The 56271-nt window shown below is 63.3% G+C and carries 52 protein-coding genes and 2 pseudogenes (2 of these 54 only partly in view); 25 read left to right on the top strand and 29 right to left on the bottom strand.

What is annotated here, in order from left to right; translation table 11 throughout:
* The 9 genes and pseudogenes from BSL82_RS12075 to BSL82_RS12035 all read right to left on the bottom strand — a co-directional run.
* Positions 1–198 carry the 5' portion of a DUF2274 domain-containing protein gene (locus tag BSL82_RS12075; RefSeq protein ID WP_072597739.1) on the bottom strand. 18 nt of this gene lie to the left of the window's left edge, so 198 of the gene's 216 nt are visible here — the first part of the coding sequence; the start codon lies at positions 196–198; the stop codon falls past the left edge of the window.
* A gap of 1 nt (position 199) precedes the next feature.
* Entirely contained in the window at positions 200–1402 is a 1203-nt protein-coding gene (locus BSL82_RS12070; protein WP_072597738.1) for a TraB/TrbI/VirB10 family type IV secretion system protein, read from the bottom strand.
* Positions 1399–1563: pseudogene (locus tag BSL82_RS21090) on the bottom strand (TrbG/VirB9 family P-type conjugative transfer protein); the annotation flags it as partial. The pseudogene BSL82_RS21090 and the gene BSL82_RS12070, both read right to left, overlap by 4 nt.
* Positions 1496–3160 (bottom strand): VirD2 family relaxase/mobilization nuclease, encoded by a 1665-nt coding sequence (locus BSL82_RS12060; protein WP_072597737.1) that lies wholly within the window; start codon positions 3158–3160, stop codon positions 1496–1498. The pseudogene BSL82_RS21090 and the gene BSL82_RS12060, both read right to left, overlap by 68 nt.
* Positions 3161–3433: 273 nt before the next feature.
* Positions 3434–3790, bottom strand: a complete 357-nt coding sequence (locus tag BSL82_RS12055) for a hypothetical protein (RefSeq protein WP_226998454.1) — start codon at positions 3788–3790, stop codon at positions 3434–3436.
* A gap of 198 nt (positions 3791–3988) precedes the next feature.
* Complete coding sequence (locus BSL82_RS12050) at positions 3989–4597, bottom strand: lytic transglycosylase domain-containing protein (RefSeq protein WP_083579197.1); 609 nt, start codon at positions 4595–4597, stop codon at positions 3989–3991.
* Positions 4585–5169, bottom strand: a complete 585-nt coding sequence (locus tag BSL82_RS12045; protein ID WP_072597735.1) for a S26 family signal peptidase — start codon at positions 5167–5169, stop codon at positions 4585–4587. The genes BSL82_RS12050 and BSL82_RS12045 overlap by 13 nt, the downstream gene beginning before the upstream one ends.
* Positions 5156–5395, bottom strand: coding sequence for a helix-turn-helix domain-containing protein (locus BSL82_RS12040; protein WP_072597734.1), 240 nt, complete (start codon positions 5393–5395; stop codon positions 5156–5158). Before BSL82_RS12040 ends, BSL82_RS12045 begins: the two co-directional genes overlap by 14 nt.
* Positions 5396–5701: 306 nt before the next feature.
* Complete coding sequence (locus BSL82_RS12035) at positions 5702–6001, bottom strand: DUF736 domain-containing protein (protein ID WP_072597733.1); 300 nt, start codon at positions 5999–6001, stop codon at positions 5702–5704.
* A 246-nt stretch (positions 6002–6247) separates the two neighbouring features.
* Here BSL82_RS12035 and BSL82_RS12030 point away from each other — a divergent pair.
* The 3 genes and pseudogenes from BSL82_RS12030 (at position 6248) to BSL82_RS12020 (ending at position 8499) form a co-directional block, all read left to right on the top strand.
* Positions 6248–7287: pseudogene (locus tag BSL82_RS12030) on the top strand (IS110 family RNA-guided transposase).
* Between the two features lie 610 nt (positions 7288–7897).
* The gene (locus tag BSL82_RS21450) at positions 7898–8143 is read left to right on the top strand and encodes a thermonuclease family protein (protein ID WP_072597732.1); all 246 of its coding nucleotides are present in this window, start codon (positions 7898–7900) and stop codon (positions 8141–8143) included.
* 143 nt (positions 8144–8286) lie between these two features.
* The gene (locus tag BSL82_RS12020; protein WP_158010877.1) at positions 8287–8499 is read left to right on the top strand and encodes a hypothetical protein; all 213 of its coding nucleotides are present in this window, start codon (positions 8287–8289) and stop codon (positions 8497–8499) included.
* Between the two features lie 22 nt (positions 8500–8521).
* On the opposite strand, the gene BSL82_RS21085 is transcribed toward BSL82_RS12020, so the two are convergent.
* The 4 genes from BSL82_RS21085 to BSL82_RS12000 form a co-directional block, all read right to left on the bottom strand.
* The gene (locus BSL82_RS21085) at positions 8522–9094 is read right to left on the bottom strand and encodes a hypothetical protein (RefSeq protein ID WP_226998453.1); all 573 of its coding nucleotides are present in this window, start codon (positions 9092–9094) and stop codon (positions 8522–8524) included.
* 20 nt (positions 9095–9114) lie between these two features.
* On the bottom strand, positions 9115–9543 hold the full coding sequence (locus tag BSL82_RS12010; RefSeq protein WP_072598519.1) for an IS5 family transposase: 429 nt from the start codon (positions 9541–9543) through the stop codon (positions 9115–9117).
* A gap of 212 nt (positions 9544–9755) precedes the next feature.
* Complete coding sequence (locus BSL82_RS12005) at positions 9756–10790, bottom strand: NAD(P)H-dependent amine dehydrogenase family protein (protein WP_083579194.1); 1035 nt, start codon at positions 10788–10790, stop codon at positions 9756–9758.
* 172 nt (positions 10791–10962) lie between these two features.
* A complete protein-coding gene (locus BSL82_RS12000) occupies positions 10963–11991 on the bottom strand; it encodes an ABC transporter substrate-binding protein (protein ID WP_158010875.1) in 1029 nt (342 codons plus the stop codon).
* 284 nt (positions 11992–12275) lie between these two features.
* Here BSL82_RS12000 and BSL82_RS11995 point away from each other — a divergent pair, with 284 nt between their 5' ends.
* On the top strand, positions 12276–13139 hold the full coding sequence (locus BSL82_RS11995; protein WP_072597728.1) for a helix-turn-helix transcriptional regulator: 864 nt from the start codon (positions 12276–12278) through the stop codon (positions 13137–13139).
* Positions 13140–13272: 133 nt separating this feature from the next.
* On the opposite strand, the gene BSL82_RS11990 is transcribed toward BSL82_RS11995, so the two are convergent.
* The 4 genes from BSL82_RS11990 to BSL82_RS21075 all read right to left on the bottom strand — a co-directional run bounded on the left by BSL82_RS11990 (position 13273) and on the right by BSL82_RS21075 (position 17081).
* A complete protein-coding gene (locus BSL82_RS11990; protein ID WP_072597727.1) occupies positions 13273–14106 on the bottom strand; it encodes a carboxymuconolactone decarboxylase family protein in 834 nt (277 codons plus the stop codon).
* 28 nt (positions 14107–14134) lie between these two features.
* Positions 14135–14989 (bottom strand): NAD(P)-dependent oxidoreductase, encoded by an 855-nt coding sequence (locus BSL82_RS11985; RefSeq protein ID WP_072597726.1) that lies wholly within the window; start codon positions 14987–14989, stop codon positions 14135–14137.
* Positions 14990–15118: 129 nt separating this feature from the next.
* Positions 15119–16756, bottom strand: coding sequence for a phytoene desaturase family protein (locus tag BSL82_RS11980; protein WP_072597725.1), 1638 nt, complete (start codon positions 16754–16756; stop codon positions 15119–15121).
* Positions 16757–16886: 130 nt separating this feature from the next.
* Positions 16887–17081 carry a hypothetical protein gene (locus tag BSL82_RS21075; protein ID WP_158010873.1) on the bottom strand — a complete coding sequence of 65 codons (195 nt, stop codon included), beginning with the start codon at positions 17079–17081 and terminating at the stop codon, positions 16887–16889.
* A 376-nt stretch (positions 17082–17457) separates the two neighbouring features.
* Here BSL82_RS21075 and BSL82_RS11975 point away from each other — a divergent pair, with 376 nt between their 5' ends.
* The 12 genes from BSL82_RS11975 to BSL82_RS11925 all read left to right on the top strand — a co-directional run bounded on the left by BSL82_RS11975 (position 17458) and on the right by BSL82_RS11925 (position 33299).
* Positions 17458–19152, top strand: a complete 1695-nt coding sequence (locus tag BSL82_RS11975) for a thiamine pyrophosphate-binding protein (protein ID WP_072597724.1) — start codon at positions 17458–17460, stop codon at positions 19150–19152.
* Between the two features lie 287 nt (positions 19153–19439).
* Complete coding sequence (locus BSL82_RS11970) at positions 19440–20462, top strand: IS1595 family transposase (protein WP_048575010.1); 1023 nt, start codon at positions 19440–19442, stop codon at positions 20460–20462.
* Positions 20446–21306, top strand: a complete 861-nt coding sequence (locus BSL82_RS11965; protein WP_162274404.1) for an SDR family oxidoreductase — start codon at positions 20446–20448, stop codon at positions 21304–21306. The genes BSL82_RS11970 and BSL82_RS11965 overlap by 17 nt, the downstream gene beginning before the upstream one ends.
* A gap of 9 nt (positions 21307–21315) precedes the next feature.
* Positions 21316–22533 carry a cytochrome P450 gene (locus BSL82_RS11960; protein ID WP_072597723.1) on the top strand — a complete coding sequence of 406 codons (1218 nt, stop codon included), beginning with the start codon at positions 21316–21318 and terminating at the stop codon, positions 22531–22533.
* A gap of 114 nt (positions 22534–22647) precedes the next feature.
* Positions 22648–24069 (top strand): MFS transporter, encoded by a 1422-nt coding sequence (locus BSL82_RS11955; protein ID WP_072597722.1) that lies wholly within the window; start codon positions 22648–22650, stop codon positions 24067–24069.
* Between the two features lie 554 nt (positions 24070–24623).
* Positions 24624–26879, top strand: a complete 2256-nt coding sequence (locus BSL82_RS11950) for a TonB-dependent receptor (protein WP_083579192.1) — start codon at positions 24624–24626, stop codon at positions 26877–26879.
* 246 nt (positions 26880–27125) lie between these two features.
* Complete coding sequence (locus tag BSL82_RS11945) at positions 27126–27593, top strand: VOC family protein (RefSeq protein ID WP_072597720.1); 468 nt, start codon at positions 27126–27128, stop codon at positions 27591–27593.
* Between the two features lie 144 nt (positions 27594–27737).
* Positions 27738–28583: an SDR family oxidoreductase gene (locus BSL82_RS11940; RefSeq protein ID WP_072597719.1), complete on the top strand. Its 846-nt coding sequence runs from the start codon at positions 27738–27740 to the stop codon at positions 28581–28583.
* A 342-nt stretch (positions 28584–28925) separates the two neighbouring features.
* Positions 28926–29126, top strand: coding sequence for a hypothetical protein (locus BSL82_RS20745; protein ID WP_162274402.1), 201 nt, complete (start codon positions 28926–28928; stop codon positions 29124–29126).
* Positions 29123–31411 carry a TonB-dependent receptor gene (locus BSL82_RS11935; RefSeq protein ID WP_072597718.1) on the top strand — a complete coding sequence of 763 codons (2289 nt, stop codon included), beginning with the start codon at positions 29123–29125 and terminating at the stop codon, positions 31409–31411. Before BSL82_RS20745 ends, BSL82_RS11935 begins: the two co-directional genes overlap by 4 nt.
* Positions 31412–31482: 71 nt before the next feature.
* Positions 31483–32598 carry an NAD(P)H-dependent amine dehydrogenase family protein gene (locus BSL82_RS11930; protein ID WP_072597717.1) on the top strand — a complete coding sequence of 372 codons (1116 nt, stop codon included), beginning with the start codon at positions 31483–31485 and terminating at the stop codon, positions 32596–32598.
* Between the two features lie 215 nt (positions 32599–32813).
* Positions 32814–33299 carry a cupin domain-containing protein gene (locus tag BSL82_RS11925; RefSeq protein WP_158010869.1) on the top strand — a complete coding sequence of 162 codons (486 nt, stop codon included), beginning with the start codon at positions 32814–32816 and terminating at the stop codon, positions 33297–33299.
* A gap of 213 nt (positions 33300–33512) precedes the next feature.
* Here the strand turns inward: BSL82_RS11925 and BSL82_RS11920 are convergent, their stop codons facing one another.
* The 3 genes from BSL82_RS11920 to BSL82_RS11910 are packed head-to-tail and all read right to left on the bottom strand — an operon-like array spanning position 33513 to position 37569.
* Positions 33513–35141, bottom strand: a complete 1629-nt coding sequence (locus BSL82_RS11920; protein ID WP_226998452.1) for an AMP-binding protein — start codon at positions 35139–35141, stop codon at positions 33513–33515.
* Between the two features lie 49 nt (positions 35142–35190).
* Positions 35191–35964, bottom strand: coding sequence for an SDR family NAD(P)-dependent oxidoreductase (locus tag BSL82_RS11915; RefSeq protein WP_072597715.1), 774 nt, complete (start codon positions 35962–35964; stop codon positions 35191–35193).
* A gap of 36 nt (positions 35965–36000) precedes the next feature.
* Positions 36001–37569 carry an AMP-binding protein gene (locus tag BSL82_RS11910; protein WP_072597714.1) on the bottom strand — a complete coding sequence of 523 codons (1569 nt, stop codon included), beginning with the start codon at positions 37567–37569 and terminating at the stop codon, positions 36001–36003.
* A 328-nt stretch (positions 37570–37897) separates the two neighbouring features.
* Between BSL82_RS11910 and BSL82_RS11905 the strand changes: the two genes are divergently transcribed.
* Complete coding sequence (locus BSL82_RS11905; RefSeq protein ID WP_072597713.1) at positions 37898–39403, top strand: class I adenylate-forming enzyme family protein; 1506 nt, start codon at positions 37898–37900, stop codon at positions 39401–39403.
* Positions 39404–39411: 8 nt separating this feature from the next.
* Here the strand turns inward: BSL82_RS11905 and BSL82_RS11900 are convergent, their stop codons facing one another.
* Entirely contained in the window at positions 39412–40275 is an 864-nt protein-coding gene (locus tag BSL82_RS11900; protein WP_072597712.1) for a MaoC/PaaZ C-terminal domain-containing protein, read from the bottom strand.
* A gap of 182 nt (positions 40276–40457) precedes the next feature.
* On the opposite strand from BSL82_RS11900, the gene BSL82_RS11895 reads away from it, so the two are divergent.
* The 6 genes from BSL82_RS11895 to BSL82_RS11870 all read left to right on the top strand — a co-directional run bounded on the left by BSL82_RS11895 (position 40458) and on the right by BSL82_RS11870 (position 47067).
* Positions 40458–42656, top strand: a complete 2199-nt coding sequence (locus BSL82_RS11895; protein WP_226998451.1) for an acyl-CoA dehydrogenase family protein — start codon at positions 40458–40460, stop codon at positions 42654–42656.
* Positions 42657–42660: 4 nt separating this feature from the next.
* Positions 42661–43437: an enoyl-CoA hydratase/isomerase family protein gene (locus BSL82_RS11890; protein WP_072597711.1), complete on the top strand. Its 777-nt coding sequence runs from the start codon at positions 42661–42663 to the stop codon at positions 43435–43437.
* A gap of 122 nt (positions 43438–43559) precedes the next feature.
* On the top strand, positions 43560–44564 hold the full coding sequence (locus tag BSL82_RS11885) for an aromatic ring-hydroxylating oxygenase subunit alpha (RefSeq protein WP_072597680.1): 1005 nt from the start codon (positions 43560–43562) through the stop codon (positions 44562–44564).
* A gap of 73 nt (positions 44565–44637) precedes the next feature.
* Entirely contained in the window at positions 44638–45420 is a 783-nt protein-coding gene (locus tag BSL82_RS11880; RefSeq protein ID WP_072597710.1) for an SDR family oxidoreductase, read from the top strand.
* A gap of 160 nt (positions 45421–45580) precedes the next feature.
* The gene (locus BSL82_RS11875; RefSeq protein WP_072597709.1) at positions 45581–46471 is read left to right on the top strand and encodes a DUF2889 domain-containing protein; all 891 of its coding nucleotides are present in this window, start codon (positions 45581–45583) and stop codon (positions 46469–46471) included.
* Positions 46468–47067: a MarR family winged helix-turn-helix transcriptional regulator gene (locus BSL82_RS11870; protein ID WP_335743892.1), complete on the top strand. Its 600-nt coding sequence runs from the start codon at positions 46468–46470 to the stop codon at positions 47065–47067. Before BSL82_RS11875 ends, BSL82_RS11870 begins: the two co-directional genes overlap by 4 nt.
* A gap of 108 nt (positions 47068–47175) precedes the next feature.
* Here the strand turns inward: BSL82_RS11870 and BSL82_RS11865 are convergent, their stop codons facing one another.
* The 5 genes from BSL82_RS11865 to BSL82_RS11845 all read right to left on the bottom strand — a co-directional run bounded on the left by BSL82_RS11865 (position 47176) and on the right by BSL82_RS11845 (position 51827).
* Complete coding sequence (locus tag BSL82_RS11865; RefSeq protein ID WP_072597708.1) at positions 47176–47616, bottom strand: nuclear transport factor 2 family protein; 441 nt, start codon at positions 47614–47616, stop codon at positions 47176–47178.
* Positions 47617–47643: 27 nt separating this feature from the next.
* Complete coding sequence (locus BSL82_RS11860) at positions 47644–48813, bottom strand: acyl-CoA dehydrogenase family protein (RefSeq protein WP_072597707.1); 1170 nt, start codon at positions 48811–48813, stop codon at positions 47644–47646.
* Positions 48806–49921 carry an acyl-CoA dehydrogenase family protein gene (locus BSL82_RS11855; RefSeq protein WP_072597706.1) on the bottom strand — a complete coding sequence of 372 codons (1116 nt, stop codon included), beginning with the start codon at positions 49919–49921 and terminating at the stop codon, positions 48806–48808. The genes BSL82_RS11860 and BSL82_RS11855 overlap by 8 nt, the downstream gene beginning before the upstream one ends.
* A 61-nt stretch (positions 49922–49982) precedes the next feature.
* Complete coding sequence (locus BSL82_RS11850; RefSeq protein ID WP_162274401.1) at positions 49983–50351, bottom strand: Zn-ribbon domain-containing OB-fold protein; 369 nt, start codon at positions 50349–50351, stop codon at positions 49983–49985.
* A 105-nt stretch (positions 50352–50456) separates the two neighbouring features.
* Positions 50457–51827, bottom strand: a complete 1371-nt coding sequence (locus BSL82_RS11845; RefSeq protein ID WP_083579190.1) for a hypothetical protein — start codon at positions 51825–51827, stop codon at positions 50457–50459.
* A gap of 394 nt (positions 51828–52221) precedes the next feature.
* Between BSL82_RS11845 and BSL82_RS11840 the strand changes: the two genes are divergently transcribed.
* Both BSL82_RS11840 and BSL82_RS11835 read left to right on the top strand, forming a co-directional pair.
* Positions 52222–53022: a crotonase/enoyl-CoA hydratase family protein gene (locus tag BSL82_RS11840; RefSeq protein ID WP_072597705.1), complete on the top strand. Its 801-nt coding sequence runs from the start codon at positions 52222–52224 to the stop codon at positions 53020–53022.
* Positions 53023–53101: 79 nt separating this feature from the next.
* Positions 53102–54538, top strand: a complete 1437-nt coding sequence (locus BSL82_RS11835) for an aldehyde dehydrogenase family protein (RefSeq protein WP_083579332.1) — start codon at positions 53102–53104, stop codon at positions 54536–54538.
* Positions 54539–54612: 74 nt separating this feature from the next.
* Here BSL82_RS11835 and BSL82_RS11830 read toward each other — a convergent pair whose 3' ends face one another.
* The 3 genes from BSL82_RS11830 to BSL82_RS11820 all read right to left on the bottom strand — a co-directional run.
* Positions 54613–55032 carry a nuclear transport factor 2 family protein gene (locus BSL82_RS11830; protein ID WP_072597703.1) on the bottom strand — a complete coding sequence of 140 codons (420 nt, stop codon included), beginning with the start codon at positions 55030–55032 and terminating at the stop codon, positions 54613–54615.
* Between the two features lie 79 nt (positions 55033–55111).
* Positions 55112–55837, bottom strand: coding sequence for an SDR family oxidoreductase (locus BSL82_RS11825; RefSeq protein ID WP_072597702.1), 726 nt, complete (start codon positions 55835–55837; stop codon positions 55112–55114).
* A gap of 138 nt (positions 55838–55975) precedes the next feature.
* Positions 55976–56271: the final stretch of an oxidoreductase gene (locus BSL82_RS11820; protein ID WP_072597701.1), read on the bottom strand. Its footprint extends 1735 nt past the window's final position; 296 of the gene's 2031 nt are visible here — the last part of the coding sequence; its start codon lies beyond the right edge, outside the window — the gene reads right to left on this strand; its stop codon occupies positions 55976–55978.

The raw sequence follows: 56271 nt of genomic DNA, 5'->3' as shown, positions 1-56271 counted from the left end.
TCGCGCAAAGCTCCTGTCACTTTCGAGGAAGGCAGCGAGCATGGCAGGAATCAGCTCGGTGACTGGCTCGTCGCGGCCGTAGGTCCGAGCGTAAAGCGCGGCATAGTCGTTCAAAGCCTGATGAAGGTCCGGCATGATAGCGATGCTGAGCTTGACCGGATTGCGATCGGGAAGTTGGGGCAGTCTGAGGTCAGCCATTTCAGCGCTCCTTCTCTCGCCAGGGCGCGAGAATGAGATCCTTGTGGACGACCAGCCGGACGGTCGCTCCGGGCCGGATCGTGATCGTCGGCTGGATGTTGAGATTGCGCGATGTGAGCTGATCGCCGGCGCGCGACACATTCTGCTGGGTCGACTCCCGGATCGCCTGGACCAGGTCGCTTTCGCCCGTAACCGTCAGCTCGGAACCGACCCCGAGCAACGTGGCGAGCGCGACACCTTTGAGCAGTGCCCATGTGTGGAAATCAACCTTGTCCTGCAGCCCCGCGTATCCAGACGCATCGGTCGCCGGCACATTGTCGATCTTCATCGAGCTACCATCGGGCAGCACGATCCGCTGCCAGACGATCAGCGCACGCTTCTGGACGAACGCCACGACGCTGTCGTAGTTGCCGATCAGCCGCGACCCTTGTGGAATGAGCAGGATGCGGCCGGTGGGACTATCGAACACTTGTGCAGTCACCTGTGCCGTGACCAAACCGGGGAGGTCGGAACGAAGACCGGTGATCAGGCTCGCCGAAATCACGCTCCCGGCCGATAGCAGATAGGGCGACGGCGCGGCAGCCAGAGTGTGCGGGTTGACGTCATCCAAACGATCAAGCGTACCAACGAACTGAGCCTTGCGGCCCTGCGCGTTCGGATCGCGATCGGGGTCGAGTGCCGGACCTGTGGCAGGCGTCGGGGTAGGCGTTGGCGTGCCCGACACGTCGGGGGCGGCTGACGGCGGGGAGGCCGTGCGGCCCTGCACCAGAACCCCAGACTCGCGTGCGGCCTTAAGCTCTGCAAGCCGGCGCTCGCGTTCCTGCGCTGCCTGCTGGGCCGATGGATCGCTGCCAGTTCCGGTTTCCATCGCCATCCTGCGCTGGCTTTCGAGGATCGGTCGTCCAAGGTCTCCCGGCAGCGGTGGGCCGAGTTTCGGCGCGTCCCCATAGGTCGCCGGCAATCCATTCAGGGCGTCGGTCGACGGCCGATTGCTCGGTTCCGACAGTTCCTGACGATCGGCAACGGCGCTGAACACGCGCGGCTTCAACGCGATCCAGGCCACCGCCATCAGGCTGATCGAGCCCAAGGCGGCGATGGCGATGATGACACCCCGGCGAAACCGGATTGCGCGGGCGGGTTTGGTCCGGATGGCCAAGGTCTCGGGATCGAGCTTCGGCGCCGGAGGGATGACGGACTCGCTCATGAGCGCTTGCCCTTCCGCGCGGCGCCGCCCTCGGCAACGCGGTTGATGCGGACGATCTGCTGCTTCCTGGTGCCAAGCCTCAGCTCGGCGGCGTCAAAGATGCGATCGACCACATAGAAGCGGCCGCGAACGCGATAGTTGACGAGTTCGGCCTCGCCGGTCGGGCCGGGCGCAGTGGAAGCCGGCGTCCCGGATCGGCAGCGGAGACTGTGATGCCAGCTCTCGATCGACCCAGGTTGCCGCATCAGCTTCACGAAGCTGGTCCAGGGGTCGCGCTGACAGGGTCTCCACTTCGACCGGCTGCTCCCGATGGCGGCGCGCCTCGTAGGCCGCCGCACGATCGACATGGTCCGCCGGGATCGACCAAGTCCCGTCCGCCTCACGTTCGACGCCCGCGCCACCGCGCCGCATCGCCTCGAGCCGTCGAACATGGGTTTCCGCGAACGCCTGCGTCGCCGAGGGGTCGTGCCGCAGATGCAGGTCGACGGAGTATCGTCCGCCGTTTGCCACCGCCACGTCGGCGACGACGCGATCGGCTTCCCTGACTTCCATCCTCCGCGCCGTCACTCGGACGATCGCGCCCTCCGGGATCGGCAGCACGGCGTCGCCGCGCCCGATGTCGACATAATGGGCGTGACCGTCGATGCCGTCGACCAGCAGGTAATGGCGGTCACTGTGCTCGTCGGCGAGGCCGCGCGCGATCAACCGGCCGACGACGGGCTCCGGATCCGTTTCCCCGGCCCCGAACAGACTCCGCCCGAGCCACGGCCGCTGGAGATGCCGGGCCGTCAGTTCGCGCTGCATGGTGCGGATGATGTCGCCCCGCTCGCCAAGCATGCGCAGCGTCTCCTCCAGATCTTCGGCGAGCTGCCAGCGGCCACCGCCGACGCTCTCGGCGAGCCCCATGCTCGCAAGCTTCTGCAATCGGCCAGCCCGAAGCGATTGCTGGAAAGGATCGCGGTCCACAGATGTGACCATCCGATCGGCATCCATCGACCGGATCAGGCGCCGGTCGATCGCGGTCATTCGTTCCTCGCCGATATCGTGCCGAAGCCGCGCCTCGATTTCTTGGGGCGTGCGCGGCCCGAGATCGAGCGTCACAAGCTCGGCCGCCCGCTCGCGGATGCCGTGCGAGATATACTCGCGGGCGATGATCAGATTCTGGCCGGTATCATCGACGCCGCGCAGCATGATGTGCGTATGGGGATGGGCGGTGTTGAAATGGTCGACCGCGACCCAGTCGAGCCTGGTGCCGAGGTCGGCTTCCATCTGAGTCATCAGCCGGCGGATATAGGGCTTGAGATCGGGATATTCCGAGCCGTCCTCGGCCGAGACGATGAAGCGGAACTGATGGCGGTCACCATCGCAGCGCTGGAGGAACGCCTTGCCGTCCGCGGTGTCGCGCTCCGCCGAATAGAGCTCGCCCGGCGCGCCCTCGCGGGTCACGCCGTCCCGCTGGATGTAGCGCAGGTGCGCGCGGGCGGCGGGCATCCCCTCGGTGCCGATGCGGACCAGGCGCGTCTTCACCACCGCGCGCCGCGCGCGCAGCCCGCCGAACCGATCGCGGCTGGAAAGCAGGCGTCCCATGCTGGCGCCACGGCCGATCCGGCTGCCGTCGAACCGACGGCTCCTGATCGACCCTTTCTCGGCCGAGCGGATCGCCGCGCCGACCACGCGGCCGAGGTAGCGGCGCGCGCGCTTGCCGCCCTGCTGGCGCTGCCGACCCAGCCGTGGCGTGAACTCGTCGTCGTCGCTCATCGCGGCCCGTCGCTGTGGTCGCGAATCTCGCGAATCCACGCTGAAATTGGCGGATTTTCACCATTCCTGATGAGCATGTCTCGCGCGAACCGCAGCATGTCTCCCGAAAAAACGATGTGCAGACAATCACTTGGCACCTGTCGCGAGACAGTGCCTTTCTCTTGCTTTCGCTTTTCCCCTTCCTCCTGCCCGGCTCCCCATCCTCGGCTCAAAATAGAGGCCGGGACGCGATGCCAACCTGGCACCGCATCCCGGCCCGAAATGCGCAGATTCTCAGGCATCCGCGAATGCCGCCAGCGCCTGTTTCCGCCGCCCGAACTCCCGCTTGCCCATCACTCCGTGCGCATTGCCATCGCCATCGACGATCATCACAGCGACGAACCATCTGCCGAGCAGTCGCCCGAAAATCCGAACCCGATCCAGGTCGATTTCGTCATCGTCGGTGCTCTCATAGGCGCCGATCCAGCGCTCCTGCTCCCGTGCATCCCAGAGGAAATCGCTCCCCTCCGCTTCCAGAAACCGATGCGCCAAAGCCTCCCCGGCACCGTGACCGAACTCGATCTCCAGCCCCGAAACCAGCGCCGCCATCACGCGATCCGACGCCACCGAAATGGGTTGAAACATGCCCATGATCATCTCCTTCGCTTCTGTTCTCCTCATCGAGAACAGCTGTCCGGAGACGGGTGGCGGAGTGGGTGTCAGCGCCGCGAAGCGGACGTGGGGGGCACCGATTTTCCCAGAAAATTGGGGGGTACCCACGGGCCTTGAGAGCCGCTTCGGCAGCCGTCATGCTGGGCCTGTCGAGACGAGCCCCTCCAACGCCCACGATCATGGCACGACCTTCCGGACAGCGAACAGCACCGATGGTCCTTCGTCCGGGACTGATGGCTGTTGGTCCCCAGCGGAGTCCCGGCGAACCACGAACACCGACGGTTGCGTCGCCGGTTGTGATGCCGGTGGATCACCCCGTGCCGCGCCGCCGACAGTGCCGAGATAGGCGACGGTCTCGCCGGGAAGGTGTCGGCGCCCCGCCAGGAAGGCGGCATAGGCTCCAGGCCCGGCATTGTAGGCGCCGAACAGCCCGGGATAGCCAAACCGGTCGTACATCAGCCGGAGGAAGAAGGTGCCCGCGAGGATGTTGTCACGCGGATCGTCGGGGTTGCTGCCCAATCCAAGGCGCGCGCGCATGTCCGTCCAGGTCGCGGGCATGAGCTGCATGAGGCCCATCGCCCCGGCACGGCTCCGGATGGGGCGGCCGTTCAGCGTCGTATACCCCCGGCTTTCGGCCCGCATCACGCGCTCGATCCAGCTCGTCGGGATGCCGAACCGGGTCGACGCCTCCTCGATCATCGGTCGCCAGCGCCCGACCTCGTCGGCCTTGGCGGGTACGGCGGTCAGCAGCAGGATGGCCGGAAGCAGCCGGGTCAGCGCGCCCATAGCAACCGCGCCTTGCCCACCACGAGTCCGCCTTCGGTCACGCCGAAATACCGGCCATCGAACGATGCGGGGCTATCCGACATGAGCAGGAAGAGCTGGCGGCCGCGCAACCGCACGCAGCCGTTCCACCATTTCATCGGCCGCCCCTTGGCGTCGGCCAGACGGCGCTCGACCACCCATTTTCCATTGACGAAGATTTCCTGGCCGAGCGCGCAGACCTCGTCGCCTGCCACCGCGGCGACGCGTTTCACCAACGGCACATTGGCGGGAATGTAGCGCCGCTGCGCCGCCATCATCCGCCAGGGATCGGGCACGCGGGCGATGACCATGTCGCCGGCATCGACGGGTGCGCCCGGGGTCACGGCATAGAGACCGATCGGCGCACTGGCGCTGGCATTCCACACAAGCCGCGGCGCCGGCGGAAACGCCATTGTCAGCCCGAGGAGGAATATGCCGATGCCGGTGATCGCGATGCGGCGACCGAGGATCCGGCGCCGCTGCTTGCCGGCGCGAAGCTGGTCGCCCCAGTCCAGCAGCGGCGTCGCCGACCCGCGAATGTCACGCCTGGTCATGGTCGCCGCCTCCCATCGACTGGGCCTTCGACCATGCGTCGAGATCGTCGATATGATATTGGACGAAGCGGCTGTGCAGCCGGAAGACCGGACCCTTGCCGGCGCGCCGCAGCCGCTTCAGCAGCCGGCTGGAGAACTTCAGATAGGCCGCCGCCTGATCGGTGTTGAGATAGGGGGAGCCGCGTTTCGCGCGGGTCGCGCGGGAGATGTCGTCGTCGCTGTCCATTCTGCCTGTCCGTGTCCGAAAAGGGACGGCGATCTGCCGCCGCTGACACCGGGAATGGCGGGCGGGACACCGGCCGGGGAGTGTCGGAATCGCGACCGGCGTTTTCGACACCCCCCCAAGCGGAAACATGGAAAAGCCCCGCGCGGAAGAGCGGCGTGGGTTATGCCGGGTGGCACGGGCCTGTCGGTCCCGTGCGACGGTAAGCTGACACAAGCAGACGCCCCCGCCTGCAAGGTCCCTCGCGAGCTATGGCAAATCCGGCTCGCCGCTCGTGCCCCGCGCGCGGTGGCGCGCGGGGCTCCGGGTTCAGCGCGACCAGATGAGCTTGTGCTCGCCGTCGTCGCCCTGGCTGAGCGTCGCGTAGATCGGTGCCGGGAACGACGGATCGTCGAGCTTGAGGCTCAGATATTCCGCGCCGGTCTCGCGCGCCGCCTTGGTCCAGGCCGCCCCGAATTCGACGCCCGATGCGCTGACCCGGTGGTCGGGCGACTTCTCGTTGTCGCGCTCGCAGGGGCGGATGCTCGCCTTGACGCGAAGCGTCAGGGTCCGGATTTCGCCGGTGTAGATGCCGTTTTCGCCGCGGGTGAAGCTGCCAATCTGTGCCATGATAACCTCCTTCAAGTGATGCGATGCCGCCCGATGCGGCCTCGACAGGCGGTCGATCAGGCGGGCGGAGGACGGCCCAGCACCCAGCTCGGGGTCCCCATCGCTCTCACGCGATGGGGTGGGCGGCAGGGCCGAAGCAGAGCGGAGGACGGCCAAAGCCGGGCTTCTTGATGTTGTGGACACCCCCAACCTTCAGCCGCAGGCTGCGGATCTTGGTCCCTATCAACTGCCTATCAGGAGGAGCACATGACTGGATTGACGATCGGTATCGACATCGCGAAGCGGGTTTTCCAAGTGCACGCCATTGATAGCGAGACGGGCGAAGTGACGAGCACCAAGCTCGCCCGTCGAGATTTCCTCGCCCACTTCCAGAAGCTTTCACCCAGCCTTATTGGGATGGAGACGTGCGGTTCAGCACACCATTGGGCGCGAGAGCTGAGCGCCATGGGCCACGAGGTTCGGATGATGAACCCGATGTACGTGAAGCCATACGTCAAGCGCGGCAAGAACGATGTCGTCGATGCCGAGGCCATCTGCGAAGCGCTGACCAGGCCGACCATGCGGTTCGTGGCGGTGAAGTCGGTTGAGCAACAGTCGGTTCTGGCCGTCCACAGGACCAGGGCATTGCTGATCCGGCAACGCACCATGCTGGTCAATGCCTTGCGCGGCCACCTTGCCGAGTTTGGCATCGTCGCGCCGTTGGGAATCGAGCGTATTCCCGAGCTCGTTGACCGCGTCCTTGGACGCGAAGGCGACGAGCTGGGGATAACGCCACTCGTTCGGTCCACTGTCGCCATTTATGCGGAGCAGATCGAGAAGATCAAAGAGCAGATCAGGAAGCTCGAGCGCGAGCTGCGCCTGTGGCACCGAACGAGTGAAGCCAGCCGAAGGGTGGCGTCGGTTCCCGGCGTCGGGACGATTACGGCGACCGCGATCGTAGCGGCAATGCCCGACCCTTCGATGTTCGAGTCAGGAAGTTCGTTCGCAGCATGGTTGGGCCTGACACCGAAGTCGTCATCCTCAGGCGGAAAGGAGCGCAACGGGCGGATCACAAAAGCCGGTGATCGGCATATCCGCGTGTTGCTCGTGCTGGGCGCGACTTCGGTGTTGCGAAGGGTGCGATCGGGGCAACCGACGCCCCTCTATGGCTGGGTGAAAAAGCTTCTGGATCGAAAGCCTCCCAGGCTCGCGACGGTCGCCTTGGCGAACAGATGGCGCGAACCGCCTGGGCCGTCATGGCGAGGAAAATGAACTATCAGCCGGAGCTGGCTGCAGCAGTTGCCTGACCCGTAGGGTCAGTCAACTCGGAGAAGGCGTGCACTGATATTGATGAGAACCGGTCTCGAGCCGGGGATCAGGAAAACCCGATCGCGTGGCAGCATCACCGTATGCGCTTTTTTTGGTAGGGACCATGATCCGCGGACTTCATCAGGGCCTCGCAGTGTTAAAACTGCGAAATCAAGGCCGGACACATGTGAGCACTCTACCGGAGTTCATCATTATCAAATCAGGCCTTGACCGAAGGGGTGTCCACACATGCCTCGCGAGGAAGGCGAGGGCACCGAGCCGGGGAAGAAGGTCGGCGACGCCGTTGCGGAACCGGCGGACCTCGCCAGACCCGCCGCGAGAGAGGTCCGTTCAGGGCGGCAGTTGCAATGAAGGAGGCCTGGCACTGTGCGGATGACGCTCGACAATCGGCCCCCGGCACCGCGATAGCCGTGTCCATGCTTCATGCCCTTGCGGTCTCCGCCCTCATTGCCGCGACGCCGATGCCCGCGACCGCCGGTGCAGCGGACCGCTGCGATTCCGGCCGCGTGGCCTGGGTGCCCGACGGCGACACGTTCCGGCTGGAAAGCGGCGAGCGCATCAGGATTGCAGGGATCGACGCCCCGGAAAATGCACCGCGATCAGGCCAAGTGCGCAGGCGAAACCGTGTTGGGCTTGGGAGCAAAGGACCGTGCTACGGCGCTGCTCGCGGGGCGCGAGGTGACCTTCCGCCGTGTCGACCGCAGCTACAATCGGACCGTCGCCACTGTCGTTCTCGACGGCCATGATCTCGGCACCGAGCTGGTGCGGATCGGTGTCGCGGCGTGGTGGCCACGCGGTCGGCCGAAGCCGGACTGTTGCCGCCGCGCCGCCTGATTTCGGATTTGATCAGGGACGGTCGGGGTTTATGATCGTGGGGCGTGCTGCGCCGCCAAATGGTCGCGCCGGTGGACGCTAACAGGCCCAACAGACTGCCGGAGAAGCGATACGCGCTCCGCTGCCGAGAGGTTCATCACGCGATGAAAACGATCGAACGCGCCGCCGATCGTCTCTTCCTGGACGACGGGCATGCCGAGAATATCACGTTCGAGGGCGGGTCGATGTGGCGAAGCTATGTGCCGCAGGTGCGTGCGCTGTTCGATTCGGTTCGCGCGACGGCACCGACGGGTACGGACGTGGAGGGCTGGCGGATGATGATCGAGGCTGCCCTCGCCGAGGGCGATGGCATCTAGGCTCGCGACGGACCATCAAGATTTAGTCTTCCCACTCACTTCGGCGGGCCGGCAATCGCGTCTGCGCCGTCCTGAGCATCGGCTTCGAACCTCTGTTGCCGCGAACGACCGGCACACCGTTCTTGCCCAAGGTCCGAATGCTCTCCTTGACGATGTTCCGGTATTTTCCCGAAACATCCCACGCCCAATCGAAGGCGACGGTATCTGACGCAAAGACCCACTTTTGCGCGCCAAGCGCGAGGAAGCTGTACCAGGTATCGCCGATCTTGATGCTGTGCCCGTGCAGTGCGGCGGTGTTGCCGCCCTTACTGGGAGGCCTGCTCGGTTCACGAAGGCCGGTCTGATAGTCGCTGATCGCGCTCCAATCGACTGTCTGAAGCTGGCTCTCCATATCGGTGTCTTTATCGGGCATGGCACCAGTATAGCCCATCGCATCGACTGCCGGCACAAGAAAAGCCGCGCGCCGCCGCCGGAACGGCGGCGGCGCGCGGCCGGATTTTGGACGGTCGCAAGTGCGGGCGGGGTTTCCCCCGCCCGCGAGGGTCACCCGCTTCATTCCCGCTGTTTCGTTGATGAGCAGGTCGGCGCCCTTCACGTCCGATGTGTTGCCGGGCGTCAGGACGAGACGAAGCGGCCGTCCGAGGACGTCGACAAGGGCGTGGATCTTTGTTGTCCGGCCGCCACGCGAGATCCCAATGGCATTGGCTCGCGCCCCCCCTTTGCCCCACCGGCGCTACGGTGAGCCTTGATGTAGCTGCTATCGATCTGCCCGGTCTCGGCGATCCAGCCTTCTTCGGTCAGTGCAGCCAGGATGCGTGTCCAGATGCCCCGCCGGCTCCACCTGTTCCATCGGTTGTAGACCGTCGTCGCCGGCCCGTATTCGGCGGGGCAATCTGCCCAGCGACCGCCGCACTTGAGCATGTGAACGATGCCGGAGATCACCCGCCGGTCATCAACACGTCGTGCTCCCGGCTGGTTCTTGGGCAAGTGGAGCTCGATTGCTGTCCACGCTTCATCCGATAGCCAGAACAACGAACGCGACATCCCCAAGGCCTCCTCTTCAGCGAAAACGCCTTGAATCAATGAGACCAACGATTTTCAAGAGGCTGATTGAGTTTGGACCCTAAGATCAATAAATTTTTGTCTTCAGTGCATGCGGCTGTAATAGAAACTGGCCCACCGTGCGTTAGATCGGCGCGCTGATCGCAACCGAGGTGTGGGCGCCACCCCGGCCAAGCCGGGTCGTTCAATGGCGGCTAAGGCCGCGCCTTGGATCGGCTGGCGTAAAGCGGCAAATCGGCGATTGTGAGTATTCCCGCCGGGGCCGCGCAAACGCCGGGAATAGCATTGATCGTGTGCATGGCCGTGGCAATGCGGCCGGCGACGTTCGGCTCGTCGCCTTCGCCACCGAACGACATGCTATTTATGATATTGGGCTTACCCTTGATGGTGACGCGGTAGGTGCCGTTCCCGGTGACTGGTCGTTCCCAGTGCGGCGGATGGTGATCCGAGCCGTAATTGACGTGCTCGACTATAATGAACGGCTTGCCGCCGACCATGCCCTGGATCTCAAAGCGGATCCCGCCGATATGATCCTTGGGAACGTGGCAAGCCCGCATATCGAACGGCTCCTCTGCCAGCCAAAAGTCCGTTACCAATCTGATCTCATCGATTTCTCGACCCAGGATGCGGCCGAGCAAGTGGATCGACGGCCCCCACATCTTGTCGTAGCTGCCCGGAAGTTCCGTGTTGAACAGGCCAGGCAATTGGTCCTTGGCCAAGCCGAAGCCGAAAAGGTCCTGAATGATCAGCTTAACGGGATAGCTATTGTAATTGAAGAATTCAGTGATCCGTAGCAATTCGACTTCTGAGCAAAGCGAAGCGAGTGTCGCGGGCAGGTGAACTGTCGCGAACCCTGGCTCAATACCTGAATTGAACATGGAAGAGCCGCCCTCTCTACAAGCCGCCTCCAGCTTGCGGACCAAGTCAATTTCCGGCGAGGTGGCCGGGTCGATCAACGAGAACATCGATGTCGACACGACGTTCGTGCCGGCACACAGAAAGGCAGAAAGCTGATCGACGGCCTCATCTTCTCGCCCGATCGCTCCCGCAAAATAGCTGAAGCAGTCAGGCTTTAGCGCGACGAGCGCGTCGATGTCGTTCGTTGCGATTATCCGGGTCGGTGCGATGCCCAAAATCTCGCCGACGTCGAGGCCGATCTTTTCCGGGCTGGCGGCGAGTAGTCCGACGAGCTCGAGATTCTCATGCTCAAGAATTCCTCTCAGCGCCAAGTGTCCGACAGCCGCGGTGCCGCAATGGACTACCCGTAATCTCCTCGCCATCTTGCTCTCCGTTTGTATGAACGATTTGTCCGCGCTGCCTCCGATATCCGTTACCTATTAGATCGCTTCCCGCCTTTCTCCGACGGGAAGCGATGCTGGCGCATGGCAGCTGCGGGAGATATCAGAGCGGCAATTCATTGGGCGGTTCGATCGTGCCGTGGAACACGTGATGCGACCCGTCCTCGCTGATCTTGCGCGCGACCAGGAAGCCCGCGCCCATCCAGCCCTGATGGACATATTTGCCGAACTTCAGCCATGTCCCCGGCGCGCCGGACGCCGCCGGCAGCCCCTTGACGCGTTCCAGGGAATCGCGGACCCCGCGGGCACCTAGGGGCTCGGCGCGACGAAGCGCCTCCACAGCAATGCGCGCCTGATCGTAGGTGTATACGCCCCAAAAATAAGCGGGCCGTGCGCCGTGCTTGGCCTCGAAGCGATCGAGGAAACGCTGGCCGACCTGATTGCGCTCGTCGTACTGGTCAAGCCCGATCCAGCCGCGCATCTGCTCTTGCCAATCGGTGCCGAAATGCCAGGTTAGGAAGTTGGTGACGGTGTATCGCGGCACCACCCAGCCGATCTTCTCCATGGCGGCGTTCACTCCCGCGACCCCGTAGCCGAACCCCAGTACGAGGACGGATTCCGCACCGCTGTCCCGCGCTTGTTTGAGGACGTCGCTTTTGTCGCCACCCTCCACTTGCGGCATGAAGAACGTTCCCTTTATGTCGATCTTCCAAAGCTCGGCCGCATCCTTGAAGAATTTTGTATAGTGCTGGCCAATGAGCGATTGTTCGAGCAGGATCGCTGTACTCCTTATCCCGTCCTGCTCCATGATGCTGGCGATAGTCGCCGCCTCCTCGGGATGGCCGCCATTGTTCAGCTCGAAGCCCCATTCGGAAAGGCAATCTTCCGTGCCTACCGAGCCGACGTAGGGTACACGATCCTGTACCGGCGCAGAATCAACGTAGATCTTCAGATCGACCGCGTTCTCGGATATGAGCGGACCGAGGATGAGAACGCAGCCTTCCTGAACCAATTCTCGATAAGCTGTCACCACGTCACGCACATTGCCCCGCGGAAGCCCCTCCGGCATGCGGATCACCAATTCCACCGGCCGATCGAGCATCCGCTTCTCATACGCTTCCGCGAAGATCATCTTGAGGATCAGCAGATAATCGTCCCAGATTTTGAAGCGATCGAGCTTGGGCATCGGCATCCAGTCCCACAGGATGCCAACCTTGATCGGCGTGCTCGCAGTCATATTCTCTCCTGTCGCGGCAGCTATAGTCGCTTCCACCCTCGGTGGTTGCGATAGCGCAGGCAAGTCTCATGAGCCCAAACCTCAAGGTTTGCCGGGCAGGGCGGTATTTTGTATCAGGAGAGTTGGAAAAATGCGGGAAGATTTGGATCATTGTAGGCCCGCCGGCGGGGAGATGAAGAATGACTGAAGAGCTCGCGGATCCTCACGCCGACCGGCCCCGAACGCTTCATGGTGTCCGAGTTGAGGCGCATGACTATGTGCCCAAGCGTGATGAGGAATCTCTCAAGCGGCTCTCCGACTTCACGGTCTCGTGGTGGCCAGGCGGCAATCGTCCGGACGCGGAAGCGCGCTTGTTGCGAGATTCCGGTCCCGGGACCCGGATGGGGCGCGTCACCGCACTCTCTTCGGATGAGCCTGTTTTGATCCGATACCATTCGCCGAGGCCGCTCACCGTCGTCACCTTCAGCTACTCGAGCGGCATGCTCGCGACCATCCTGCGGGATGGAGGCGATAGGATTTCGGCCGAGCAGCTCAGCAGTTTCGACATCGATGTGGTTCCGCTCGCCGCGACCATGCGCGATCTGGCTCGTGAAGCTCTCCAGTCAAATCTTGGCGGCTCGCTGGCGGTCGAGGCTCTGGCAACCTGGCTCCTTATCCAACTTGCCCGGACGATGGCCGCCGTGCGGTGTAAACCATTCGGAAGGGTGGGCGGCTTGGCCGGATGGCAGCTCAAGCGCATTCGGGAGCGACTTGCGGAAGTCGATTGCCCTTTGCCGCGTATGGGCGAACTGGCGGAACTGGTGGACCTCTCTGCCGGCCATCTGAGCAGAGCGTACCGGGCCAGCGAAGGGCAGTGTCTGCATCGCGAGATTGCCGACATTCGCCTGGCAAGGTCGTGTGATCTGCTGCGGCATTCCGGACTCAGCATCGGCGAGATTGGTGCCCGGCTCGGCTTTCGTTCGGCCAACGGCTTCACCTTGGCCTTTCGGCGTGAAACGGGGGAAACGCCGCGCGCGTATCGCCGCAGGGCCGCTCCAGCCTAGCAATAGCTTCTCGCTAAAAGTCCGTCGTATCGGCCGCCGCCGATAAACGGCGGTGACTATCGATCAACATTTGGATGAGGCCCGCGGCTGACGTCGTACGCGGCGCCGCAACGGCAGCGGGCGATTTCTTTCGTTAATCGCCTTCGGACTGCGCCCGCGTAACTTCTGCGTGGACCCTCTGAACGATGTCATCGAGACGGCTACCTTGCAGCCATCCCGCTAGAACAGCGTAATGAAGAACAAGCTCGTCCATCTCCAGCTTGGTTATATCACCGGACTTGAAAGCTGCGAAGACATGGGACTCCGCTTCCTTGTCGCAGCTCATCGCGATGGCGCAGCAAATCGTGATTATTCTTCTTTCCCGCCGGGAAAGAACAGGTCGGGTCCAATTCTCTCCATACATGAAATCGAGATAGCCCGGGCCGCGAAACGCGGTATTCCCGACAGGGGCCGGGCGGAGCATGATCTCCTCATAAGCCCTCTTCCCGCGCGCGCGCCGAATCTCCGCTGCGGCCGGCTCATGCCATGGCACGATCTTCGGGAATGTGTATTTGATCCCTTTTTCCTTCTCGATCCGCTGCTGCGCGAGAATAAGGGCTTCGTTGATGGCGTTGCCTTTGGGCCAGCCGGTGAGCGTCGCATAGAATAGGTTGAACTCATCGACCTCTTCGACGGTGCAATCACCGCTGTTTATCGCCGCATATACATGGGATTGGATCGGACGCGGTGTGTCGGACTGACCGCAGCCCACCAAGGTTATCCACCGCCGTTCACGTATCGTGAGATGGGGACGAGGCCACATCTCTCCGAAGACAAAACCAACGATACCGGTATCGTAATAGGCATATTCGGAGCCCGGCCCGTCATAGGTGTTGATCTTGAGGAACCAGTCCTGCCCGAACTTGCGGCGTGTATCGTGGTCCGGAAACGGTTCCGGACTCAGTACTTCTTCACTGTTATCGTCCATCGGGAACTCCGCAATTTACGACCATATTTCAGCCATTCCGATAACCGGCAAGCTCATTTTTTCCGTTTCTTGACGCACGAACATCATCAAATGCCTTCAGCAGGCCCTTCGCCGCGTCTTCTATGGTTCCCGTCGTTGCCCCTGCGCTGCGCGCCGCTTCGATCGCGAGCGAGATATCCTTTGAGAAGAGCTTCGTCATATGGTCCACCTGTTCGGGACGAAGCATTCTTTCAATGTTGGTCAGCGCGAAACTGCGACCCGATGCCGCCAGAAGACATTCGTGCAACGCCTCGCGGTTTATTCCCATCTGAACACCCATGGCGAGCGCAGTCCGCGCGAGCTCGGCGTTTCCGGTGAAGAGGAAGTTGTTCACGATCTTCGCGCGCAGGCCGCTGCCCAGTTCGCCAAGGGGGATGACGCGGTCCGAATAGCTTTCAAAGACCTTGCCCGCCTTTTCGATGGCGTCCGCCTCTCCACCGACCATGACCACCAGGCTCCGCTGAAGCGCGGCTTCTCCCGATCCTGACACGGGTGCGTCCACGACCTTGACCCCCTTCGGCGCGGCAAGCTCAGCGATCTTCAGGCACGTGTCGATCGCGACGGTCGAGTGGATCGCGAGGATCGAGCCAGCCGGCATCGCATCCAGAACGCCCTTTTCGAGGACGATTTCCATGACGTCCTTGTCCGACACCACGCAGATGCCGACCACGTCGGCGCCGGCCGCGACTCCGGCCGGAGTTTCGGCGGTGCGCGCGCCCAGCGCCACATAGGGCGGAAGCACGTCGGGGCGGCGCGCCCACAACGTCAATTCGTGCCCGGCCCTGGCGATCATCTCGGCCATGCCGCCACCTTGCGACCCGATCCCAATGAATCCGACCTTCATCTTCCCTCCACGGCTGAGCGGTTCCTGATAGCCGCGCACGCGGCCCGGCGCGCGCGGCTATCGATCAATCGACCCACTGAACACGTCCATCCGGACCACGCGCGTCAGTGTTTGTGCGGCAACGGATGGTCAGTCCGACGCACCCACGGGCTCCCGCAGGGCGCGCTCCATGTTGGTCGACCGCCAGGGGCCGATGTCCCGCGTTCCATCGGGCCGCACGAAGTCGGTCTCGATCTCCTCGATCGCCGCCAGCGCGATTTCGAACTCGCTGTCCACCCAGCCGCCAAAACCTTCATTCGACGCCGCCGAGCTGTAGAGGCCGCTGATCGATGGAATGCGCACGCCGTGCCGCACGCCCGGCGCGAAATGCCATCCGATGTCCTGCGGTGCCTGGACCCAGAGATACCGGCTCCATTCCATGCATTCGTCGAAGTCCAGATAATAGTTCCGCAGGTAGCGAAGCGATGCTTCCACCGCCTCCTTTATCCCGGGGAAGTTGCGGCGCGGCTTGCGCATGCCGCAGATCATGAACTGGTGACGGCCTGCGGGCGCATAATGCGGGTCTGTGAGCGTCGACCAGTGGAACGACATATGGTAATGCTTGTTCATCCCCTCACCCCAGACAAGCCGTTGCCAGCCGCTGAAGGTTTCGACCTCGCCGGTGGAGCGGATGCGCGGCAGCCGGGTGAAGCTGCCGACATAGCCGAGGATCTCGCTCTGGCGTTCCTTGGTGCGGCGCGCGCGCTCGAGCCATTCGGCGGGCAGGAGGCGTTCGTCCACGATCTCCGGCAGGCGCCAGCCATCGATGTCGCACACCACGATCGGCGCATGGAATTCCTGGACCAGGTTGGACTCGTTGATCGCCAGCACGCCCGCCGCGCGGCCGTACAGGGCGGCGGACGCATGGATCTCCTCCTCGCGATCGGTGAGGACCTCGATCGGCTTCCAGCCTGTCCAGATCTCGACGCCGAGCCGGTGAAGCTCGTCGATCCAGGGCTGGATCATCGCCTGCATGCCGCCGACCTTTGGGCAATCGATCCAGTCCGGCGAACCATAGATCCACTTGGAGGAAAGCGCGAAGCGGCCGACCGAGGCTTCCTCGCCGGGCATGCACGTCGCGCATTCGAGGAAGGTGATGAGCGCGCGGCGCGCTTCCGGATGACGCACGTTGCGCCTGATCCAGTCGCCGAGCCTTTCCTCGATCCGTATCCAGGCTTCATCTTCGGTCATGGAGGTGAGGAGGCCCAGCGCACGGCCGAATTCGATCGCGCCACCCTGCGGGTCGGTCGCTTCCGGCGCGACGGACCTGAACATGGTCATAAGACCTTCCATCTGCTCGGCCGGCCCGCCGGTCATCTGCGTCATGGGCAGCACCGTGACGGACCCGTCGCCCGAAAGGTGGTGGACGTACATCACATCCTTCCCGTCGACGCCGCCCTGCGCATTCTTTATGACCGGCACGTCGAGCCCGGCAGCGGCTTCCGCCTGTCCGCGATAAAGCTGGGTGTGGCCGACGTCGCCCGATCCGTTGTCGGCATCCCGGTGGCCCCAGTCGATCCAGTGGCCGCGATGCTGGGTGGAGCCGACGCGGCCGCCAAGCCGGTCCAGCTTCTCGACGATCGCGACCTTGTACCCGCGCTTGGCGAGTATCACCGCGCACACGATGTTGCTCAGCGCGCCGCCGACCAGAACGACATCATGCGAGCGGGGCTGCGCATGCCCTTCGTGAAGATCGTGCCGCAGCTGGTTTTCCTTGCCCTCACCCATGGTCGCTTTTCTCCATTCAGTAGCTGTTTGTAATGCTTCGTAATCAGAGGCCGGAGGCCCCTGTGGGATTCGATCGAGGCTCCACACGCGGCCGCATGTAAATTTCCGCCGGGCCAGCCGGCATGGGGGGTCATACGCTGGTCATCGCCACAGGCCAAAAAAGCCCGGACACGCCGTCAGCTCGCGTCGGTGCGGTGCGCAAGAATGACGGTGCGCTCGTCGATGCATGGCGATCAGCAGCGCCGGCTCCGCTTTCAGCGGCCTGTAGATGCCGTAGCTTCAAATTTTCAAAAGCCTCGATCTCACAAAAGTGATGAATCATCATCTTTGCCGCTGGGCTTGTCAAGGCGATTCAATCGCCGGATGCGCGGCGATCCCGATGGTGACTGCTGCCTGTGCCGCGCTGCCGCGGCGCGGGATTGCGGGCGCGGTTCGCGCTAGCGGCTTTTGTGAAGCTCGCTTGACATTCAGGCTGAACTTCAAGAAACTGACGGCAAGTCAGTCATATCTCTGCGGAGCGTGCTTGAATGCAGATATTCCTTATTTCGCCCCGCGTCTCTTGAGGCGCCACCCGGGGGCAACGCGGGATGCGGCGAGCTTCGGATCGCCCTGGCCATCGCGCCCCATGCCCCCGAGCAGGTGAAACCGAACTGCATGCCTGCACCCGACGCTATCAAATTCTGAATGGATAACAAAGACATATGGAGAAGCATGCGATGGAGCCGTCGGTGCAGAAACGGGCGACCGGCGCAAAGGAGATAGTGCGCTTTCTCGAGGACCATGGATATGGCCATATGTTCGGCCTCCCGGGAAGCTCGATGGTGGCCACGCTCTATGAGATGCAGGAATCATCGGTCCAATATGTTCCGACGATACATGAGTCGGTCACGATCGCGGCGGCGGACGGTTATGCCCGCGTGAAGGGCAAGGCGTGTGCGTCGATATATATGGCGCCCGGAACGGCGAATGCGCTGGCCAACCTCTATAACGCGTGGTGGGCGGAATCGCCGATCCTCGTCATGGCATCGCAGCTGGATTCGACCGAGCGTTCTGCCGGGTCCAACGGCATGATCTGCGAGGGCGATACCGTCCAGATCGTCAAGCCGTTCACGAGGCTCGCGCACGAGCTTGGGCGAGACATGGTCGTGCGCCCCTGGCTCGAGCGGGCGCATCGCGCCGCAACATCGATGCCAAAGGGGCCGGCGTTCCTCTCGATCTGCGAAGATGTGTATGAGCGCGAAGGCCCCGTCGAGGACGTGCCGCCTCCATATCGCGCGCCCAGCCGGACAGCGGACGTATCCGCCATCGTCACGGCGCTGGCAACGGCGGAGCGGCCGCTGATCGTCGTCGGCTCGCAGCTTCGTCAATCGGGCGGCGCAGCTCTGGTCGAGGCGTTGTCGGACCGGTACGAGATCCCCGTGGGCTATGACGGCGGGTTCCAGGCCGGGCTGGGTGTCGGGCCGGGGCGGGCGCGCACCGTGGGAACGGTCATGGGGCGTGGTGTCGCGTTCCAGAACGAGGCGGACGTGGTGGTGCTTATCGGCGCCAACCTTTTCGCGGACGGCAAGAGGCGCGAAAAGCCGTGGTTCAGCAACGCGAAATTCATCGCGCAGGCGAATGCCGACCCGAAGCGTATCGAGCATACGCAGTTCGCGAACTGGACGTCCGTGTGCGATCCCGCTGCGTTTGCCGAAGCATTGCTGGAGGGGCTTGCCGCTGAACCCCCTCGCGCCGAATTGCAGGAAAAGCGCGGCAAGTGGATCAAGTCGCTTGTCGCCGCTGCCCGCGAACCTCGACCGCAGCCGACGGACGCCACGGGATTGGCATTCGCCAACTATGCCAAGGGCGCGTCCTATGTCCGGGACGCTCTCAACCAGGGCTGGGTGGTTGATGAGTCGGTCATGGCGACCCCGATGATCATCGACGCGCAGAACTGCGAAGACGGTCGCCGCTACTGCGGAGCGCCCGGCGGATCGCTCGGATGGGCAACCGGTGCCGCCGCGGGCGTCGCGATCGCATCGAACGAACCCGTTACCTGCGTGGTGGGTGATGGGTCCCTGCGCTTCGGGGTTCACGGTCTCTGGACGATCGCCGCTTTGAACCTGCCGATAACGATCGTCGTTCTGGATAATGGCGGCTACGGATCGACCCGGTTCTTCGAGCGCGAATATATCGCGCGGCGGGGAATCGAGACCAACCTCACGAAGCCAAGCTACTATAATATGGACCTGCGATCGCTTGGGCCGTCGGTAGCCAGCGTCATCCGCGGCTTCGGAATAGACTGTACCGAGCTTTCGCCCGAAGACGATGTCGATGCCGCGCTGAAGACGGCGTGGGCGGCGAGGGGCAAGGGGCCCAATGCGGTGATCATCCCCATCGGCTTCGAGGGTTATTGAGGGATGGTCCCGCCTTGTCGCGGCCTGCGATCGGCCGGAAGCTGACCGCACGAGGCCGGACCCGGCGCAAAATCCTCAGGCGCGGCGTGCCCGAGGTTTACTTTAATTATCGTGGGAGAGCAGTGCGCAATGACTAACTCGGCAGAGCAAGGGCGCGACTGGGAGGTAGGAACCGTGCCTATCCGCTTGACGCATACACCCACTACATCTAGTGGCTGCCTTGTGGCGCGCGCCTGACTTTTCCTGCGGCTTGGTGCCACCCAAAGCGGTTGTAAAGGGTGGGGATTGTGGACGTTCTTGACCGCGACAAGCTGCCGTTCCCGAAATCCCTCCCCGAGTTCCAGCGGCTTTTCCCGGATGATGGCGCTTGCGCGTCCTGGCTTGAAAAAGCTCGCTGGCCTGATGGATTTGCGTGCCCACGCTGTGGCGTCGTCGGCGATCCGTTTCGTTTCACCACTCGGCCTGTCATCCTGATGTGCCGCTCGTGTCGCCGTCAGACCGGCCTGATGGTCGGCACGGCCATGGAACGAAGCCACATCCCGCTCAGCGTGTGGTTCTGGGCCGCTTACCTGGTTGCGAGTCAGACGACCGGCATATCTGCCGTCCAGTTGCAGCGCCAGCTTGGCCTGACCCGGTACGAGACGGCCTTTGGCCTGCTCCATAAACTGCGCGCCGCGATGGTGCGCCCCGATCAGGATCGGATCGGCGGGCAGAGCGGTCAGCATGTCGAGGTCGATGAGACCTGGATCGGCGGGCGAACGCGCGGCGAAGGCCGGGGAACCCACCACAAAACGCTGGTGGTCGCCGCCGTCGAAGTTCGTCACCGGGAGCCTGGCACTGGCCAGGACCGCCGCCGGAACGGACGCTATGCCGGAAGGGTTCGATTGGCCATCGGTGCAGACCGCAGTGCCGGTGCCCTTGGTGGCTTTGTACAGAGCGCGGTCGAGCCGGGAACGCTGGTCATCACCGATGATTGGAGCGGCTATAGCGGGTTGCAGGGCGGCGGTTACGACCATCACGCCATCGCCCAGTGTGGCGACCCGGAGGTGTCCGAAGAGTTCCTGCCCATCGTCCATCTGGTGTTCTCAAACCTCAAAGCGTGGCTCAACGGCATCCACCACGGCGTCAGCACCAAGCATCTGCAAGCCTACCTCAACGAGTTCACTTTCCGCTTCAATCGCCGCTTCTACCCGTTCAACGCCTTCCGATCCCTCCTCGGGATCGCCAGTGATATCGAGGCGCCGACCTTTGCCGAACTCTACTCAGGCCAATGGACCCACCATACCATATCTAGTGGGTGTATGCCTTAAGCGGATAGGCACGGTAGGAACATCGGCCAGACCCGATCTGCCGCTCGCCGTCGTTGTGGGCGCGGGCGGCATCGGGCGGGTGGTCGCCAGGCGCCTGGGCCAGCAATATCGCTTGCTGCTGGCGGACCGCGATCAGGCTCATCTGGATCGGGTTGCCGAGGCGCTGCGGGCAGATGGCTATGATCTGACGACGGTCCGCTGCGACGTGACGGTCCCCGAAGATACGATCGCGCTTGCGGACGCCGTTGCCCGGAATGGCCCGATGCGCGCCTTAGCCCATGTCGTCGGCCTTTCGCCGAGCATGGGCAGCTTTGCCGATATCATGCGGGTCGATCTGGTGGGCGCGGCTTTGGTGGAGAGGGCGCTGCTCCCACTCGTGACCGAGGGAACGGCGGCGGTCTTCGTGTCCTCGATCGCGGCGCATCAGCGCCAGTTCGCGGCCGATGTGGTGAAGCTGATCGACGCGCCGCTCCATCCCGACATGATCGATAATGCAGCGGCGGCGCTGGGCGAGCCGGCCACCCCCGTGATGGCCTATATGTTGTCGAAATATGGCCTCAACAGGCTGTGCCGGGCGCGCGCGACCGAGTGGGGATTGCGCGGCGCCAGGATAGTCTCGCTTTCGCCGGGGCTGATCGCGTCCCCGATGGGGGCTATGGAATATCAGAAAAATCCGATCAAATGGTCGATACTGAAAGCCACGCCGCTCCGGCGCGAGGGGACGATGCACGAGGTCGCCTCGGCGCTGGCGTTCCTTTTGTCCGATGATGCATCGTTCATCAACGGCACCGACATCCTTGTCGACGGTGGAGTGACCGGAGCGTTCGCCGCTTCTGAAATCTAGGAGATTAGGGTGTCTGACATCGTCCCGAATTACGCAACCGTAGAAGTTCCGCCCCATGTCGATCCGGCGCTGGTGGTGGATTTCGATTATTTCAACCCGCCCGGCCTTTCCGAACATGGCGATGTCTATCGGGCGTGGCGCACCCTCCAGGACGGACCCGACATCGTCTGGACGCCGAGGAACGGTGGCCACTGGATCCTGACCCGCGCCGAGGACATCAAGTGGGTGCAGGAGAATTACGAGATCTTCTCGCACGAGGAATTTCAAATCCCGCGTGGCGCGTTGCTGGTGATGCCGCCGATCACGGTCGATCCGCCCCACCACAGCCGCTACCGTGCGGTGATGAATCCGAGCTTCTCGAAGAGCCGGGTCACGAACGTCTATGAGCCCAAGATCCGGGCGCTGACCGTGGACCTCATCAAGCAGCTCAAACCGCGCGGCGCCTGCGAGTTCGTTCACGATTTCGCTTATGTGATGCCGGTCGCGATATTTCTCGGCATCGTCGACCTTCCGTTGGACAGGCGCGAAGAGTTCCTGACATGGGGCCGCGGCTTCGCCACCGGGCGGGAGGACGAGCGGCTCGGTTTTCAGAAGAAGATACTCGAGTATCTCGGGTCCGTTCTCGACGAGCGGCAGGGCGGCGAGGGTGATGACCTGCTGACGCGCATAGCGGGCTGGCGGTCGAATCCCCGTTACCAGAGCGAGCAGGAGACGCTCGGCATGGCGATCCTGGCGTTCGTGGGCGGGCTGGATACGGTGGCTGCGCAACTGTCTTTCGCCGTGGCTGAGCTCGCGCGCCGTCCGGAGCTGCACGCCCGGCTGCGCGATGAGCCCGAGCTGGTTCCCAGCGCGGTCGAGGAGTTTCTCAGGCGGCATGGTCTTTCGAGCACCGGGCGACTGGTCAAGACCAGGACCGAACGCAAGGGCGCGTGCTTCCTGCCCGAAGAGATGGTGATGGTGCCGATCGGTCTTTCCGGCATGGACGACCGAGCCTACAGCAACCCGCTGACCATCGATTTCGATCGGGTGCCGGCCCCGCACAACACGTTCGGCAACGGCCCGCACAAGTGTGTTGGCGCGACGCTCGCCCGGATGGAACTGCAGGTCTTTTTCGAAGAATGGACCCAGCGCATGCCGCCGGTGCGGCTCGATCCCGCACGTCGGCCGACGTCGCATGCAGGCCCTATTCTGGGAATGGCGGAACTGAACATCACCTGGGATCTGTAAGTCGACGGGACTACTGGCGGCGAGCCGTCGCCAGTCACGTCCGCACCTCATCTTGGGGAAAGTAATGATTTCTGGTGCCAGCATCCAGTCCACCCGGCGATCGGGAGAGCGTTCTTGATCGCTTCTCCGCCGTCGCCCGGTGGCCTGCCATCGACTGCCAAAGGATCGGTTGCGATGGTCATCATTGCGCTGATCGTGGCCGAGCTGGCAAGCGCGTTCGAGACCCTGATGCTCTATGCGGCGATGGGCAAGCTGGTCATCCTGTTCGATCCGCTCCGCGCCGGGTGGCTCGTGACGATCTACCTCCTCGTCCAGACGGCTTCGGCGGCGCTGGGCGGGCGGCTCGGCGATCTGTTCGGCAGAAGACGCCTGCTGATCATATCGTTATTCATTTCAGGTTGCGGTTCGTTACTAAGCTTTTTCGCGGTCAACTACCCCATGCTACTCGTCGGTCGCGCGTTTCAGGGATGCGCCGGTGCGGTACTGCCATTGTGTTTCGGACTTGCTTATCAGCACCTGCCCGCGCGGTGGGCCTCCATGGGCGTGGGTATCGTCGCGGCGACGGCATCGCTCGGGGCGGGGCTCGCGCTTTTGACAGGCGGCTATATCGTCGACAATTTCGACTGGCATCACATCTTCTCGCTGGGCGCGGTCCTTGCGGCGGCCGGCGTCGTCGCCGCCAAATTCGGCCTGCCGGCAAGCCTCTCGCGTCCCGCCGCGAAAGTCGATGTCGTCGGCGGCATTTTGTTCGTTCCCGCGATCTGCCTGATCCTGCTCGCGCTCACTCTCGGCGGTCGGACAGGATGGACCAGCTATACCACCATCGGGATGGCGGTGGGCGGAATTCTGCTGTGCATGTGGTGGATACGTTACGAGCTGCGCCATCCCGAGCCGTTGCTCGATGTGCGCATGCTGGCGGTTAGGAGCGTTTCGGCGTCGAACGCGGTCATGTTCTTCCTCGCATTGGGCGCGGTCCAGCTGCCCCTGATCCTGCCCTTGTTCCTCAGTCAGCCGCACGGCGGCAGCCCCGGTCTGTCCGCCACGGCCATCGGTCTGGTGATGATGCCGTCGATGCTGATGGCGGTGGCGGTGAGCCCTCTTGCCGGGTCGCTGCTGTCGGTGATGACCGAACGCCGTCTCGCCGTCTGTGCCGTTGCCATAGTCCTCGCCGGCTGGGTGCTGATCGGCCTGTCGTCCGGTCAGCTCGGCGTGGTTGTCGGGGGCGTCATTTTGGTCGGCGTGGGAATGGCCGCCGCGATGGCGATATTCCCGAACATCGTCCTCGCGCATACGCCGGCCGCGCGGCACAGCGAGGCAGGTGGCATGCTGACGGTCGTTCGGGGCCTGGGCCAGTCCGTCGGGTCCCAGCTGATCGCCTTGCTGATCGCCACGCGCGGCGTCGCCACGATGGGGTTGACCGGGGTCGATCTGGTGCTGGCCTATGCGGCGGGAACGGTCGCGGTCGCGCTCCTCCTGGCCGCGACACTTCTGACCAACCGGCGCTTGCCCACCGCGACCATCGGCTCGGGGGCGTAACGCTTCGCCGGTGCTGCTGGGCCTTGGCGATCTGGCATGACTCGGTGCTTTTGCCCGGTCGAGGTCGACCACGGATGTCGGTCGGCCTCGACCGGGCGATACCGTTGCGTCCGCCGATCTCCACATTGCACATTACTAACAGACAGCCAGATTCTTTCCGGTTGACAGTCGCGCGCCAAAGGACGAAATGACGGATAGACAGTTATTATATGTAGGTGATGGCTGGATGACGCGCGGGGCGCCGTCTGCATAGTGGTTTCACACATCCACCGCGAAACTGGCCGGGAGGTAGCTGCTAAGAAGGATCTGTCGACTGGCAAAGCTTCTGGCTGTGGTTGAGCCCGGTGGACAGAGTGTCCGATGGGTGTGGCCAGGCAGCGTGCTTCCGCGAAGATCTGCCACCGTAGAGATAATGTGATCAGACCACGCCTTAAGAAATATGTGCACTGTGATCACTATAACTTAGTCCAATTATGGTGATAAGAGAAATATAAGTCGCGATATAAATAAACGTCTAAATGACATTATGATATAAACGCTCAGGGTTGATTTAAATGTTCAAATCAAATGCAACGTCTATCAAACTCAAAACCATGGTTCAGGGAGAGGGGTGTATGATTAAGGGGATTGGTCTTGTCAGTCTGGCGGCACTGTCCGTCGGCCTTTGCGGCACGGCGAACGCGCAGTCGGTAGCTAATGCGTCTCCCGGCCTGTCCGAGAACAGCAACGAGATCGTGGTCACCGCCCAGCGGCGCGAAGAGCGGTCGAGGGATGTTCCGATCTCGGTCACGTCGCTTTCGGCGGCGACGCTTCAGCAGACGAACATCACGAGCACGATCGACCTTCAGAAGGTCACGCCCGGGCTCGTTATGGCCAGGCAGAATGTCTTCACACAGCCGGCTATCCGCGGCATCTCCACCGACAACCTCGCGCCGATGGGTGAAAACCCCGTAGCGATCTACGTCGACGGGGTATACCAGCCGTCGATGCAGGCGCTGACTTTCGATCTACCTGATGTCGAAAACGTTCAGGTGCTAAAAGGTCCGCAGGGAACATTATTCGGCCGGAACGCCACTGGTGGCGCGATCCTGATCACCACGAAGGCGCCCGACCTCAACGAGGTCACAGGCCGCGGAAAACTGGCCTATGGTAACTTCAATGAAATACTGGCTGCCGGTGTCGTCTCTGTGCCGATCGTTCAAGATCGCATGGCTCTTAGCCTCTCAGGCTATTATACGCGGATGGATAGTTTCAATCGAAACAGTTTGACCGGCGAGAAGGGCGGTAGAAATTCTACAAAGATGGTCCGCGGAAAACTGCGCCTCATCCCATGGGAGGGTGCTGATTTCACGCTGTCTGGTTTGTACGCAAAGCGTAACTACCCCGGCGGAATCGAGAATTTCTCTCTCGGGGGCAACAATGCTTATGCTGCGTTTGCAACGCCCGGCCAGCTTGCAACCGAGCCGCACACCTTTTCGTCCAACCTCGAGCAGTCGCTGAAAACGACGAACTACAGTGTCTCGCTGCACGGCGACATCGAGGTTGGTCCGGGAACGCTGAGTACGACAACGGCATGGCTGTCGACCCCTGTTAAGTACCTTGCTGAGGGAGATTACACCTCGTTGCCGGCCAATTCCTTCTTTTTGGCCAACCAGTTTTATCTGAATGATGCGTCTAGTAAGAGCTTTAGCCAAGAACTTCTGTACAATACCGATCAGATCGGGATATTTACCGTAACGGCGGGACTAAATTACTATAAAGCCGACGGTGGCTGGGACAGCATTAATTTCAGTAATCTTTTAGGAATATACACTCATGATTCCGTTAGGGCCTACGCCGGGTTTGGGCAGGTCACGGCTCAGGTGTCACCTGCGCTCAAGATCAGCGGCGGCCTACGCTACAGCATAGAAAAGCAAATCGGGCGTGCCGCGCGCACTGCTCCTAATGGACCTGCCGTTGGAGGTTCGCCGCTCCCTACAGAATATCCCGTCAATGAAGTGGGAAGAAAGACCTGGCATGCGCTCACACCCAGGATCACGGCCGTTTACGAAGTGTCTACCGAAGCAAATATCTATGCTAGCTGGGGAAAAGGCTTTAAAACCGGTTCATTTAATTCATCGTCCTTATTGAATAAGCCAGTAAACCCGGAGAAGATCGAAGCTTACGAGGCGGGCGCAAAACTTGGCTCCGGTCCGGTGTCCTTCAATATTGCCGGTTTCTATTATGATTACAGCGACCTTCAGGTTGCGACCACCGTCGGTTATCCAAACAATCCGGTCAGCGTTCTGGAAAATGCGGCAAAGGCCGAGATCTACGGAGCGGAGATTGAGCTTCGTGGTCGGGTAGCGCGCGGCTTGACGGTTACGGGCGCGCTCTCCTGGTTGAGCGCAAAATATACCCAGTACCGTGATGCGACGATCCAGACGCCGGTGGCGGGTGGCGGAAACGCTGCTCTACCCACTAATGTCGATGGAAACTGGCTCCCGCGGGCTCCCGAAATTACTGGGTCGGTCAGGGTCAATTACGAAACTGAGACATCGATCGGTACAATTAGCGTGTCGGGTGATGTTTACTACACGTCGGAGTATTTCTTCGAACCAAGCAACCGGATAAAGCAGTCGAGCTACGCGCTGGTGGGTGGTCAGTTAAACTGGTCGCCGTCCAGCATGCCCGACCTGAAGCTGGGCGTTTATGGTAGGAACCTCACCGACAAGGGGTATCTGGCATCGGTGCAGATCGTCGGACAGGCGGATTCGGCCCAGTATAATCAGCCGAGGACGTACGGCGTTCAGCTACAATATAGCTTCTGAATCTGGTCAGGCGCGATACCGATACGGTGTCGCGCCTGATCTGCCTTGATCTCGGGCACTACAGTGGAGAACCGGGATCAATGGTCGAATTCCCTGTGGATCGCTTTCAACAGACCCGGGGCTTACTTCGTTGCAATTGCGCGGAGAAAGACCATCGGGCACGGCGCGGGATGTGACGAATTTTGATGTCGGGCGCGGCTTCAACCGAAACTTGCGGCCGATGAATGCTGTCGGGAGCAGGAAGCCATGAAGCAGTTCGTCAACCACATCGACCATGTCGCCTGGGTATCGCATCTCGAGACTCTCGAGGAGAATGCGGCGCAGCTCAGCATCATCAGCGGGGTCCGGTTCGAACCATTCGAGCGCGAAGAATGGGGCATCGTCGGATATTTCTCTCCCAAATCCGGCATCGAGATCGTCGCGCCGATGGAGCGGGAGACCGAATTCAACGTCAAATTCAAGGAACGGCTCCAGACCTCGGGTGAGGGTGTCTGGGGCGTGATCATGGGCGTCAGGAATCTCGATCAGGAGGCCGATCGTCTCGCCGCGCACGGCTTCGCGCTCGGCCCGGTGATGCAGGGAGATTCGCGCGATCCCTGGTACGATAAGGTCAGGCTGTCCGAACGGGTGGTCGGAACGCGGATGAATTGCCAGTTCGTCGTCGGGGACATCCGCTATTCGGACGATGCTATCGATTATGTCGACGTTGGTTGAAGTCGTCCTGTGCCGCACGAGCATCGTTCATGCCGCGCAGGGCTTGCATCCATGCCCGGTTGAGAGACACGGATGTTAATCTAATCCCGATGCTAGGTCAGTTCGCTGGTGAGATAGCATCCTCCTCGAGCTGGAGGCGCCATAATGGAAAGCGCAGCACGCCATTTTCAGGACAAGAACGCTTTAGGCTTCGGTGGCGGCAAGGGCATCGGGAAGGCGGTAGTGGTGGAGTGGGCGAGGCGGGGCGCCCGCGTGGCGATCGCGGATATCGACCTCGCTGCCGCTCGAGAAACATCGGCGGAGATCGTTTCGCTGGGAGGGTGCGCCATCGCGCTCGAGGCGGACGTCACCTCCGAAGCATCGATTTCGGCCGCGATTGCGGAGACCGAGGCGGTCTTCGGCGATATCGACATTCTGATGAACAATGTCGGCGCGGCGCTGAATGGCAATCCCGAGGATATTCCCCTCAGCGAGTGGATGCGGATCACCGATCTGAACTATCTGGGGACGGTCCGCGCCGTGACGGCTCTTCTGCCGAAAATGCTCGCCCGTGGCACCGGTCACATCGTCAACACCGCGTCATTCGCCGGCCTCTACCCCTATGCCGCGAGCCGGATGCCCTATGCGGCATCAAAAGCCGCCGTGATCGCCCTGAGCGAGTCCCTCGCGCTCTACTTGGAGCCGCAGGGCATCCGCGTGAGCTGCCTCATTCCCGGGCCTGTCGTCACCGACTTCATGGCATCGATGACCAGTTGGACCAAGGATTGCCCGATACGCGGCCCCGGTTCCGAGTTCAAGGTGATGATGCCGGCAGAGGTCGGCGTCGTGCTGGCGGATGCGATGGCGGCGGGGCAGATACTCGTTCCATCGGACGATGCCGTGTGGAAGACATTGGAGCAGTGGGCGAAGTCGCCCGATCGATTCATCAAGGGCAAGATCGACGATTTCGCGCGCGGCGAGGCGGGCATGCCGGTGATCGCGAACGCATAATCTTGATAGTAGAATGCACGTGTGAGCAACGCGATCGGGGTGGGCGGCAAGGCCGCTTATGACGCTCAGCGACTTCGTCAACGGACGGCCTCGGCGGTGCTGGCAAGATACGGCCATCCCACTGGCCTCGCTCGGCATGAGGGCCGCAATAACAAGCGATCAAGCGTGAGATGAACCGGTCACGCACAACGATTTGAATGGCAGCCCCCAATAACTAACTGATCAAATGTTCTTGACATGAAAGAACCAGTATCGGAAATTACATATGGACAGTTCAATAATGCTGAGTGCTGAACGATTGTCAGCTCAATAAAACAAAAGCTTTAAATCAGGGGATGTTTGATGCGCCTTGTGCTCGGTATCGGTGTTTCGGGAAGAGCAGTGGCGGTGGCAACGGGATTGATGGTCGCTGCGCCGGCGGCCGCGCAGCAGGACGCCGGCGCCTCGGAGCTCAGCCCGGCGTCGGGCCAATCGCCGCATGCGAGCCTCGACAAGGACGGCGTGCGTCCGCGGGTGCGGGCGGCGTCGAGGATATCGTGGTGACCGCCACGCGCCAGGCCGCAAATCTTCAGGCTGTGCCGATCGCGGTTTCCGCGGTGACACCACAGCGACTGGAAGGGCAGAATATCACGAGCCTGGGCGCGCTGAGCCGGATCGCGCCCAGCCTGCAGGTGTTCAATGCGCAGGGGCCTGGTACGGCGGCTTACCAGATTCGCGGGCAGATCCAGAAGGATACCGCGCCTACGCTCGATCCGTCGGTCGGCATCTATTTCGACGATGTATATGTCGCGCGCGCCGCAGGTTCGATTGGCAATCTGCTCGATATGGAACGCGTGGAGGTCCTGAAGGGCCCGCAGGGGACCTTGTTCGGCAGGAACACGACGGGCGGTGCCGTTCGGCTGATTTCCAGAAAACCGACTGACGAATTCGGCGGCTATGTGGCGGGGTCGTATGAGACGTTCGACCAGTATCGCCTCGACGCCGTGATCAATATTCCGCTCGGTGAAAGCGTCGCCTTTCGCGCGGCGGGTCGCTATTTCCACAAGGGCGGGTTCATGACGAACGTGCTGACCGGCGACAAGGTGGATACCGAGAAGACCTATTTCGGCCGCGCGGCGCTCAAGATCGCGCCGAACGATCGGCTGGACATTCTCGTCCAGGGCGATGTGTCGCATTCGAATTACGGCGGGACCGCGAACTACCTCAAAAGTTACGAGTATAATGACGGGCCGAACACCGCGCGGCAGGTGGCGGCGGAACTTGGTCTCAACCCGGGCACGCCCGCGGGTGTCGCCGCGGGCATCGCCGCATTGCAGGCGGAAATAGGGCTGGGCCGGCGACAATCGAACGCCGGGGACTTGCGGTTCGTGAGCGCCGATGTCGTGAGCTACAGCCCGACGACCGGCTTTACTTTCAGCGACGGTCGTATCGGTCCGTCCGCCAGGCTGAGGGTGCAGGGCGGGGCGGCCACGTTGCGTTACGATATGGGCTGGGCGACGCTGCGGTCGATCACCAGTTACCGCCACAGCACCTACGATCAAAAGGCAAACCTGGATGGATCGGGCTATTCGATCGTCGGATCGGCGATTGATGCCAATCAAAAGCAGTTCAGCGAGGAAATCCTGCTGAACGGCAAGCTATTCGACGATCGGCTTGATTGGACATCGGGCGCGATCTTCTTCCAGGAGAAGGTCGCCCAGACGGATACTAACGCGTCTCTCCCCAATCTGGTGATACCAACCGGCCGGGCGCGGCAGGTCCTCGTGGCCGAGAGCCGCGTGAAAGCCTATGGCGTGTATGCGCAAGGCACATATCTTTTCAACGATGCATTGAGCGCCACCGGCGGCATTCGATACACCATAGACAAGCGGGATTTTCATTCCGAGGGCTATTATCTGGCGTTGAATACGGCCGCGATAAGCTGCCTCTATACCGCCGCGAACGGACTGGCCCTTGTCCCCGGCTTCAGCGCGCCCTGCGGGATAGACCAGGGTGATACTTTCAAGAAGATCAATTACACGGGATCTATAAACTATGAGTTCGCGCAGTCGCGGCTCCTCTATTTCAGAACGTCGCGCGGCTTCCGCGCGGGCGGATTCAACTCGCGGGTGAATTCCCTGGGCGTGCTCGGGGCGTTCAAGCCGGAGATCGTGACCGACTATGAGATTGGCCTGAAGGCGGATTGGCTCGATCGCCGCCTGCGGACCAACATCGCCATGTTCACCTCGAAATCGATCGACACGCAGACGACCGTCGTGGGGCTGGACGCCAACAACGCAAGCTTCTCGCGGACGACCAACATCGGCACGCGCAAGGTTCGTGGAGTCGAAGTCGATGTAACGGCGCGGCCGGTCGAATGGATGGGCCTGGATCTCACGGTCAATCGCATTGGCGGGCGTATCAATGATCCGGCGACACCCGATATCCGGTTCATCGCGCAAGTACCCAAATGGGCGCTCAATGTCGGTGGGGACGTAAGCCACGTTTCGGGCGACTATCTGATGAAGCTGCGGTCGGACTTCTCCTATCGCAGCGCGATGAACAACGACGCGGTCTTCCGCGATTCTTTCGCCGCGATCGATCCGGCCACTGGGTTGACGCCGATCCTGCGGGTTCCGCGCATCAACAACCGCTATCTGCTCAGCGCACGGTTCTCGGTCGCGCATAAGCCGACGGGCATGGAGTTCGGGGTCTTCGGCACCAACCTGACGAACAACCGCTTCGATGAGCGCGTCACCGTGATCGGCGGGCTGGGCTACGAGGTCGGTCTGCAAGGTCAACCCCGGACGGTCGGTGTCGATCTGAAGATGCCGTTCGGCGCGAGGTGAGGTTTGAGTGTCTCGAATGTGCCTCGGTGGGGCGCAGGTGAGAAGATAGAGTAACAGTGAGGATATTTACTATGGCGGCTAGAAAACGTGTCGTGGTGTGGGGTACTGGAAGTATCGGGAGCCAGGGACTGAGAAAGATCATCGAGCATCCCGATCTGGAGTTGGTTGGTCTGCACGTCTGGTCGAAGGAAAAGATCGGCCAGGATGCTGGCGATATCGCGGGCACGGGCAAGACCGGTATCGTCGGCACCAACGATGTCGAGGCGCTGCTTGACCTCAAGGCCGATTGCCTGGCCCATTTCGGGCAGGGGCCGCTGCGCGAAGCTGCCGTGACGGCGGAGGCAGTCCGTTTTCTCGAGCGCGGCACCAACGTGGTAAGCTGTTCGCTGATGGACCCGGTCCACAGCAAATATGGTCGGCCCGAATTCGTTGAGCCGCTGGCGGAAGCCTGCCGCAAAGGCCAGGCGAGCCTGTTCAGCTCCGGACTGGAGCCGGGATATGGGACAACCGGGCTTACCATGAGCCTGCTCGCGATCGCGGGCAAGGTCGACCAGGTGATCTTCCATGAGATCGTCGACAACAGCACCTATAGCGGGCACGGCCTCGATGTTCTGTACGGCATGGGCAAGCCGCTCGATTTCAGGCCGGCGCTGTTCACCGATCTGCGCGACCAGCTCTGGCACACCAGCACGCTGCTCCAGATCGCGGATTATCTGGGGGTCGAGCTCGACGAAATTCAGCAAAGCTGGGAGACCGCTGCGGTCGATCATGATCAGCCGGCGTGGTTCGGCGTCATCAAGGCGGGCACCACTGCGGCATGTCGTTGGACCGTCAGCGGCATGTCCAACGGCAAGCCCGTCGTGGTGTACAAGAAGGTGGAGCGGCACGCGCCCGACGCAGCGCCGGATTGGGAAATGCCCTCGGGCGAAGCGAAGACGGCCTGCTATCGCGTCATCGTGAAGGGCGCTCCGAACCTCGATGCCGAGGTCAATCTGGAGATCATGGACGCCATCCAGTGCGTCACCCTGCACCCGATCAACGCCATTCCCGCCGTGTGCGACGCACCGCCAGGGATCCTCGATCCCATGGACCTCCCCGTCTTTTTCACGAAGACCCTCGGCGACGGGATAAAGCGCAAGACCGACGATTCCGAGCAGCGCGTGTTCCGGGAATATTACCCGGTTTGAGCGCCGTGGCAGGGTGCGCGGTCAGAGGCTTTTCTGTCCGCGCACAGCCTGCGGTTCCGGCGCCCGTTGGGTTTCCAGCATAGTGCGCGGAGCCGCGGCGGTGTGCAGCCGCCATGGCCGTCCCAACCGCCGGCAAATGGCGCAGAGCGCGAACCAAATTCGTCAATCACCAAGATTGTCCGGTCGGGCGATCGAAGCTGGGAAGGAATGATGCGATGGCTTCTGTCGAGCCTCTTGCGCCGGTCAGAATGGTCGTAACGGCTAACTCCGGCGATAGCGGCGCTGTCGTGCTGCACGATGCCGATCGGCAGAATTCGTTGCTGGCCGAAGAGTTTCACGATCAAAGAGTTCCGGGTGCCGCCTTGTACAATCTCTGGAAGGCATCGGTTCCGGCCGAGACCGGGGATACGACGCTCATATTCGATTTCCCCAATGTGCATGTCGATCCCGGCGCTGTCGTATGGCAGGTCCTCGATATGCCGCCCGGGCTCAAGCTCCCGGCGCACAAGACCGACACGCTCGATTTCGTCATCGTCGTTTCCGGCGAGATAGCTCTGGGCGTGGGCGATCGCGAGATCGTCGTGAGAGCGGGCGATCACATCGCACAGCTGGACCCGATCCATTATTGGCACAATCAGGGCGACGAAGTCTGCCGGCTCTCGGTGGTGCGTGTGAGCAACCTGCCCTTGCCGGCGGCGTAACGGGCGCCGTGGTGGCGGGGGCTGTGCCCGCCCCGTATACGCGTTCGTCCGTCGATGCGTGGGCAGCGCGCCCGCAGGCTTCGCGGCGGCCCGCAGGCGATCGATCCGCCGGCCGAGGATCGCGAACGAAGGCGCGAAAGCAGGCGGCCGGGATAGGGGCGACGCACGCCGCCCCATCCTCGCAGCCGAAGGTCCCGGACTATCCTGCGCAGATCAGCGCTTCGCGACCGTAATGCCAGAGCTCTCGAAATCCCAGGTGCCCGCGGTCACGCCCTGATCGCGAAGCTCATACTTCAGCACGCGCCCGACCGGGCTCTTGGGGAGATCGGCGCGGAATTCGATATATCGCGGCAGGGCGAAATAGGGCAGGCGATCGACGCACCACTCGAACAAGGTTTCCGGGCGGAGCTCTTCTCCCGTCTTGAGCACCGCCGTGATCTTGAGATCGTCCTCGCCCAGCGGCGAGGGCACGGCGTGCGCCGCCACATCGTCGATCGCCGCATGGCTCCGCAGCACATTCTCGACCTCGAAGCTCGAGATATTCTCCCCGCGGCGGCGAAGATAATCCTTCTTCCGGTCGACGAAGTAGAACCAGCCCTGCTCATCGAACCGACCGATATCGCCGGTGTGCAGCCACATGTTCTTCATGATCTTGAGGGTGTCTTCCGGCCGGCGCCAATATCCCGAGAACATGATATTGGGCATGCGGGGGCGGGCGATGATCTCGCCGGGCAGGCCATCGGCCACCTCGACGCCGTGGTCATCGACGATCCGCGTGTCGAACCAGGCATTGCGCCGGCCCGAGCTGTCAGGCGGCGCCAGGTGCGCGTCCTCGGCGGAGACGAGGGTCAGCATCGTCGCCTCGGTGAAGCCATAGCCCGGGCAGTAGCGGTTTCGGGTGCCGAAGCGCTCGGCCCATGCCGCCATCGTCTTGCCCGTGAACGGCGCCCCCATCACCGCTTCGAGGCGGTGGGCATAGCGCTTTTCGGCCTCGTTCTCCGGCGCGTTCAGCAACATGGGGAACATGGCGCCGATCAGCGAGACATCGGTGGCGCCGGTCCGTTCCAGCTCGGGCCAGAATTTCGACACCGAAAAGCGCGGATAGATAGCGACGCTCGCGCCGACGAGAGCGCATGCCAGCAGCGTATTGGTGTAGATGTTGAAATGGAACATCGGCAAGGCCGACCAGCTGACGCAATGCTGCTTGCGACCCGATCCGATGACGAGTTGCTTGGCCAGCGTCACGGCATAGTTGTGGGAGATCATGCATCCCTTGGACGGGCCGGTCGTGCCCCCGGTGTAGATCAGGAAGGCCAGATCTTCCGGATGAATTTCAATGCCCGGCTCGGAATCGTCTTCGGAGAACAAGGCTTCGAACGGCAGCAGGCGCTTGCCCTTCGCATCGGCGGGGGCCGGCCCGCGATGTGCGATCGTGGCGAGCTCCGGCAGGTTGTCGCACAGCGATGCGATGCGTTCCGCATAATCATGTTCGGCGACCACCAGCGCGGCCCCGGAATCAGCGATCTGATGCCGAAGATACTCGCCCTTGTAGCCGGTGTTCACCGGTACGCAGATCGCGCCGATGCGCATCATCCCTAGCCACAGGGCTACGAACTCATCGCTGTTGTCGAGCAGGCAGACGACGGTGTCCCCCTTGGCGACGCCATTTGCGACAAGGCCGTTCGCCGCCTGCCGCGCCTTGCGGTCGAGCTCGGCGTAGCTGAACGTCTTCCCCAGAAAATCGAGGAACTGTTTGTCCGGATCGGCCGCCGTCGCCCGCGCGAATACGCCGGTGATCGTGTCTTCCGGCGGATTGCTCCAGATAGGAAATGCGTCGTCCACGTTCGATTCCATCATTCTATCGTTCTGGTCAGGATCACTTCGCGGCATATCACACCGCGATGGTATAGCCCCCGTTCACCGACAGGATCTGGCCGGTGATGTAGGATGCGCCGGGCGTGAGCAGGAAGACCACGGGCACCGACACTTCTTCCGGGCTCGCCCAGCGGCCGAGCGGGGTCTGCGCGAGGTAGAAGTCGCTGAGCTTCTCGTCGGTGCGGACCTTCGTCGTCATCTCGGTCTCGACGGTGCCGAAGCAGATCGCATTGGCGCGCACATTATGCTTCGCCATCTCGCGCGCGGTGCTCATCGTCATGCCGAACATGCCGGATTTCGCGGTGGAATAGTTGATCTGCCCGATGCTGCCCCTGCGGCCGGCATCGGACGAGATATTGACGATCGCGCCGCCGCTCTTGTCCCCGCCCTTCGATCGCTGGATGAAATGCCGGCAAAGCTCCTGCGTGAACAGGAAGGAGCCGGTGAGGTGTACGTCGATCACCTGCGTCCAGGAATCGAACGACATCTTGTCGATCATCGCGGTGCGCGTGATGCCGGCGTTGTTGATCAGGCCGTGGATCTTGCCGAAACGTTCGACGCCGTTGGCGACAACCCGCCGGGCGACCTCGGGATCGGAGACTCCGCCCTGCTCCGGGAAGAAGTTTCCGCCCAGTTCGCCAGCGGCGGCTTCGAGCGCTTCCGGGTTCAGGTCCACCCCGATGACGTTGGCGCCGAGCGAGATGGCGTAGCGGCTGAGCGCGAGGCCGATGCCCTGGCCGGCGCCGGTCACGATGATGGTCTCGTCTTTAAGCGTAATCAGGTTCGTCATTCAAACCTCTCAATGAAATTGAAATTGGCCGGCGAGTCAGCGTCCGGCTTCCGCCATCAGCTTTTCGCGCAGGTCGCGAATCGCGACCTTGTTTATCTTGCCGGTCGGAAGCTTCGGGAGCCCGTCGACGAAAAGGACGTGGCGTGGCCGCTTGTAGCCCGCGATGAGCGTACGGGTGTGCTCGATGATGTCGTCGGCGCTGGCCTTGCCATTGTCCTTCAACACCACCACGGCGCAGACGGCTTCTCCCCATTTTTCGTCCGGAGCGCCGATCACCGCGCATTCGCTGACCGCTGGATGCCGCAGTACAGCGTCTTCGACTTCCCGCGAGTAGATGTTCTCGCCGCCGGAGATGATGACGTCCTTCTTGCGATCGACCAGATAGATCAGGCCATCCTCGTCGATGACGCCGACGTCGCCGGTATGACACCATCCGTCCCGGAAGGTCTCGATCGTCGCCGCGTCATTGTTCCAATAGCCGCGGGACATGGACACGCCCTTCACGACGATCTCGCCCGCCGTTCCGGGTGCGCAGTCCTCCCCCTCGTCATCGACGATGCGGACGAGCACGTTGGGGAACGGATGCCCGACGGAGGCGAGCCACTTCTTCTCGCGCTCGGTGCCATAAGGCTTGTGCAGTTCGCGCGCGAGGCCCGACACCATTACCTCGGTCGAGCCATAGAGATTGACGAATATGCCCCCCAGAAGCGCCATGCCGCGCTCGAGCAAGGGCACCGGCATGGCGGCGGCCGAATAGACGAGCGTGGATATCGAGCCCCAACCGGTGCTCTCCGCATCCGGATGGTCGAGCACGGCCTGGAGTAGGGTGGGGGCCAGATGCAGGATCGTGACCCCGTCGTTGGCGACGGAGTGCAGAAACGCGTCGGCATCGAACAGCTTGTGCAGCACCACGGTGCCGCCGCGATAATGGACGGACTGGCCCATGTTCATCGCGCCGACGTGGAAGAGCGGCATGACGAGCAATATGCTGTCGCCAGGCCCTGCCTTGACCTCGGTCGCGAGGGTGCCGGCACCGGCGCGCATCTCGCGCTGGCCCATGATGCAGCCCTTGGGCTGGCCGGTCGTGCCGCCGGTATACACCAGGGCGCAGATATCCTCCTCGCGCGCCTGGAAACTTGATCCCCGGGGGTCGCCGCTCTCCAGGAATTCCTCGTAGCTCGTCGCCCATTCGACCTGCCCGTCGAGCGCGATATAATGTTCGACCGTCGTCAGGCGATCGCGCATGGCCGCGACGACAGGGGCGTACTGGCCTTCGAAGAACAGCACGCGGGGCGAACTGTCCGCCACGATGCCCTCGATCTCGGGCGGCGCGAGGCGGAAGTTGACCGTGGCGACGATGATCCCGCTCCACTGGCCCATCGCCAGCACCTCACCGAACGCGAGCGAATTCATCGACAGGATGGAGATGCGATCCTGGCGACGCAGGCCAGCCTTTTCCAACGCGGATGCGAGGCGCTTTGCCCGGTCGAGCAGATCGGCATGGGTGAGGACCGCGTCGCCCATCCTGTAAGCGGGCCTGTCGCCGAACCGCAGGGCGTTGTCCTCCAGCGTGGTTCCCATCGTTAGGCTGACGTAATCGCGCATTTTGGTCCCGTAATCTGGATGCGGCCATCACAGGCGGCTGGATAAGGTCGGTTAGGATATCGGCCGTCGGTCGTTGCCATGTCCTGTTCGCTGGGACATGGCAGAAGTCCGACAATTTGAACAGCGGAAAAAATGACCAGCAAACAGTTATTCGGGAAAACGCTCCCAGTCGCCACCATCCTCAAGGCTCTCGCTGGCCCGGATTGCCGTATTTGGGAGCGGGGTGTGGGCACCACCTGATTCGCAATGCTAGCGAAGTATCAGCTATTATCCGGCATCAGGCATGTTTCGCACTCGATCCGCCGATCAGCATAAGAAGGAATGACCGATGACTGCTGCGGCACAAGCGGAGGATCGCCTGGAGGAGCATCTCGCCGACAGGCTCCGGGACCATCTCCATCGGGGCGGGGCCGATCTGGCGCTGGAATTCGGCACGGATCGCTACAGCTGGGATGCGGTGGGCGATGTCGCGGCGGGGCTCGGGCGGCAGCTCGCCCGGCTCGGCATCGCGCAGGACGAACGTGTCGGCCTGATCGCTCGTTCGCGGCCGTCGCATGTCGCGACGGTGTGGGCGCTGCTTGCCCTTCGCCGGTGCGGCACGATGATCTATGGTTTCCAGTCCGCCGAGAAGATCGCGGACGACGTGCGCGCTTTGCGGTGCCCGCTGCTGCTGATCGATGCCGATGATTGGAGCCCCGTGATCGCCGCCGCGGCGCGCGACGCCGGATCCGCCGTTCTGCTCCTCGGGCCGATGAGCCTTTCGCCCGCTGAAGGCTTCGAGGCGGTCAGCCCGTCGGCAGATCGCAGTCCGCGCGAAGGGGTCGCGCTGCAGATGCTCAGCAGTGGCACCACCGGTCGGCCAAAGCGGATCGACATGCCGATGGGGACGCTTGCCGCTTCTGCCCTGTCAGCCGCCGCGCAACTCGATCAGCTCACCGCGCCCGATCAGATCGGCATCTCCATTTTCCCGCTCTGCAATATAAGCGGCCTTTATACCGTCGTGCCCTATGGGCTCGGTCGTCGTCCGCTGGCGATACTTGAACGGTTCCAAGTGAAACAGTGGGTGGAGCTGGTCCGCCGCCACCGGCCGGCAAGCGCGGATCTGCCGCCCGCCGCCATTGCGATGATACTGTCGAACGATGTTCCGCGCGATCATCTCGCCAGCATCAGAATGATCCGCAGCGGAGCGGCCCCGCTTGATCCAGCCATCCACGACGCGTTCGAGGAGCGGTTCGGCATCCCCGTCGCGCTCAGCTATGGCGCTTCGGAATTCTGCGGCATCGTCACCACCTGGACAGCGGATGATCTCGCCCGCCACCGCCCTGAAAAGCGCTTCAGCGCCGGCCGGCCGATCACCGGCGTGGCCATCCGGGTCGTGGATTCGACCGGCGGCGCCGAACTGCCGCCGGGCGAGTCCGGCCTGCTGGAAGTGCGCGCGGAACGCGTGGGGCCGGACTGGATCAGGACCAACGACCTCGTCGATATCGACGATGACGGCTTTCTCTGGTTTCGCGGGCGGGCGGACGATGCGATCATGCGAGGCGGGTTCAAGATCGTGCCGGCCGATGTCGAAACCGTCCTCCGCCTCCATCCCTCGATCCGCGACGCGGCCGTTGTCGGCCTGCCCGACGGGCGCCTCGGCGCCGTGCCGGCGGCGCTGGTGGAACTGCGCCGATCAGACGGGGACATCGACGAAGCAGCGGTCAGGGAATGGTCGCGACGGCACCTCGCCGCCTTCCAGATCCCGGCGGTCGTCAGGTTTGTCGACGCGCTGCCGCGAACGCCGAGCATGAAGGTCAGCCGCGAGGCCGTCAAAGCGATGTTGGCCGGGTAATCGCCCGGTCAATCCGGGTCGAATTCGACCAGCCCGTTATCGATCGCCACGACACCGCGCTCACGCACGCGGACCCGATAGCGCGCGCCGTCCGCCTCGCGCCAAATCTCGGTCTGGAGCGTTTCGCCCGGGAAGACCGGCGAGGTGAAACGCGCGCGCAGCGATCGCAGCCGTGCAGGATCATTGCCGCACAGGGCGGATATGAGCGCCACGCCCGCAACGCCATATGTCGCCAACCCGTGCAGGATGGGCCGGTCGAACCCGGCCTTCCGGGCGATCTGCGGATCGGCATGGAGCGGATTGCGATCGGCGGCGAGGCGATAGATCAGCGCAGCCTGCGGAAGCGTCGCGCGCTCGACGATCATGTCGGGCTCCCGATCGGGGATGGCGGGCGGAGGCGGCACGATCGCGCCGCTGCCGCCCATTCCGCCGTCCCCGCGACAGAAGGTCGTCTGCACGCCGGTGCATAGCAGCTCGTCGCTGTCGGCATCGTGGATCGCACGCTCCTGATAGAGGAGCGCGCCCTTGCCGGGCCCCTTGTCCACGATGTCCAGCACGCGCGTGCGCCCGATCACCCGGCCCGATACGGGAAGCGGCTTGTGCACCGTGAGCTGCTGCTCGCCGTGCACGATCCGGACCCAGTCCAGCCCGGTATCGAGATCGCGCATCCAGAAGCCCGGATGCGCGAGCACAACGGCCATCATCGGCAGCGCGCTCAACCCGTCCTCGTAGACATATTTGAGTTCGGCGGGTTCGTTCGGGTTGCTGCCCAGCCCCAGCCCCAGCGCGTAGAGGATTGTGTCCTTCTCGCCATATTCCTGAACGGTGTCGGGTATCTTGAGCGCGAGGAGTTTTTTGTAATCGGCAGTCATTTTCTGATCCTGATTGCGGACGGCCGGCGGGCCGACGGGGCATGAAAAGCGTGATGTCAGGACAGGTGATAGATACTCAGTTATTTGTTGACAAGCGCAGCCGGCATGCGACAGCGTGCGCGCGCTCGAACCATCAGCGATGCCGCTGTGAAATCCCGATCCGACCTGCCGAGAGAATGCCGATGAAGATGAATTTCGCGCTGACCGAGGAGCATGAGATGCTGCGTGATGCGGCGGCCAGGCTTTTCCAGGCGGAATCGTCGGCGGCGCGCGTTCGTGCCGCGGAAGATCGCGGATTCGATCCGGCGCTGTATCGCGCGCTCGGTGAATTCGGCGCATTTGCGCTGCGGCAGGCGGGCGGCGGCGGAACGCTGCTTGAGGCCTCGCTGATCTCGGAGGAGCTGGGCAGGTCGCTCGGATCGGTGCCGTTCGCCGAGGCGATCGTTGCCACCCGCCTTTTGTCGCTGCTGCCGGGTGAGGCCGCGGCGGCGTGGCTGGCGCGGGTGGATGATGGCGCGCTGGTGACGCTCGTCACCGATCCCACGCCAAGCCGGCGCAGGATGGCGAACGGCGGCATGGCCGCGGACGGGATATTGCTGCTCGAAAATGGCCGGATCGTCATCGCCTCGGGCGCCGCCGAGCGTTTTGGCGAAAATCTGGCCTTCGGAAGCTCGCTTGCCTGGGTCGGCGATGGTGGCGAGAATGTGGTGCTGGCCGAGGGCGCTGAAGCGGTCTCCGCTTATGAGGCGGTGCTGGAAGAATGGAAGATCCTCCAAGCCAGTATGCTCAATGGGCTGGCGCGCAGGGCGCTCGAGCTGGCGGCGGAATATGCGACCGAGCGTCATGCCTTCGGCCGTGCGATCGGCAGCTACCAGGGCATCGCGCATCCGCTCGCGGACGCCATATCCGAGGTCGAGGGAGCGCAGCTGCTGCTGCGAAAGGCGATCTGGGCCCATGCGCGCGGCCGCGACGATGCCGGTGCGCTGACTTCGATGGCCTATTGGTGGGCGACGCAGGCAGCGGCCCGTGCCACGGCGAAGTCGCTGCACACGTTCGGGGGCTACGGCGTCTCGCTCGAATATGACATCCAGCTCTATTACCGGCGCGCCAAGGCCTGGTCGCTGCTTGCCGGGGACCCGCGCCAGGAGCTGCTCCGTGCCGGCCGGCGGCTATGGCTGGGCGAGGCGGCGCAGCGCATCGACGCCGGCGAGGTGACGCTGGAATTCTCGTTCGGGGAGGAGGCGGAAACCCACGCGGCGCGGGTTCGCCGGTTCTTCGAGGATAATCTGACGCCGGAACTGCGCGCCAAGGCGCATCATTCGGTGGCGGGCTATGATGCGGGCCTGCACCGGAAGCTCGCGGCGGAGGGGCTGCTGTTTCCGCATTGGCCCAGGGAAGCAGGCGGCAGCGGCCAGAGCCTCTATGATTATTATGCGGGTATCGAGCAGTTCTCGCTGCAAGGCTGGGAGCATATGACCGGCCCGATCACCAACTCGGTCGGGGATATCGTGCACCGCTTCGCGACCACCGACGCCCATCGGCGCGCGGTGCGGGAAATGGCGGATGGCGACGCGCTCGGCTGCCTCGGCTTCAGCGAGCCGAGCGGCGGATCGGATATCTTCGCCGCGAAGACACGGGCCGACCGCGACGGCGACGGTAACTGGATCATCAACGGCTCGAAGATATTCACGACGTCGGCGAATCTGGCGAAATATTGCTTCCTGCTGGCGCGCACCGATCCGGCCAAGGCTAAGCATGCCGGCCTGACGATCTTCCTCGTCCCGCTCGACGCGCCGGGCGTCGACATCCAGGCGGTGGAAACGTTGCAGGACGAGCGGACCAACATCGTCTATTTGTCTGACGTCCGGATATCGGACGATTGCCGTATCGGTGAGGTCGACGGCGCGTTATCCGTGATGGCCGCCATGTTGAAGACCGAGCATGGCTCCGGCGATCAATATCGCCATGGTCACGCGCTGATGCTGCGCGTGGCGGCCGCCTGGGCGAAAGATGCGGAGCGCGACGGGCGCCCGCTGCTGGAAGACAGCGACGCGATCGCCCGGCTGGCGATGGCGACCACGCATGGCGAGGTTTCGAAGGTGCTGTGCCACCGCGCGATATGGATGATGGCCGAGGATATCGACAATCGCTATTGGGGGCCTATGGCGAAGGTCTTCGCGACCGAGATCTTCAATCGCGATTCACTCGATCTCATGGATCTCGCCGCGCCGGAAAGCCTCGCGGCGGGCCATTCAGGGCTCGGCGGGGTGGAGATCGGCTATCGCCAGTCGATCGGCACGACCATCTATGGCGGGACGAGCGAGGTCCAGCGCAGCCTGATCGCCGAGCAGGCGCTCGCGCTGCCGAAATCGAGAAGCTGAGCGCATGACAGGCCAGATTACGATCGCGAGCGAAGGGCGCGTACGTGTGCTCACGCTGGATAACCAGGCGGCGCGCAACGCGCTGAGCAGCAGCATGTTGGGAGAGCTGATCGAGGCGCTGGAGGCTGCGACGGCGGATGGCGATTGCCGCGCAGTCGTGCTCACGGGCGCGGGCGGCACCTTCTGCGCGGGCGGTGATCTGTCCGCCATGCGCACCGAGCGACCGTTGCTCGGTTCGCGGCGGCGGATCGAGCGCGCGCACCGGCTCGTCCGGCTGCTCGTCGGCGGTCCCAGGCCGGTAGCCGTCGCCGTGGAAGGCATCGCGGCGGGGCTGGGCCTTTCACTGGCGTGCGGCGCGGATTATCTGGTGGGCACGGACGATGCCCGCTACGTCGCCTCATTCGCGAAGGTGGGCCTCATCCCGGACATGGGATTGCTCTGGTCGCTGTCCAACCGGATCGGCGTTCATCGCGCGCACGAGATTCTTCTCACCGCGCGGATGGTGGATGCGGCGGAAGCCGAGCGTGTCGGCCTGACGGATCGGACGGTCGCGCGGGGCGCCGCGCTGACAGCGGCGCTCGAATGGGCGAGCCAGTTCGCCGATCGCGCGCCGATCCCCGTCGCATTGACGAGATCGGCGTTGGCGAAGGGCGTCTCCACCCTCGAAGACGCGCTTCGGTTCGAGGTGGATCACCAGCCGGCCCTGTATCTCTCCGCCGATCACAAGGCGGCCGTCGACGCGTTTTTCGACAAACGGACCCCCAGTTTCAGGGGGGAGTGAAGCGCGTCCCCGCTGCTTTCAGGCAGTTTCGTCGCCCACGATTCACCGCTCTGTTTGATTGACATGGCGTGGCGGGTTCCTGTAGGTGAGTATCAGTCAGTTTGTGTATGGAACGGTGGGTTATGGATCTGTCTGGCTTACCCTTTTCCAACAGGCCCGTTGGCTGGTTCCAGATCGGGTGGAGCGGCGAGTTCGCGCCCGGCACGGCGCATCCGCTGCGCTATTTCGGCCATGATCTGGTGGCGTTCCGCACGCTCGTGGGCGAGCTGTCGGTGCTCGACGGCCACTGCCCGCATCTCGGCGCCCATCTCGGCTATGGCGGCAAGGTCAAGGGCGATTGCGTGGCATGCCCCTATCATGGCTGGGAATGGGATACGGAGGGCCGCAACGCGCGCATCCCCTATCAGGACAGCCCGATGAAGATGTCGCTGCGCAAGTGGCCGGTGCGCGAACAGCATGGCTGCGTGTTCATGTGGCACGATCCCACGGGCGCGCCGCCGCGCTGGGCGCTGCCGCACGTGTTTGAAAGCTATCCCGCGCTGCCGGGGCGGGAGGAGGATTATTACCCGCCCTACGGCAACAGCACCGCGCGCTTCGACAGGGAGTCCGTCCACACCCAGGTGACGATGGAGAACGGGGTCGATTCGGTGCACTTCCGCCACACCCATAACGCCCCCGTCGATCCCGTGCTCGAGGACTGGGTGATCCGCGACGCCGAACTCCACACCCGCGTCGGGTTCCTCTCGCCCGCCACCGGCAACGTCGCGCTCACGCTCCACAACATCACCGCGGGCGTCGGCCTGTCCTTCAGCGCCTTCGAAGGCAGCTACCATTATCGCCTCGTCTTCGCCGGAACGCCCGTCGACGACGACACCACCGATTATCACTACACCATCTGGTACCCGCGCGAGCCCGGCGACACCGGCAGCATCATGCCGCCGGACCTGCGCCAGCGCATCAAGTCCCAGTTCCTGTACACGCTCGAAGAGGACATGCTCATCTGGCGCACCCAGGCCTATGTCCCAAGGCCAACCTACGCAAAACAGGACATCAAACCCTATACCGCCATGCGGAAATGGCAGAAAAACTTCTACAACCTGCCACCGCTCAACCAAAACTCAGCTTGAGATTTTGAATTCCGCATCAGTGGCGGCGATGATGCCATCCCACGAAGTGACTGGTTAATGGAGACTTGAAAAGATGCGGATCGACGGGTCGATTTCAGCGATTGTCACCGGCGGCGCTTCCGGGCTCGGCCAGGCCAGCGCAAGGGCGCTCGCGGCAGCGGGCATCAGCGTCGCGATATTCGATCTCAATGCGGAGGCGGGGGAAGCGCTCGCCTCCGAGATCGGCGGAAGTTTCCACAAGGTCGACATACTGAGCGAAGAGAGCGTGCTCGCCGGGTTCGACTCCGCGCGTGCCAGGCAGGGCCAGGAGCGCGTACTTGTCCACTGCGCACAGGCGTCCAAGGCGGGCAAGACGGTTCGGATCGACAGGCAAACGGGCGAACTGAGCCGGTTTTCGACCGAGGATTATGAATTCTCGTCGCGCGGAATTCTCGTCGCGAGCTATCGAATCGCATCGATCGCGGCACTGGGCATGGCCGCGCTCGACCCGTTGGAAGATAGCGAGCGAGGCGTGATCACCCTCACCGCAAGCGCGGCCGCGCAGGATGCGCAGGTCGGGCAGGTCGCCTATGGTTCGCTGAAGGCGGGCGTGAACGGGCTGGTTCTGCCGATGGCGCGCGATCTGATGGATTTCGGCATACGCGTCAATTCGGTGATGCCCGGCATCTTCGCGACGCCGCCGATGCTCAATGTGCCGCCGAAGGTGCTCGATGTGCTGGCGGCGTCCGTCCCGTTCCCCAAGCGTCTTGGCAAGCCCGAAGAGTTTGGGAGCCTAGTGCTGGAACTCGTCCGCAACAGCTACTTCAACGGGCAGAACATCCGCCTCGACGGCGCGATCCGCATGCCGCCGAAATGACAGCGCCGAGCTAAGCAGGTGAGGCGGCGTGACGGTCCGGCTTGATCCGGGATTGGTCCGGCGACCAGCCGGTCACTCGCCGGAGAGGCGCCCCAATTCCATAAGGCGAACCACGTCGATCGACACATTCTGGCCTGACGGTCCCGATTCACCGGGCGTCATGATCGGTCGCGCCCGCGACATCTACACGCCCGAAGATCGATCCGAACCAGCCGTCCTGGCGACCGGCGAATTCCGTATCTCGGTTTCCGACCAGCGCGAGATGCTGGCGGTGGATCTGTCGCCTCCCCATCGCCACGCGGACCGTCTTCGCGGCGTTCGCGGGGGCAAGGCGAGCCGTGCGGCGTTGCGCGAATGCATGGGCGATATCGAAGCGACGCCGCTCTACCAGCTGCTCGATGATTTCGCCGGCGCCAGTCTGGTGGCGCCCTGGGCGAAGTTGCTATGGGCCGAACAGCTTTCGATGTCCGGGCGGAAGGATAGCGCCCGCACCGTCGGCGAGGCGCGCCCTGCGCAGCGGAATGTCTGCATCGGTTTCGCCGAAGGATCGAGCGCGCTTCTCCCCCGAAACGCCACCTCGGTCAGCGACCATTGCGTTTCGGTGACCGAGGTCGGCAATCCGAACGATCTGGCCGGCTGGCACGAACTGCCGATCACATCGGGGCCTCACATGCGGCGGGCACGGCGGATCGACATTCGGCTGGAAGAGGGGGTCGTCAAGGTCCACGCCGGCTTTCAGGACAGCGGAAGACAGCCATCGGGCGGCCGCGCCGCCGTCCACGAATATCGGATACAGGCCGATATCGATCAGCGATCGGGGGTGCTCCTGGCGCTGGATGCGGTTCCGCACGTCCTGCCTTTCCCCGAATGCCCCGCCGCCGCGGCTGAAGCGCGGCAGATGATCGGGAAGCCAGTGACCGATTTCCGTCAGCTGGTCGCGGCGACGCTCCATTCCGTCCTCGGCTGCACTCACCTCAACGATGTCTTGCGAGCGCTTGCAGACGTTTCCGTGCTGGCCGCGGCGCTTCCGCGACAGGGGGGAGTGGAGTGACAGGCGGGGTTGCCAGGCCGCGCGCGCGCTCTGTTCAGGGGCGCGGGCAGCGGACAGGCGCGCTGGGCTCCGGCGTTGAACCTGCGCTCGGGGGGGCAACGCCTTCCACAGCCGAGGTACCGACCGACGAAGGGGATTTCGCCCAGCACGAGGCTGCTGCGGCGAGCTTCGCGTTCCTCATCCATGATGTTGCGCGGCAATTCCGCCAGATCTTCGATCAGCGTGTGCGTGCGCTGGGCGTCACCCGGCCACAATGGCGGGCCTTGCTCAACATCGCGCGCCGTGAGGGGATAACCCAGTCCGAGCTTGCCGATCTGCTCGAGGTCGAGCGGATCAGCCTGTGTCGGATGGTCGACCGGCTTTCGGACGTGTCGCTGGTCGAGCGCCGCGCTGACCCGCACGACAGGCGGGTGTGGCGCCTCCACCTCACCCCGAAGGCGCGAGCGATCGTCGCGCAGCTCAACGAAATCGGGGCGGGAGTGGAGGGTGAGGCAATGTGGGCTCTGACCGCTGCCGAGCAGACGATGTTACGCGAGACGCTCGACCGGATACGTGTCCAGCTCGAACTCCAGCGCCGAGAGATAGCCCCCCTCTAGACGGCAAGCGCGGCACGAACGAAACGGGTAACTGCCTGCAACGTGCGATCTTGGATCAACCTGACGCCGGCAGATCAGGCCGCCGCGCATATGACAGGCGCCAACCGGTCAGCGATTTTGCGCCAGAAGCAGTTTGGTGATGGATTTGCCGCTACGATAATTCAGCTTAACCCGGCGTTCCGCCACGCGCCAATGATCGCGCCGGTTCTTCCGCAGCCGATCATAATAAACACCGGTGTGATCGACGCCATGATCCGTCACGACCATGAAATAGGTCTGCGTATCAGCGATGTCCGAACCGATCAGCGAAATATTGATTGTCGTCAGATGGTGACGGACCGTGGTCACGCCAAGATCGACATCGGGGTTGCCCCTCATCTTTTCGATGATCTGCGCATGCCCGTCCGCATCCCACGCCGGTGTCCTGACCGCCGCATCGGGGTAGTAGATCTCCGCCAGCTCGCCTGCGTCGGCCCGATCCGTCGCGACCGCCAGCCGGTTCAGAAGAGCGGTGATTGCGGCAAGCGCCGCGCTGTCGCGTTCACGCATTGATAGCCCCCAAAATACGTCCGACGATTACTGCGGCATTCGCAGCAGTGATTTTGCCAGAATATTGCGTTGAACTTCGTTCGCACCGGCGAAGATCGTCGGCGGACGCGACATCATCAGCTGCCAGTGGAGGTCCACCGCGATCCCATCGAGATCGAACTCGCCGATCATCAGCCCATGGCTGCCGGCAACCTCAAGGTTGAATTCGGTCAGCCGCTGCAAAAGCTCCGATGCATATATTTTCAGCATCGAACATTCGGGTCCGGGCCGCTCGCCGTTCGCCAGCCGGTCGGTATATTGGTTGTAGAGCAGGCAATAGTCGTCATGATCGGATGCCAGCACGGCCAATCGATGCATCACTTGCTGATCGGCCCCCTTGTCGAGCTTTTCGACCAGGAGCCGCGCCAGTGCCAGCGCCTTTCCTGCCAGTGCCGGGCTGCCGTTCCAGACGCGCTCATAGCCCAGCAGCGCCTTGGCAACGCCCCAGCCTTCGTGGAGCTCGCCCACCAGCGCGTCACGGCCGAGCTCGACATTGTCGAAGAACACCTCGCAGAATTCGTCCTCGCCGGCCAGATTGACGATCGGCCGCAACGTGATGCCGGGCGCATCGATGGGCGCGAGGAGGAAGCTTATCCCCTTCTGCTTCCGACCGAACTTGCCGGTGCGCGCGAGCAGGAAGATGTGCGTGGCATCGTTCGCCTGCGTCGTCCAGATCTTCTGGCCGTTGACGACAAACCCATTGTCGGTCACTTCGGCCGAGGTGCGCAGGCTGGCGAGATCGGAGCCGGCGTTGGGCTCGGAATAGCCCTGGCACCAGAAATGCTCGCCCGACAGCATCGGCGGGATATAGCGCGCGATCTGCTCCGGCGTGCCGTGCTGGATGATGATCGGGCCGAGCTGGGTTTCCGCCATGTCGACCACGCGGGCGGCGCCGATGCGCTCAAGCTCGGTATGGTAGATAAGCTGCTTCCGGAAATCGAGGCCCATCCCGCCATGTTCGCGCGGCCAGCCCGGCACCCGCCAGCCGTCGCGGCAGAGGAGCGCGAGCCATTCCCGGATGTCGGCGCCGCGCAGACGATAGAAGGGGCGCCGCGCCGTCTGGCGAAAACGCTCGGGATAATTGGCTTCGAGCCACGCGCGGAAAGTGGCGCGAAAGTCTTCGTCGCTATAGCTGTTATAGTCGATCGGATCAGCCATGGACGGATTCCCGCGGGGCGCGATGAGAGATGAAGCGGCGTCGGTGGGCGGGCGATGATCCCAGCCAGGCGGCAGAAGCCATCGCTGCGCGCAGATAATGGCCGATCTCGGCCTCTTCGGTGAAGCCCATCGCGCCGTGAAGCTGCACGCCCAGCGTGCCCGCCGCGAGCGCCGCATCGCATGCCCGCGCCTTGGCCGAGCTGATCGCGGCGAGCGTTTCGGCCAGCTCCGGGTCGGAATCATAGCAGCTGGCGGCATTCGCGACCGATGCGGACGCTATCTGCAAGGCGATATGTTGATCCACACAGCGATGCTGCACCGATTGGAACGATCCGATCGGCTTGTCGAACTGCACCCGCTGCGAAACATGCGCGATCGTCCTGTCCAGCGCCCCCGCCAGCAGGCCGGAAGCCTGTGCGGCCAGCGCCACCCGGCCGGCCTCGATCGCGCGCGACAGCGCCGTGCGCGCGGCTTTGCCCTCGGCCAGCACGACGAACTCCGTCACGCCGTGGAATTCTACATCGGCGAGCCCGATTAAAGTGGAACGATGACGAGATATCCGCACCGCTGGGGCTGCGGCGTCGACGGCGACGAGCACGGGCTCGCCGTTGCGCGTCGCGCTGACGATCAGGCGACCCTCCTCCTCCACGGCGGGAACGAAGCGCTTCGCCCCGGAAAGGCCACCGCTGCCCAGTTCCGCGCCGTCGAAGCGCGGGTCGAAATCGTCAGCGGCGGACTGCCAGGCCAGGGTCACGACCGTCTCGCCGGAAAGAAGCTCGGTCGCGATCTTGCTCGCCGCCGCGCCCTGGCATTGGGCCAACAGGGTCGAGGGGATGACCGCCGCCGCGACGAAGGGTTGCTGGAAGGCCGCGCGACCGAAGATCTCGGCCAGTATGTTCGCGGCCCTGAGCGAAGCGCCGAGCCCGCCCATCGCCTCCGGCAACAGCACCGCCAGCCAGCCAAGCTTCGCCATTTCGGACCACAAGGCGCGATCAATCGCTCTCACGCCATCGATTTCGCCGCGAAGGCTGTGGGGATCGAAGCGCGCTTGGATGAAGGAGGCCGCGCTGTCGCGCAGCATCTCCCCGATATCGTCGTCGTCAGTCATAAAGCCTCTGTTTGCAGGCTATCCGGGAAGCGGGAGAAATATCTCCCCCGCCGCCGGGCCATCAGGCGGGATCGAACACCACGAAGGCCTGCTCTTCACCCTGGACGATGCGGGCCTTCACCTTGGCACCGATCCGAACGTCCTTCGGATCGATCCCCTCGACGCGGCTCATCAGGCGAGGGCCTTCGTCCAGCTCGACCAGGGCAACGTTGTACGGCGCTGCGGGAGGGCGCGGGAATACCGTGGTCGACGAATAAACCTCGCCCATGCCCGATACCTCGGCCCACTCGATGTCGCGGCTTCCTGTCCCCGGCTCCACCACGCGAGGGTAGAAGAAATATTGGCCCGATCCCCGCGCCCGTTGAACCATGAACCGGCCCTCGCGGAGATATTGCTGGAAGATGGTGTCCGGCCCGCCAGGCTCGCTCACATTCGCTTCTCCGCTGTCGAGCGTGCGCCTCACGCTCTCATGGCGATAGGAACTAACAATCTGTTTGTTATTGTCAAGGTCTTCTCGCCTGACGGCAGGCCGGCATCATTCGACCACGGCTCCGCGGATATAGGCGTCTATGGTCCCCGAGCATTGGATCTTGTCGTCAGTGTCCGATTCGAAGCGCCCGATGCTGTGCAGGACCACGCCACCGTGGCCGCAGGGGCAGTTTCCGGCGAGGTCCGCCGTCACCTTGTCTCCGGAGATCATGCCGCCCCAGCGGATATCGGTGAGCAGGTCGACGAATGCGAAACGGCCCGTGACGATGCCGTCATGCGGTTCGATCATGTTCTCACCGCTCTCGTCGAGGATGAGCGGCAGGATGCTTGGCGGCAGATGGTGGTTGCCGGCCGGACACTGGTTTGAAAGCCATGTCATCTCGGTCATGCCGTAGCCCGTCGACCAGATCACATCGCCGAAGAATTTGACGATCTGCTCACCATAATCGGCCGGCAGCTTGAAATGCTTTGTGCCGCCTCCGTGGCTCACGATCGTCTCGGGATGAAATTCGCCGTCCCCTATATTCTGCGCGCGGGCGCGGAGGACGAGGTCATAAATCTGGGCGGACATGCCCATGATGTACTGCGGCTCTTGGCGCAGCCTGAAGATATCGGCGACCATCTCGTCTATGCGCGCCGCTGATTTCGCGGCCTGCACCGCGCCCTCGGCCTCCATCGTCGCGATCTCGTCCGGGGTCGCCGTGCCGGCCTTCAGCTTCTCGCGAAACGCGGCGGACTGGCTGACCTTGGCGATCTTGAGCGGCTCGTCGATCAGAACATGGACCGAATCCGGCCGCGCGAAATGGTCGCGCGCGAAGGCTGCGGAGATGACGCCCGTATACGCACCCTCGATCGGCCCGAATATGAAGAAGTGTCGATCGCGATTGGCCTTGGCGGGATTCGGCCAGCCGCGGAAACGACGGATATATTCGTCGTACCGCTGCATGTCCCGTTCGGATTTCGGCAGCAGCGAGACCTTGCCCCCGGTTCCGCTCGACGTGGTGATTTTATACCCGGACGCCCACATGGCCTGCAGCCAGTCGTCGATATCGGTGGCGCCGGCAGCATCGACATGCTCGAAGCTTTCGGTGGAAACCAGCCCGAGCCATTTGGAAAGGCGATCCCACTGGCGGTTCGCGACGAAGGACTGCGGGTAGCTTTTATACGTCGTGTGCGAGAGCAGGAGCCGGATCAGGTCGGACTCGTCGTCGATACTGTCGGTGCCGGTCTCGCGTGCGCGGCGGTCCAAGATCGGGATGTGGGGACGCATCTCGTCGAACATCTGGCGTGCCGCGTCGAGCTGGAGCGGCCGCAGCTGCGCCGGCGAATATTCGAACGGATCTTCGCCGGCGCAGATATTTTCTATTTCACGCAGGCTCCCGGCGAGTGAGGTTCCCGAACGGACGGATTGGGTCATGATACGGCATTCCTTTGAGTTGTTCGTGGAGTGATCGTCGATCGACCGCGTAAAGTGCGGACGCGGGAACAGGCCCCGTCACGGGATCATCCTTTCAGCTGGATCACAAAGTCGGCGATCGTTCGCCCGGATGGTCGGAACGCCGATCAGGCATGAGACTAGAGATCGATCGCAGCGACTACCGGCACAACCCCGTCATAGCATTTCCGGAAAAACAATGATGTGTTGGTTTATTGGTGTCAAGTAGACCCGCGTGGGTCGGACAGGGGAGTCAGGCTGACCTTCCGGAGCTTTCACCGGGTGACTTAGCGATTGCGTGCGTCCGAGCCCCCCATTAGCTATCGCTGGCCGACTCAGAAGTGATATATAGTCGGCTCTAAGAAGGACCCCATTTATGCAGCCTTTCCTGATGGTGGAGCGCCAGGCGTCCGTCGTCGTCGCGCGCTTCAACCGGCCCGAGCAGAAGAACGTGATCTCGGAAGATGCGCAGAGCGAGGAGATCGTCGAGTTCTGCCGGACAATGACGCGCGATACCTCGGTCCGCGCGATCGTCCTGACCGGTGCGGGCGACGCCTTCTGTGCGGGCGGTAACATCAAGAACATGCAGCAGCGCACCGGCATGTTCGGCGGTTCTCCCTTCGCGGTGAGAAGCAATTACCGGAACAGCGTGCAGATGATCGGTCCGGCGTTCCAGGATCTGGAGGTGCCGATCGTGGCCGCGATCAACGGGCCGGCGATCGGCCTCGGGCTCGACATCGCTTGCATGTGCGACGTCCGCATCGCCAGCGAAACCGCGGTGATGGCGGAGAGTTACGTGAAGCTCGGCATAATTCCGGGCGGCGGCGGGGCGTGGTTGCTTCCTCGCGTGATCGGCCCCGCGCGGGCCAGCCTGATGACGCTGACCGGGGATACGATCACCGCGGCGCAGGCGCTCGAATATGGCCTGGTTGCCGAAGTCGTGCCGCAGGATGCCTTGCTCGACCGCGCTCTGGAGATCGCGCGGCGGATCGCTGCCAATCCGGGCCACGCGACCCGCCTCGCGAAGCGCCTCATGCGGGAGGGACAGGATATGAAGCTGGGATCGGCGCTCGAGATGGCGGGCGCGTTTCAGGCGCTGTCGCACCATGCGGAGGATCATCACGAGGCGATCGCGGCCTTCCTCGGCAGGCGTGCGCCGGAATTCAAGGATCGATGATCGACCGCGGCCTGACGGCTCCCGGCGATCGCGTCGGCCTGGCTCCGGCGACACCCACAACGATGGCAAGAGCGAGATGATGCAGGGCGAGAATTATATCGACGGGCGCTGGCGCCACGGCGCATCCACGTTCGAAACGCGCAATCCTTCCGATCTCGACGAAGCTGTCGGCATCTATCACAAGGCCGCGCCGGAAGAGGTTGCCGAGGCGATGGCGGCGGCGCACCGGGCGCTTCCCGGTTGGCGGGCGTTCAACGCTCAGCTTCGCACCGATCTGTTGCGCGCGGTGGGCGATCGCCTGATGGCGAGCCGCGAGGAAATCGGAAGGCTGCTGTCGCGGGAGGAAGGCAAAACGCTTGCCGAGGGTATCGGCGAAACGATCCGCGCGGCGCAATGCTTCCAATATTATTCGGGCGAGGTGCTGCGCCATCCCGGCCAGTGGCATGGCTCCATTCGCGATGGCCACAATATCATCGTGAGTTACGAGCCGGTCGGCGTGGTCGCGGCGATCACGCCGTGGAATTTCCCGCTCGCCTTGCCTTCGTGGAAGGTCGCGGCCGCGCTCGCTTATGGCAACACGGTGGTGTTGAAACCTTCGAGCGCGGTTCCCGGCCCGGCAATCATGCTCGCCCGCATCCTGGAGGAGGTCGGCCTGCCCGGCGGTGTGTTCAACCTAGTGGTCGGCGATGGTCGATCGAGCGGCGACATCATGGTGGACGCGGCCGATGCCGTCAGCTTCACCGGCGGCACGAATACGGGCCGATCGGTCATGATCCGCGCGGCGCAGAGCATGACCAAGGCGCAGCTCGAGCTCGGCGGCAAGAATCCGCTGGTCGTGCTGGATGATGCCGATCTCGATCTTGCGGTCGATATTGCGGCGGATGGCGCCTGGATCCAGACCGGGCAGCGCTGCACTGGCACCGAGCGCTTCATCGTCCAGCGTGGCATCCACGATGCCTTTGTCGAGCGGTTGGCGGCAAAGGCGCGTGCCTACAAGGTGGGCCACGCGCTCGATCCGGACACGCAGATCGGCCCGGTCGCGACGAAAGCGCAGTTCGACGACAATCTGGCCTTCGTCGCCGCCGCCAGGGCTGAGGGTGCCGAGCTGCTCGCGGGCGGGATCGCGGTGGAGGCGCGCACGCGCGGCCATTATATGGCGCCCACGCTGTTCGTCGGCACCCATGGCGAGATGCATTGCAACCAGCATGAATCGTTCGGGCCGATCGCCGCCGTCATCGAGGTCGCCGATCTCGATGAGGCGATCGCGGTCGCGAACGGGTGCGAGCTCGGCCTGTCTTCCGGCATCGCGACGCGCAGCCTGAAGCATGCCGAGGCATTCCGCCGTGCCTCGCGCGCCGGGATGGTGATGATCAACACGCCGACCGCCGGCCTCGAATATCATGTTCCGCTGGGCGGGCGGGCGCCATCCGGCTTCGGCGCGCGCGAAACCGGCGCGGCGGCGGCGGAATTCTTCACCGAGTCAAAGACGGCTTATGTCAATCACGGCGTAAAATGAGGCATCGCCTGACGCGCCTGTGCGAACATGCGGGAGAATTCGCCTGACGATGCGCCCGCTCGTTCGGCAGCCCTTCAAGCCGGGCACGTTGGCATGTTCTCGACATAGGCGGTCACGACCGTTCGCGCGGCGATGCGCCAGGCCCCGCCGGCGCGCCTCAACCGGTCATCGTAGAAGCCGGACACCCGGATCGGAGGCCGCCTGTCGCGGAAAGGCAGCAGGGCGTTGAAATAGGTCCGGGCGACCGCATCGTCGCCGGTGACGTTGATGTCGAAATTGCTCAGGCTGTGCATGGTCTGGCCAAAATCATCGTGCGCCGAGGCCATGTAGCCGACCAGTTCGTCGCGCGAGTTCCAGAGCCCGATCGGCCCGTAGTCGGCCGTCACGTCCTCCGTGAAGCATTGGCCGAGCTTCACCCAGTCCCGCCCGTCGATGGCGGTGGCGTAGCTGGTGATGACCCTGCGAATGTCTTCCTCGTCAGCGGAGCCGGCCATATCGCCTTTCCTTCGCCATTTTTCGCCACGCGACCCGGCTTCCCCGCCGCGCCGGTGCGAATGTTTCCTGGCCGCGTTCTCAGAAACGGGCGGTGGGATTGATCGTGATGTCGTCGATCGAGGTTCCGGCCGGCTGCTTCAACGCAAAGGCGATCGCATCCGCGATGGCGCCGGCGGGCAGCGCGACCGCTTCAAGGCCCTTGATATGATCGCGCAGCTGATCGTTGCCGACCGTTTCCGCCAGCTCGCTCGCCACCGGGCCGGGATAGACGGTGGTCACGCGCACCACATCACCCGATTCCGCCCGCAAGCCATCGCCGATCGCCCGTACCGCGAATTTGGTGGCGGAATAGACGGCGCCGGAGGGGAAGGTGCGGAAACTCGCGATCGAGCCGACATTGACGATATCGCCATGGCCCTGCGCGATCAGGTGGCCGAGCACGGCATTGATCCCATGCAGTACGCCACGGATATTGACGTCGATCAGCCGGTCCCAATCTTCGACGCGGCCTTTTGCCAACGGCGACATCGGCATGATCCCGGCACAGTTGACGATTCCGTCGATGCGGCCGAAACGTTCCAGCGCCGCCGCTGCCACCGCATCGACATCAGCGCGATTGACGACGTCGCAGGCGCAGGCGATCGCCGGCGCGGGAAGCGCGCGGGCGAGGATATCGAGCCGGTCCGTCCGCCGCGCCGCCAGGACAAGCTGCGCGCCTTCGCTGCTGAGCCGGTGCGCCGTGGCCTCGCCGATGCCACTGCTCGCGCCCATAATGATGAAAGTCTTGTTGGTCAGGGCCGTCATCGAATTTTCCTTTCCTGAAATTCATTGCCGGTTCGGCACGCTCTGGCGGCGGGTTCTAGCCTGGCGGCCGGCGTCGGCGCTACGCCGGACCGGGCCTCTTGCGTCGGCTCGATCACCATGTCCGGTTTCTCCGGGCGATCAGCAAGCGAGCTCTTCCGGTTCGGCATCGAGCATGGTCACGCTGCGAACGGCGGCGTAGGCCCCGTGAATGGCGTCCCCGATCCTGCCGCCCTTGACCGCGTCGCCGATCGGGACCGCCTCGATGCCGAGACCGGTCAGCGCGTCCAGCAGCGCATCGTTCGGTTCTCGTCCCTGCGCGATCAGCACGGCCGAGACCAGGCGCCGGGCCGCGCCTTCGCCAGCCGAACAGAGCCGGGCTTCGCCGTCGTGGACGGCGACCAGCTCCGTATCCGTCAGGATTTCGATCAACGGGT

It is taken from the genome of Tardibacter chloracetimidivorans, from assembly GCF_001890385.1.
Taxonomy (GTDB): Bacteria; Pseudomonadota; Alphaproteobacteria; order Sphingomonadales; family Sphingomonadaceae; genus Tardibacter; species Tardibacter chloracetimidivorans.
Note: the sequence above shows the minus strand (reverse complement) of the source record. Positions and strands in the feature narration are given on the sequence as shown.

Excerpts from the sequence above, each read along its gene's own strand:
- BSL82_RS12070 (WP_072597738.1), bottom strand. The coding sequence starts at position 1,402 with ATGAGCGAGTCCGTCATCCCTCCGGCGCCGAAGCTCGATCCCGAGACC.
- BSL82_RS12060 (WP_072597737.1), bottom strand. The coding sequence starts at position 3,160 with ATGAGCGACGACGACGAGTTCACGCCACGGCTGGGTCGGCAGCGCCAG.
- BSL82_RS12055 (WP_226998454.1), bottom strand. The coding sequence starts at position 3,790 with ATGGGCATGTTTCAACCCATTTCGGTGGCGTCGGATCGCGTGATGGCG.
- BSL82_RS12050 (WP_083579197.1), bottom strand. The coding sequence starts at position 4,597 with ATGGGCGCGCTGACCCGGCTGCTTCCGGCCATCCTGCTGCTGACCGCC.
- BSL82_RS12045 (WP_072597735.1), bottom strand. The coding sequence starts at position 5,169 with ATGACCAGGCGTGACATTCGCGGGTCGGCGACGCCGCTGCTGGACTGG.
- BSL82_RS12040 (WP_072597734.1), bottom strand. The coding sequence starts at position 5,395 with ATGGACAGCGACGACGACATCTCCCGCGCGACCCGCGCGAAACGCGGC.
- BSL82_RS12035 (WP_072597733.1), bottom strand. The coding sequence starts at position 6,001 with ATGGCACAGATTGGCAGCTTCACCCGCGGCGAAAACGGCATCTACACC.
- BSL82_RS21450 (WP_072597732.1), top strand. The coding sequence starts at position 7,898 with ATGCACCGCGATCAGGCCAAGTGCGCAGGCGAAACCGTGTTGGGCTTG.
- BSL82_RS12020 (WP_158010877.1), top strand. The coding sequence starts at position 8,287 with ATGAAAACGATCGAACGCGCCGCCGATCGTCTCTTCCTGGACGACGGG.
- BSL82_RS12010 (WP_072598519.1), bottom strand. The coding sequence starts at position 9,543 with ATGTCGCGTTCGTTGTTCTGGCTATCGGATGAAGCGTGGACAGCAATC.
- BSL82_RS12000 (WP_158010875.1), bottom strand. The coding sequence starts at position 11,991 with ATGATCTTCGCGGAAGCGTATGAGAAGCGGATGCTCGATCGGCCGGTG.
- BSL82_RS11995 (WP_072597728.1), top strand. The coding sequence starts at position 12,276 with ATGACTGAAGAGCTCGCGGATCCTCACGCCGACCGGCCCCGAACGCTT.
- BSL82_RS11990 (WP_072597727.1), bottom strand. The coding sequence starts at position 14,106 with ATGGACGATAACAGTGAAGAAGTACTGAGTCCGGAACCGTTTCCGGAC.
- BSL82_RS11985 (WP_072597726.1), bottom strand. The coding sequence starts at position 14,989 with ATGAAGGTCGGATTCATTGGGATCGGGTCGCAAGGTGGCGGCATGGCC.
- BSL82_RS11980 (WP_072597725.1), bottom strand. The coding sequence starts at position 16,756 with ATGGGTGAGGGCAAGGAAAACCAGCTGCGGCACGATCTTCACGAAGGG.
- BSL82_RS21075 (WP_158010873.1), bottom strand. The coding sequence starts at position 17,081 with ATGATGATTCATCACTTTTGTGAGATCGAGGCTTTTGAAAATTTGAAG.
- BSL82_RS11975 (WP_072597724.1), top strand. The coding sequence starts at position 17,458 with ATGGAGAAGCATGCGATGGAGCCGTCGGTGCAGAAACGGGCGACCGGC.
- BSL82_RS11950 (WP_083579192.1), top strand. The coding sequence starts at position 24,624 with ATGTTCAAATCAAATGCAACGTCTATCAAACTCAAAACCATGGTTCAG.
- BSL82_RS11945 (WP_072597720.1), top strand. The coding sequence starts at position 27,126 with ATGAAGCAGTTCGTCAACCACATCGACCATGTCGCCTGGGTATCGCAT.
- BSL82_RS11940 (WP_072597719.1), top strand. The coding sequence starts at position 27,738 with ATGGAAAGCGCAGCACGCCATTTTCAGGACAAGAACGCTTTAGGCTTC.
- BSL82_RS20745 (WP_162274402.1), top strand. The coding sequence starts at position 28,926 with ATGCGCCTTGTGCTCGGTATCGGTGTTTCGGGAAGAGCAGTGGCGGTG.
- BSL82_RS11930 (WP_072597717.1), top strand. The coding sequence starts at position 31,483 with ATGGCGGCTAGAAAACGTGTCGTGGTGTGGGGTACTGGAAGTATCGGG.
- BSL82_RS11925 (WP_158010869.1), top strand. The coding sequence starts at position 32,814 with ATGGCTTCTGTCGAGCCTCTTGCGCCGGTCAGAATGGTCGTAACGGCT.
- BSL82_RS11915 (WP_072597715.1), bottom strand. The coding sequence starts at position 35,964 with ATGACGAACCTGATTACGCTTAAAGACGAGACCATCATCGTGACCGGC.
- BSL82_RS11910 (WP_072597714.1), bottom strand. The coding sequence starts at position 37,569 with ATGCGCGATTACGTCAGCCTAACGATGGGAACCACGCTGGAGGACAAC.
- BSL82_RS11905 (WP_072597713.1), top strand. The coding sequence starts at position 37,898 with ATGACTGCTGCGGCACAAGCGGAGGATCGCCTGGAGGAGCATCTCGCC.
- BSL82_RS11900 (WP_072597712.1), bottom strand. The coding sequence starts at position 40,275 with ATGACTGCCGATTACAAAAAACTCCTCGCGCTCAAGATACCCGACACC.
- BSL82_RS11895 (WP_226998451.1), top strand. The coding sequence starts at position 40,458 with ATGAAGATGAATTTCGCGCTGACCGAGGAGCATGAGATGCTGCGTGAT.
- BSL82_RS11890 (WP_072597711.1), top strand. The coding sequence starts at position 42,661 with ATGACAGGCCAGATTACGATCGCGAGCGAAGGGCGCGTACGTGTGCTC.
- BSL82_RS11885 (WP_072597680.1), top strand. The coding sequence starts at position 43,560 with ATGGATCTGTCTGGCTTACCCTTTTCCAACAGGCCCGTTGGCTGGTTC.
- BSL82_RS11880 (WP_072597710.1), top strand. The coding sequence starts at position 44,638 with ATGCGGATCGACGGGTCGATTTCAGCGATTGTCACCGGCGGCGCTTCC.
- BSL82_RS11875 (WP_072597709.1), top strand. The coding sequence starts at position 45,581 with ATGATCGGTCGCGCCCGCGACATCTACACGCCCGAAGATCGATCCGAA.
- BSL82_RS11865 (WP_072597708.1), bottom strand. The coding sequence starts at position 47,616 with ATGCGTGAACGCGACAGCGCGGCGCTTGCCGCAATCACCGCTCTTCTG.
- BSL82_RS11860 (WP_072597707.1), bottom strand. The coding sequence starts at position 48,813 with ATGGCTGATCCGATCGACTATAACAGCTATAGCGACGAAGACTTTCGC.
- BSL82_RS11855 (WP_072597706.1), bottom strand. The coding sequence starts at position 49,921 with ATGACTGACGACGACGATATCGGGGAGATGCTGCGCGACAGCGCGGCC.
- BSL82_RS11845 (WP_083579190.1), bottom strand. The coding sequence starts at position 51,827 with ATGACCCAATCCGTCCGTTCGGGAACCTCACTCGCCGGGAGCCTGCGT.
- BSL82_RS11840 (WP_072597705.1), top strand. The coding sequence starts at position 52,222 with ATGCAGCCTTTCCTGATGGTGGAGCGCCAGGCGTCCGTCGTCGTCGCG.
- BSL82_RS11835 (WP_083579332.1), top strand. The coding sequence starts at position 53,102 with ATGCAGGGCGAGAATTATATCGACGGGCGCTGGCGCCACGGCGCATCC.
- BSL82_RS11830 (WP_072597703.1), bottom strand. The coding sequence starts at position 55,032 with ATGGCCGGCTCCGCTGACGAGGAAGACATTCGCAGGGTCATCACCAGC.
- BSL82_RS11825 (WP_072597702.1), bottom strand. The coding sequence starts at position 55,837 with ATGACGGCCCTGACCAACAAGACTTTCATCATTATGGGCGCGAGCAGT.